Below are 57,671 nucleotides of genomic sequence, written 5' to 3' on the forward strand. Positions count from 1 at the left end.
AATGTTGCCAGAACCGCAGGAATCAGAGCGCCAAGCATAACCATATTCATCTTCTGGCTGATCAAAAGAATAACCGTAGCCGCAAAAATCAGACACGCCAGTATTGCCTCAAAAGACATAATAAAATCCCCCTTTTAATACAGATTCGTTTTATTTCGTTAATGCCTTATCTGTTACATCCAGCGGTCCCCACCCCTGTTGGCGCCGCCTTTCTTTCTCCTGACTGCACGCTGCCTCAAACCCCAGCGGCAGCATAAAACCCTTTATTATCCTCCTTTTTATATTTAGCGCGCTTATTGTCTTTTTATCTATATGACATAATGACATATCATATATATGTATTAGCAACTTATCAACCTGTGCTTATTATACACATTCGCCTCTAAAAAGTAAACGGTAAGTTTTATTTTTGTGATTTTGTACAAATAGACGGCATTTATTTGGTGAAAATGATGAGAGTGCCAAATGAAGCCCCAAAAACACATACAAGCAAAGTCCATCCCACCTGCCCCCTCTCTGCCTCCATATTTCTTTATTTCTGTATCATTTAATCTCAAAGAGGTAAAAAAGGGGCTGACAACTGGGTCGAAAAGGATGAGGACGATGAAATATAACGGACAAAAAAATAGGGATAAGAAACGAAAGCAGCGAAATAACCGACTATTAAAAAGTGAAAAAGAGGAGTATGACAAGCGATATTACCTGACCTAAAATGCCAGGAAACTGCTATGTGACAGGCTGTTAAAACTAAGTATAAAAAGCAAAAAACTGAGTATGGCAAGTGATGATTCCTGATTATGAACAGCAAAAAAACAATAGAAAACAGGCAATTAAGCCTGATTACAAGCGGCAAAAGCAATGATTAGCAGGCCATGAATCTTGGCCAGGAGTGGCAAAATACAACAGATAACAGTCAATAAGCCTTGACCTTGAATGGCAAACGTACAACAGATAACAGTTAATAAACCTTGACTTTGAACGTCACAATACAACATATAATAGCCAATAAACCTTGGCCCTAAATGGGCAAAACTCAACCGATAACAGCCAATATGACTTGGCCTTGAACAGGCAAAACTCAACCGATAACAGCCAATAAGCCTTGGCCTTGAATGGGCAAAACTCAACCGATAACAGCCAATAAGCCTTGGCCTTGAATGGGCAGAATGCAACAGACAACAGCCTATAAGTATTGGCCTTGAATGGGCAGAACACAACAGACAACAGCCAATAAGTCTTGACCTTGAATGAAAAAAACCGGGATATGATAGACAATAAATCATAGCTATGAATATTGAAAAAATAGAATGTAACACACGTCATACCAGACTATAGAAGGTTGAAAACAATATATAAAAGAAAAAGACTCACCACAAAAAGGGCATAACAGGCAGACCGATATCCTTCATCTTCCCGTTGATGTTTTTTTAGAGGCAGTGGCCGGATGAGACAGCAACCTCTTCATAACCCTGGCCAGGAGGCTGGGGTGGGAGGCGGACGGGATTGATGTGACTGTGGAGGGTGTTAGGGATACTTGCCGGGAAAGGCGGCGGGGACAGGGTCGCAGAGAGGGCGTTCAGCGCCCGAACGGAGCCCGCCCACGGACGGGAAATCATCAAGATTTCCCGGTAGTTGGCGGGTTGCCCTGTCACCGGCGGCTTTCCCGGCTAGTACAGCCTTGCGCAAATAGCGGTGAAGTCAGTGCCTGATATCTGCGTCAGGAGTGCGTCTGCAAAGCGACGGCGTAGTGGGCGCTACGACTAGCTTTGCAGGCGTGCTCCTGGCGTAGATAGCGGGTGCTGAATTCACTGGTATTTGCGCAAGGCTGTACTAGTATCCCTTACGCCCGGAACCCGGAACATCAATCCCGTCCGCCTCCCGCCCCTGACTCCGGAAACAAACCAGGCAGAGGTTGCGTACTATCCCGCACACACCCCTGCCTATAAAACCCCATCATCCCACCTCAAAACTCCAACGTAATAAACGGCTTATTCGCCTGCGCCACACAAACCGTGGTTGTCAGCGCCAGGACTTCATTTCCCTTATACACAAAGTTATCCCATGTAAACAGATCATCCTCTTTATCCACCGGGAGGGAAGTTATATCCATATCCTCCGTAATCTGTGTATTCACATATATCTTGATATGGGTGGGCTTTTCATGGAAATATTTCCGGATATATTCATGCAGGAAAATCTTCTCAAGCGCCTCGCTGTCAAAGGTGTGATTGCTGCATACGGAAAGGGGAAGGTAGTTGTAGTCCAGTTCGTTCGGCTGGCCCTCCAGACAGACACAGCGCACGATTTTATAAACATACGACCCCTGAGCCAGATTAAGTTTTTCGCATAACGCCGGACCTGCCGGGATAATCCCATGTTCAATCAGCTTGTGCGGTCTGTAAACAGACTGCTCAAAGGGGGCAATCTTAATCTCGCTGGCAAATGCCATTGACTTCTTGTCGGTGTTTCCCTCCGATGACAGGACATATGTCCCTTTTCCCCGAATCCGTTCCACCACCCTTGCATTGGCAAGTTCCTTGATTGCCGTGCTGACTGTAATCCGGCTGACATCAAACTGTTTGGATAGCTCTGCTTCAGAGGGAATCCTGTCACCCTCCGATAATATACCATCCTTTATCTTCTGCAGGATGTAATTCTGTATCTGAACATATTTAGGAACATATGAAATATCATCTTCATTCAACATCTACGACTACCTCTCTCTCACTATCTGTCCTGTTATCCGGACACCCGGACATATCCAGGCCCGGCACACATCAACAGAATAGCCGGAAACCAGTACAGCCATGCCCTAAATCCACAGCCATCAGCCACTGATTACAGCAGACCCCAAGCAAAGCCGTACTGGTATCATCAATTCTTCTCGTGTGCCGCCATAATAAATGCCCTTAATTCATCATCATATGTATTCAGGGCCAGCGAACAGTCAGGCGCCAGCATGAATGGAATATCCTTCATACGCTTTAACGTATTTCTGGTCATGGCCCCAATCTCATCCGCCTTATGCTGCCCAAAAAGCCGTTCGTCACAGCCTCCCATAGGAGTGATGGTTCTGTCCAGCCAACGAGGTGCACTGTCTAAGGCCGGATTGCCGGTTGCACTCTCCGGCCAGTGCAGGATATCGATGGGATAATGGGCAAAATATTCAGGATTCACATCCAGCCCGCAGGCATGTACCATTATCTTGCAGGGTTTCAGGGCATCCATCATCTCCAAATCATATGGTTTTACAAACTCCTCCCACTCTTCCTTTGTCAGATAGGTGGAGCGGGAAAGGCCTGTTGCACCATAAAACACCCCAAACAGACCATTATGAATCAGCTGTCTGGAATAATCTGCCATGGTAGCAGTTATATTCTTTAAAGTACGGTGTACCAGCTCCGGCTGCTCATGCATGAGCGTAACCATTAAATCATCCCGGCTGGCTGCACGGTAACGCCCAATTGGATTTACCGCGCACAGCTTTTGCAGGATACTGGTGGGACACATCATGGTCTGGAAAATAGGGGCGCCGTCCGCAACCCCTTCCTGGATTGCTTTTACCGCCTCAATCTGTTCTGCAAAGGGGCCTTTATTTCCGGGCAGTACCGTGATTTCATCCAAATCCTCCGCACTTCCCACCGGTCCTTTTATGCATTTTGGCAGAACACCCTCATAGTTTTCAAAATCAAACTCTCCTCCCCATGCCTCCTCATAATAGGATGCCCTGGGCTGCAGCTTGACATAATCCCAATCATATGTCCTATGCCAATCCAGCATGGTTTCGGCAAAAAGTCCCACTCCACTGTGTTCTTTCTCGATAAAATGACGCCACGCCGAAACCGGAGGACGGTCTGCCAGTTCACCATTGAGTACCGCTAATACACGTTCCTTCTTAGTCCACATAATAAACTCTCCTTCAAATTTTTGGTTTTAGGTTTGATAAGCTGCCAAAAATCCAAAAAAGAGCCATGCTGTCACGCTATAATCGACATTATAGCATAGCTTTCTTTTTAGGGCAATTATATTTTTTCCGGCCTGTTTGGGAGTTTTTTTTGTAAATATTGCAATATACAAAAAAATCCTCCGGCTGAAAAGCCGAAGGACTGGTAATCTTACCATTCATAAAAATAGCTGCCATATCATATTGTCTGAATTACTGTCTCAATACCCTCATCCTGGCACTGCCCGCCCTACGCCGGAAATGCCGTTGGAACCAGTAGCTTTGGCAGGAACAGGAACAGATCCGGGAACACCATGCCCAGGAAAATAATCAGCAGGGTCACACCGATGATAGGGGCCACGCCCTTAAATGCCTGCGGGATGGTTATTTCGCCAATCTGAGAGGTAATCATCAGACAGGTGCCGTAGGGCGGCGTAACCATGCCCAGGGACAATGTAAGTACCACAATCAGCCCCAGATGGATATCGTTGATGTTAACCACGGCCCCCAGCTGTTTAATCACTGGAAGAAAGATGATGATGGCCGTAATCGGACTCAGGAAGGTACCGATAAACAGCAGGAACAGCACCAGAAGCATGTACACTCCCAGATAGGAGCTGGTGACGCTTAAAATAGCATCCGCAATCATCTGGGGCGCATTCAGGTAGGCGATGAGCCAGCCCGTGATTCCCGCAGCCGCCACCGCAAACATGCTCAGTGAAAAGTCCATGGCTGTCTTTAACAGGATTTTCGGGACATCCTTCACCTTGTAGGTGCGGTATACGCCAAACATCAGGACCAGCGCATAAAAACAGGATATTGCTGCTGATTCAGTAGCTGTAAACAGACCGCTGGTGGTTCCGCCCAGGATAATCAGCGGAAGGAAGATAACCGGAAGGGCTGACTTAAGCGCCTTGCCCCTCTGCCCCCAGGTGTATTTCTCACCCTTGGGATAATTGTGTTTCACTGCCATATAGTATGTATACAGGCACTGGGCAAGGGCAATCAGGAAGCCCGGTACAAAACCAGCGATGAAAAGTGCGCCGATGGAAGCCCCGCTCATGGCGCCGTACACCACCAGCAGCACGCTTGGCGGGATGATGACGCCAAGGGTGGATGAGCAAGCGGTGATGGCTACGGAGAATCCACTGTCATAGCCGGACTTCCTCATGGCCGGGATAATCATGGCGCCGATGCCTGCGGCATCAGCCTGGGCGGAACCGGAAAGATGTCCGAACAACAGGCTGATCAAGACATTCACATGGCCCAGGCCGCCCCGTATATGGCCCACGAATGCGTCGCAGATGACAAACAGCCGGTCGGTGATACCGCCTTTATCCATAAGCTGGGCCAGCAGCATGAACAACGGCACCGCAAGCAGTGAGTAATTATTGACGGAGTTATACATGCTGTTGATGGCGCTGGTCATAGGAATCCCCATCTTCACAATCACCACCAGGGATGACAGGCCCAGGGCATAGGCAATGGGTATCTTGACCATGACCATGACAGCAAAGCCTGCCAGCAGGATTAATAGCAGTTGACCGTTATCCATTGTTAACCTCCTTTTTGCCGTTCACTAATAAAACCATTTTCTTAACATCGCTGACAATGTCGAGAATGGTATACCACATCATGAAACACCCTGATAAGGGAATGCACATGAAGAAATATGCCTGAGGAATATTAATGGCCGTGGACATACGTTTCAGGCCCATTATGGTATAATCGTAACCATAACGGATCAGCACATAAAAGAAGATGATACCGGCGATATCGCCTACGATATCCAGAAAACAATTTGACTTTTCAAAACGTTCCGGCAGAAAGGCCAGCACATAATGGGCGCGGTGGCGTACAGCGATGGCGCTTCCGAGGAATACAGCCCACACAAAGCACACCACGCTGATATCATTGGCCCATACCATGGAAATCTTCAGGAAATTACGGCAGACAACCTGCAGGGAGATGACAACAACGAAAGCCGCGACTGACAGGATGCCGATACCCTCACATATTTTCTCAATGGCATCCGACAGTGTTTTTATTGCCTTTGAAATAGTATCCATTTGAAATTTTCCTTTCCCATTGCGAATAGGTACTAAAAATACCAACCTTCAACCCTTGTTACTGGATGAGGCCGTTAATCAGGTCCAGGAGCTCCTGTCCGTCACAATCAGAAGCAATCTTAGGATACAGTTCTTCAACAATCGCCTTAAACTCGGCGGGGTCAGGCTCACAGACAATCAGCCCATGGTCCTCTACCAGGGAATCCAGAAGGGTATCATCCGCTTCATCAGCAATCTGGCTTCCAAGCACAGCGGCTTCCTTGCCCACTTCCATGAGAAGGTCCTGGAACTCTTCCGGAAGCCTGTTATAGCTGATTTCACCTATGGTGATATGGGTAGGCGTGAACTGGTGGGCTGTCTTGATGTGGTAATTCGCAACCTCATACAGCGCATTGGTGTCAAATGCAGCCAGTGTGCACTCAAATGCCGCAACGGTATTGCTCTGGACCGCGGAATAGATGTCATTAAAACTCATGGCCGTGGGTATGGTCCCAAGCGCCTGCCATACCAGGGCTTCGGTTGCCGAGGATGTGGTCCTCATCTTAATGTTCTTCAGATCAGCCACCGACTCAATGGGCTTGTTGGTATGCAGGTCCCTCTGTCCGCCGTTGCTTAAGCCCAGCAGTACCAGGCCAAGCCCGTTGGAATCATACAGGCCCTGGATATATTGGAACAGCTGGCCATCCTGGTCCAACAGTCCCTCGAATACATCGCGGTTGGGAAACAGGTATGCCAGGGACAGGATCTGGAACTGGCTTACAAATGGAGCTGCGTTCTGAGTGGATCCAATGACGATATCCAACGCCCCCGTGCGCATATCATCAATGGTCCCCTCGTCATTCCCCAGCTGTCCGCCCGGGAAAACAGTGGCTTCTATGGCCCCGCCGGAACGCTCCTTTAACTGTTCCGCCATATACTCTCCCATCTGTACCCATGCATGGTCTCCGGTAACCACGGTGGCAATCCTCAGATGGAACTGTCCCTCTGCGTACTGGGAACCGGTTGTCTCCTCCTGCTTTGCCGCATCCCCTGCCGGTTCCGTGGCTGCCTCACCGGATTTGGCGGTGGTTCCGGCATCGGATGGTTTGGCCCCGCTTGGACTGGAACCGCAGGCTGCCAGGGACGATGCCACTGCCGCCGCCAGAATCATGGCGGCAAACCTCTTTTTCAGGCCCGTTCTCTTAAATCCTGTGTCTGTTCTGTGAATCATGTTTACTCCTCCTCCTTAAATCATGTTGTTTTTGCAGATATGTAATGTAAATACCCCACTTAACACTTAGGCCGGACGCCCTGCCGGATGCTTGCAAAGGTGCTTTAAATCAGCTATCCCCTCCTTTTTCATAAGACAGTGTATCCAGCCTTTCAGATAGTAGTAGTCAGCCGGAGACTGTATATAAATCGCCCCAAGCTTGACAGCTATTTCCCTCACATCCTCTCTTTTTTCACTTCCCATCAGCACCCCTCCCTTCTTTTGTTTTCAATGAAATCATATTAGCATTCTTTGAAATCAAAGTCAATAGTTTTCCTGGTTTTGTGTTTACTTTGAAAACAAAATGCACTATAATTCATTCATGGAGGTGTAACTGTGGATATCCATGAACGATTAAAGTACCTGCGCACACAATTAGGGCTCACCACCCGTGCTTTTGGCGCATCCATCAACATGACCGGCGGAGCCATAACCAATATGGAAAAGGGCTTAAGGAACATCACTGACCGCACGCTGAAAGATATCTGCCGGGAATATAATGTAAATCCGGAATGGCTGACAGATGGCAGGGAACCGGTATTCCTGGATACCGTCAGCTCCCTGGACGTGGAAGAAGACGTCAAGCAGCTGGCAAGACAATACAGCCTGTTAAATGATAAAGACAGGGAATTGGTGAAAAGCATCATCCATTCCTTATATGAAAAAATAGAGCCGCAGAAAACAACCGATAAGAAAACAAAATCTTGAATTTCCCAAAAGAGGGGGGGATCCGGAACCAGGATAGGTTCAGGGTATGCCCCGTTCTTTTTGTCTGATAAATGGTTCCATTGTAATCATCCCCCCATAACGGACCTGCTTAACCCCCTTCCTCCTGTGGCCTACCAGATAGTCCAGGGAACAGTCAAAGAGATCCGCCAGGCACTCAATCTCATAAAGGGTGAATTCACACTTTCCATGGAGCTTATAAACCAACGCGCTTAAAGGAAGTCCCAGGATGGCTGCCAGCTGATGGACCGTATAGCCACCCCGTTCCATCTCAATACGGATATTCGGATAAATCATGTGGTCCCACCTTCCTCAATTATCTAACTTTTGTGAGTTACATAGCTTTATTATACTCGCTTTAGATAGTTTGTCAATAAAAGATTGACGCTTCTGCTCTCAAATGTTAATATCGTTCTGGAGGTAAGAATATGGAATTTAATGAAAGTCTGAAACGGTTATTGATAGAAAAAAACATGAAGCAGGCAGACCTGTGCCGCCTGGCCCACATCCAGACATCCCTTATGTCCGAGTATATCAATGGCAAGAAAAGTCCCACCATCGGCAATGCCATCCAGATGGCCGATGCCCTGGATATATCCCTGGACACCCTGGCCGGCAGGGAGGAACGCGTCCGTTACTCAGATTCTGTAAGCAGTGTCTATGTATCCCGGCTGAACGAATGCATGGATGGATTATCTGAAAATGAATGTACATTCGTGATGGACGTCATACGCGCAATGAAGGAAGATTTGAGGTAGATAAAATAAAAAGCAGGGGGCGCAGCCTCTAAAGCCACGTCCCCTCTGCCTTGAATCTTCCATGTCACAACAACTGCTTCAATCCCTCCGGATATATTTTCCCATACTCAGATTTCAATTCCAGGAGGTTCTCCGTGCAGATCATACGCCTGCCTCCCTCTATCTCCTTCACCATGGATACCAGCTTCCTGTTAAGCGGAAGGTCAAGACCCAGGCGTTCACCCATCTGAACCACAATCCCTACTGTACCGTCAATCTCGCTTTTACGCCTGCGCACCGCCAGGTCCCGGTATAAGCCGGTATAGTTCTTCACCATGGGACGGTAGTGGTCCGCTGTCACCTTCAGGGCTTCCCTGTACCTGCCCTGACGGTACAGGTCCGGGCGGAAATCATCAAAGGATATCAGTTCTATGTTCAGGGCTTTTGGTACCTGCATGGCTTCCAGGGCGATACAGGCAATGGTTTCCTGGGCCGGTTGGTACTCCATTCCGCCCGGGATCAGCAGGTGGGTTATGCCGGTGGCAAACATGGCGCATATGTTAACCTGCTTGCTCCAAAGCTGGCGCATGATCTGACTGCTTATCTCCACTTGTTGGAAGGAACTGCACAGTTCCTGCAGATGCATCAGACGTCCGGTCACCTTGCCATCCAGCTCTCCAATCACAAAATTGCTGTGGCCTCCAAACTGTATGACACCAGGCTCAATATAATCCGCAGCCCAGTTGACAAATGCGCCTATGACCCTTTGTTCCCCCACGTATTCCGCAATCACATATTCGTTGATGCCGTTCTGCAGGCTGACCACATAACCGTCGTCCTTTAACAGCGGGGCTATCCGTTCCATGGCGGCTCTTGTATGCTGCGTCTTTGTAGCCAGGAACACCGCCTCCAGAGGTTCATTTAACCCATCGATAAGCGCAGCCTTTACCGGGACCGTGAAATCCCCGTTTACAGGATCCCGGATTGTCAGGCCCCGCTCATTCATGGCACGGACATGTTCCGAAACCGCATCCACATACAGGATATCCGTTCCCGCCCTGGACAGCCAGGCCCCCATGGAAGCGCCAATCCCTCCGGCCCCTATCAGTGTATATTTCATCTGCTTCCTCCCATTTGGTTTACCGGCCGTCTGCTTCCATCCGCAGAAGGGCCTGTCTCAAAAAGTAATGGACCCGGTTGCGCTCACGGATCAGCTGACGCTCCAGGAACTTAAACCCATCCTGTTCCTTATCCATGGAGGCCAGCTCCGGAATCTGGTCAAATTCAGGGAAGGCCGGAATGGGAACAGCCAGGTCCACCTGGAATAAATCCCCGTTTTTACAGTAATGCACGGGAATGAGTATCCTGTTTAAATCCATACACAGCCGGTTCACCCTCTCCGCTTCCCTGCATAGGGCTTCATCCATCCCGTCCAGCTGGTTCAGGCGGATGATATGCTCATCCAAAAGCCGGAATTTTTCTTTCAGATGCAGTACCATTTCCATGATTCCTGTTAAGTCAAAGGTCCCGGCAGCCTCCTTCTGATACTGTTTTAGATTCCCCAGCATCTCATCTGCCAGTCCCTCATAGGCAAAGGGATACACGTTGGACATAACGGCCCTGCTGATGGCCAGGGCGAAAATCTGCGCGTCCCTGCACAGTTCCTCCTCCCCCAGCTGTCCGAATACATCCTGGGTGGTATGCCAGTACCAGGGAAGGCCCGGCATGAACGTACCCTGGCCCTGTCCTTCGGAAGGCTGCAGTGACAGGCATTCAAACAGGGTGGGAAGGCCGTGGGCCCAGAAGGACTGGTCGCCATTGCGCTGGATGCGCATATAATCCGGGTCCTGACCGGTCCTCTCCCTGACCACCTGGCGTCCCAGGGCGTAACACTGCCGGTTGCACTCGATATGGGAGAAATCCACGGACCCTTTTGTACCAACGGTATCGATGTCAAAGTTCATTACCCCATGGTCGTGGATGTCCTCCCAGTACGTGTCCGCATACCAGTTGCTGCCGCTGTACCGGCCGTTGCTGTGGCCGCTCCACCAGACAAACCGGATGTTGGTGTTCATCCTGTCCGTATGTCTGCTGAATACCCGGGCCAGCTCCAGCACCACCGCATTGGAGCCTCCGTTATCCGTCCCTCCTTTGTGCCACGAATCCACATGACCGCCGAACATGACAAACCGGTCCGTGGGCCTTAACGCCTTAAGTTCCGCCGTACACACAGGCACGGTCCTGAACCGGGTGGAAACCTCCGCCCTTATCCTGACCCTGGATTCCCCTTTTTCAAGGCATTCCAGCAGCTGCCTGCCATCCTCTGCATTGACTGTCACCACCGGTATCCTGGACAGAAGGTCCAGGGTGGATGGGACCGGCTGTCCCCATATGGGACTGATGGACATGTTGTACGGGTAAGCCCCGCCCGTGATGCAGATAATGCCCACGGCTCCCCTGTCCTCCAGGGCCTTGCAGGGAACTGCCGAGGCAAGGCCTTCCATCACTGCTATCTTCCCCTTAATGTCCTGTCCATCCCGGACATACACGGCTTCCCCCTCCAGGCCGCCGCATCCCGTGGAGGCCCCATAACTGTGGGTAATACAGGACTTAAGCGCCCTGCCGCTGCCCAGCGTCAGGCTGGCTGATACGGGAAGGCTGATATAATTCTCCACATAGTGTATTTCCACATCCAGCCCCAGGTCCTCCATGACCTGACGGAAATATTCGGCCGCCCTCTTCTCTCCCGGACTTCCTGACTCCCTGTCCTGGCTGGTAATATATCCTGCATGTTCCATGAGCCTGGAGGCGCTTATCTCCTCCAGGAATACATGTTCAAATTCCTTATTTGTCATCTGCCGCACTCCTTTATATCCGGCGTCCCTTACACAGTGTCCCCTGCACGCAATGCTCTTTCAATACAGCGCCTTTCCTACATCGAGTCATTCCTATGCAATGCAATTCCTATAGAGCGCCTTTCCTACATTGAGTCATTCCTAATGCAATGCAATTCCTATACAGTTCCATCCCTATACAGTGTCATCTCTTCACAGCGTCTTCCGTTTATCCGTCCTCATATGGCACCCGGCCGCAGGATTCGCCTCCGTCAATGATGAAGTCGCTTCCGGTAATCCAGTCCCCACACCCGCTCACAAGAAAACATACCATACGCGAGATATCCCTGGGACTCCCAGGCCGCCGCAGAAGGATGCGCGGGATGATATTGGCCCGGACCGCATCCTTACCCGCATCGCCTTCCCAGCGTCCCACCTCCACATATCCTACGGACACTGAGTTCACATTAATATGGGCTGGAGCCAGTTCCAGGGCCATTGCCCTTGTAAGGCCCAGTATACCGGCCTTACTGGCGCAGTAATTACTGAAATCCACCCTGCCGGAATGGGCAGCCCCGGAGGTGATGTTGACCACCCGGCCCGGCAGGCCCGCGTCAGTCAGACGACGGCAGATTTCCCTGGACATGTACATGGTCCCTTTTAAATTAACATCGATTGTGTGGTTAATCTGCTCATCGCTCATGCGTATCAGCGGCGACACATCATAGAAATACCCCGCGTTATTCACCAGGATTCCCACCGGGCCTCCGTAAAATGCCTGCGCCTCCTCCGCCATGCGGGCGCAGTCCTGTGAACTTGAGATATCCCCCTGAAGTATGCACACCCGCCTGCCCATGCCCTCAATCTCACGGGCCAGTTCCTCACATTGCGTCCTGGAAGTCCTGCATGTCAGGACCATGTCCGCTCCCAGTCCCGCCAGGTCCAGGCTCAGCGCCCTTCCTATACCTCCGCCTGCGCCTGTGACCATTGCCACCTGATTGGTCAAATCCATGGATATCATATTCCTTCTCCTCTCTTTTCATTAACAACATACTGCCCTAACCGCAGTCCCGCAGCCTGCTGCCTGTCTTCCATGCAGTCCTATGCCCATGCAGCCCTATGCCCATGCAGTCCTATGCCCATGCGGTTCCTTGTCCAGACAGTCCATTAACCAGTACAGTTACATATCCATACAGCCCCCTGCCAATGCACTTCCCTATCCACACCTCCCCTGTCATCACAGGAAAATACCAGCCCCCGGTCCAAGGGGCAGATTCAGGAAATAGAAAACCAGTACCAGAAGGAAGAACACCAGCAGATATGCAAGGGCATAGGGGATTTCCATGGAAATAAGGGTACCGATGCCCACCTTGTCCTCCTGGCTCACCTTATATGACTCCAGCAGTCCCAGGGCAATGGGTACATTCAGCTCCACCGGCGAAAGGATGTTAAAACAGGAATCGCCGATACGGTACAGAATCTGGGTCATGGCCGGGCTGATATCCAGCATGGCCAGCATAGGCACCAGGAAGGGTGCCAGCATGACCCACTTGCCGCTGTTGCTGGTGATGAACAGGTTGCAGAAACAGGAGAGCAGGATAATCAGTATGAACAGCCCCACATTCCCCATATTCAGCCGGATTAACAGGCTTGCCCCCTTGGCCGCCAGCACCGTGGCAATCCCGCTGCGGGAAAACAGGTCCACAAAGATGCAGGCTGTCAGACAGACAATCATGAAGGAAGCCGCCATGTCCAGACACTTCTCCATCAGGATGGGGATATCCTTCCACTGCCTGATTGCCTTAACCCCCACTCCATAAGCAGTTCCCACTGTCATGAAGAAAAAGAACAGAAGGGGGATGATCATGTTCAGGAACGGGGAATTAGGAATCAGGGTTCCGTCCGCGCTCCGCATGAATGACGACTTAGGGATACATGCAATGACAATCAGGGCCAGATACGCCAAGGCCGCCCAGCCCGCATACTTAAGCCCTCTCCCCTCCTCCTTTGTCACCCTCATCTTCTCCAGCTCACCTGCATCCTTCTTAAGGACCAGCTCCGGGTGCTGGCGGTTAAGGTGGGGTACCGTCACATACTTAGTGACCAGGACACAGGCCGCTGTAATGATAAACGTAGCTGCCGCCACATAGTAATAGTTGATTGCCGCATGGGTGGGCGCAAGGGCGCCGCTGGCGTCCACAATGTGGTTGGCCTCCACAATCTGGGCCGATATCCCGGCCAGCGTGGTGTCTGTGGCCGCAATCATGAGACAGGCCGTGTAACCGCCGTTGGCTGCCGCATAGCCCATGATGATGCCAATCCATGGATGCAGTCCCAATGACTTAAAGACAGCCGCCGCAATGACCATGGTAAACACCACACCCGCCCCAAAGCCAATACTGGAATTAACGCCTACAAAGGCAATGGTAATGAACACTATCATAATCGGCGCGCCGATTACCGCCTTGCGCATCAGGGCGTCAAACAGGCCCAGTTTTTCAGCATATCCAACAGCCACCGTCATGAATATAAGCATGCCCAGCGGATAATAATTGACGAAAATGCTGATAAAGTTGGTAAGGTAATAGGCCAGGGTATCAAAGGTCATCAGGTTGGTGACCTGGGCCGACGTAACCTGTATGGCCCCATCCACCACATTCTCATAAGAAGCAGACCAGCCCATCCCGTACAGGACGGCGCTGAGGACCACGGTGACAAGAGCCAGGCTGGCAAACAGCCAGAAGGGATGGGGCAGCAGGTTCCCCACCTTCTCAACCGCGCCCATGGAGCGCTCCAGCCAGTTTCTTCTTACTGCCCCTCCATCATCTTTACTCATTTACATCCTCCTTTCCATATTGCTATCATTTGTTAGTTTTATATATCAATTATACTATCTTTAGTTAGTTTGTCAATAAAATATTGACTGCGGCACACACAAATGCTAATATCTTCCTGGAGGTAGGAAACATGGGATTTAATGAGAATTTAAGATTGTTATTGATACAGAAAGAAATGAAGCAGGCAGACCTGTGCCGCATGACCGGCATACAGACCTCCCTTATGTCCGAATACATAAGCGGCAGGAAAAGCCCCACCATCAGAAACGCCATTCTCATTGCTGATGCTTTCGATATCTCCCTGGACACCCTTGTGGGAAGGGAAGAACGGGTCCGCTATTCAAAACGCGCCGATCATGCATATGGGATACAGCTGAACGAATCCATGGACGGATTGTCGGAAAAGGAATATACCTTTGTGCTGGATGTGATAAAGGCCATGCGCCAGCACCTTAAGTAGGAAAGGGCCAGGCGCATTAACTGCGCCTGGCCTTTGTATACACAAACTTCATTATATTAAATGTAATCATCCCATGGACTCCAGGGCTTCCCGCACCCATATAAGATGCTTCCAGTCAATGGAGAACGGCAGCGAACAGTCCGCGGCCACCACCAGCCCTTCCCGGCCTGCATCCTCAACAATCTTTTTGGCAGCAGCCTTAATCTCCTCCTCACTCCCCGTATTCAGGATTCCCTGGACCGTATTGGCAAAACCGCCTACCACGCATCGGTTTCCAAACAGCCTCTTACCTTCTGACAGAGGAACCCCTTCCACATTAACAGCCCAGTTAACCGCCTTTGACTTATATCCGGTCCACTGGTCCACATGGTTGTGCCTTCCCTCATAACCGCATACATGTAAAATGGAGCAGTCATTGATGGCATTGGCCGCCTCCAGCACCTGCCGGTCCGCCTCGCCGAAATACGTTTCATGTTCCTCATCGCTGATAAGATCCACATTCTGGTTCTGCACACAGTAGTAAATACCATCCATGCCGCCGTCCTCCATCAAAGCGCGCACCAGGTTCACGGTGCCCTCGCTTATCCGCTTCATGGCATCCCCCATCTTCACCGGATTTTCCCGGAACGCAGCCATGAACACCTCCTCACCGTGCAGTATGCGGAACAGCATGGAAGGCGAGAACACATTATAGATATAAACCGTCTCATCACGCAGCTGTGAAATACGCCGCGCGCTTTTCACATGTGCCTGGATCCAGGGATGTCCCCGGTCCAGGGCCTCAATCCCCGCAAAATCCTCCACGGACTTAAAATGGACCAGCCCGTCACTTGGATATCTGAACAGCCCATCGCACATGACCTTCACAAAATCCGGCTGCACTTCATTGATATAGCGCCGGTGCCCCTCATATAATGCATCCAGGATTTCCGGATTCTCCATTGCATCGGCTTTGTCTTCATTCTTTACAAAATGGAACCAAAAGGAAAACGGTACACGGTCAACCGGCTGCCCGTTAAAAGCAGCCATAATACGTTCGCGGTGATTCATCATAAGCCCTTCTTTCTTCAATTTATATGGTAATCCAATGATTTACATTTCCCTGTAATCTAAATCTCGATATAGCGCCCTTCCCGGTTGGAACGGTAAACCGCGTCCACAACCTCCATGACCCGCAGCCCGTCCCTGGCGGATACAGGCGGCGGCCCGTCATTAAGGATGCATTGAAAAAACGCCTCATCCACAAGGGTTTTCTCCACCTCCCTCTGGCTGGGCACATCCGGCAGGCAGAAGTATTCCGTCTGGCCGTCCGCCAGTTCCACGCAGACCGGCGCCTTCTGGCCGTATAAGGTAATGCTGCCTTTGGTGCCAAATATCCGGGTGGTGCGGTCATTGCCGTTATAACTGACACGGCTGGCCGTCAGACTGGCAATCACGCCGTTTTCATACTGGAGGATTGCCATGGCGGTGTCATCCCCGCTGGTCACGCAGCGGCTGCGCCCCTGTGCGTCAACCCGGGTCAGACGCGCCGTCACCCCGCTCACAGAGGATGAGAGCAGGTAATGCATCAAATCAATCCGGTGGCTCAGCACCTCGATTGCCGCATTGTAATCTTCCGGACAGGCATCATCCATGGGCAGATCCAGTCCCAGGCAGCTGCGCACATTCAGCACTGTACCAATCACACCTGCATCCAGTAATTCCCTGGCCTTTATGTGGGGTCCGTAATAACGCTGGTTATGGGAAACCATCAGTTTGGCTTCTGCAATATCCGAAGCCTCCAGCATGAGCGCTGCCTCCCCGGCCGTAACACTCATTGGCTTTTCACACAGGACATGTTTCCCAGCAGCCAGTGCAGCCAGCGTATACCTGCAGTGGGTAGATGCCGGGGTACAGATGATAACCGCGTCCACGCAGCTGTCCGCCCAGATTTCATCCAGACACCCATAAGCTTTACAGCCCAATTCACCGGCATCCCTCCTGCTGTGTTCCAGGCTGCGGTTATAGATTCCGTGAAGGACCGCCAGACCCGACCGCCTTATATTAGGAATATGCCTGGTATGGGCAATATTCCCGCTTCCGATTATAACTGTGCGTATCATAAAATGCCCCTACTTCTTTTGTTTGGACACAGAGCTGGACAAATCGCTTTTGCCCTCGTCCCTCAGCTGCGCCCGGTACAGTTCATACCACTCTTCCCTGGTCAGCTCCACATCAATGCCCGTGCATATATCCTTCAGCCTCTGTGCATTGGTGGTGCCGATAAGGGGCTGGATTTTCGCAGGATGGCGCAGGATCCAGGCAATGGCAATAGCTGATTTGGAAACCTGTCTTTCCTCCGCCAGACGCCCGGCCACCTGGTTCAGCTCAGGATACTGTTCATTTTCCATAAAAGGTCCGCCGTAAAAGCCGAACTGGAAAGGGCTCCATGCCTGGATGGTCATTTTATGGATGCGGCTGTAGGTAAGGACATCCCCATTGGTATCCGCAAGGGCATGGGGCTGCATGCGCAGGGGCTGGGACGCGTCCACCAGATCGGGATGCGCCACTGAAAACTGAAGCTGGTTAATGATAAGCGGCTGCCGCACGCAGGTTTTCAGCAGTTCCACCTGCATGGGCTTGTGGTTGGAAACGCCGAAGCACCGCACCTTTCCGGTGGAATGGAGATAATCAAATGCCTCTGCCACCTCCTCCGGTTCCACCAGTGTATCCGGGTGGTGAAGCAGGAACAGATCCAGATAATCCGTTCCCAGGCGCCTTAAGCTTTGCTCCGCAGACTTGATGATATGCTCCTTTGACTGGTCGTTATACAAGGTCTGTACCTGGTCGCGGATAAGGGTGCACTTTGACTGGATCTGGATGCGCTCCCTGACGGAAGGCGTCTTCAGATCCAGTATTTCCCCAAAAATCTCCTCACTTTTCCCAAATCCGTAAACATCCGCATGGTCAAACAGGCGGATGCCCAGGTCCAGGGCCTGATGCACCACCTTCTTCGCATCCTCCAGGGGCACACGGCAGATGCGCATACACCCCAGAGCCGCTGCCGAGGATTCCACCATGCCGCCAATCATGATCTGTTTCATAAATACTCCTCTCCAAAAAACATTTTATTCCGTATCCACCGCAATCAGGAATGGGCATTGCCCAGATATGCCTTCCTTACCTCTTCATTGCTGCGCAGTTCCTTAGCCGGTCCGTGGAGTGAAATCCTTCCTGTTTCCAGGACATATCCGTAATCAGCCACCTTAAGCGCCATATTGGCATTCTGCTCAATCAGCAGGATGGTCACGCCCTGATGGTTGATATCGCGGATCAGGTCAAAAATCAGTTTCACCAGATTGGGCGCCAGGCCAAGGGAAGGCTCATCCAGCAGAAGAAGCTTTGGATTACTCATCAGGGAGCGGCCGATTGCCAGCATCTGCTGCTCACCGCCGGACAGGGTGCCCGCCTGCTGTTTCAGACGTTCCTTCAGCCTGGGGAATAACTGGCAGACCCGCTCATAACCGTCGCTGATCATCTTTTTCTGGTTCCTGACGGGAAATGCGCCCAGGCGCAGGTTCTCCTCCACCGTAAGGGACGGGAACACCTCCCGGCCTTCCGGTGAAAGGCTGACGCCCCGTTTAACAATTTTGTGAGGCCCCATATTGGCAATATTTTCACCGTTAAGTTCGATAACAGAGCCTTCCGCCACCTTTAAGATTCCTGTGGCGGAAAGGACCGTGGTGCTTTTTCCCGCGCCGTTGGATCCCACCAGGGTAACAATCTTCCCCTCCGGCACATCCAGGTCAATACCCTTCAGCGCGTGGATTGCTCCGTAATAAGTATTCAGATTCCGTATTTTAAGCATCCTCATCCTCCTCCTGACCAAGGTAGGCTTCGATGACCCTGGGATTGGCGGCAATTTCCTTTGGCAGTCCGGAAGCTATAAGTTTGCCGTAATCCAGCACATAAATGCGGTCCGAGATATTCATGACCACGTTCATATCGTGCTCGATCATCAGGATGGTATATCCCTGGTCCCGCAGTTCTTTTATGAAATCCAGCAGATCCTCGGACTCCTGTGGGTTCATGCCGGCAGCCGGCTCATCCAGAAGCAGTACCGAGGTGTCTGTGGCAATGGCACGGGCAATCTCCAGCCGGCGCTGCAGGCCATAGGGCAGGTTCTGGGCATAGTCATTGGCATAATCCGCCAGACCGATGGATTCCAGTATATCCATGGCCTTCTGGGTGCTTTCCCTTTCAACCCTGCGGTATCTGGCTGTCTTAAACACCAGGTCGGGAAATGAATACCTGATATTGATACTGCCGCCTATGAGGACATTTTCAATGACACGCATTTCCTTAAACAGCCTGATATTCTGGAAGGTACGGGCAATACCGGCCCCCACGATGGTCTGGGGCCTGTTATTCTGGATTGGTTTTCCCTTGAATATGATTTCCCCTGATGTCACCTGGTAGACACCGGTCAGCATATTGAACAGTGTTGTTTTGCCCGCCCCATTGGGTCCGATGATGCTGATGATTTCCCCCTGTTCCACATGGAGGGAAACGTCATTGACAGCCACAAGGCCCTTAAACTTTTTGGTCACGTTTTTCATTTCAAGAAGACTCATACCGTGTCACCGCCTGGACTAGATTTGTGTTTAAAAGTTACGCCCTTTGGAAATTGGTAGGGCCGGTCGGATAAGTTGCCCAAGAGGCCCTGGGAGCGGAAACGCATCATGACGAGAAGTATGAGTCCGTATACCACAAACCGGTATAATGCAAATGACCGCAATACTTCGGGGAATGCCACTAAGAGTACCGCTCCAAGTATCTGCCCCTTGATACTGCCCATGCCGCCCAGAATACAGATGCAGACAATGAGCATCGAAGTGTCAAAGTTAAATGTGTTAGGATCAATGTAACGGTTCATTGCCGCAAAGGTTGCGCCCGCAAGCCCGGCCAGTCCCCCTGCAATGGCAAAAGCCGTTACTTTATAGCGTTCCACGCTGACTCCCATAAGAACGGTGGCCAGCTCGTCGTTTTTAATTGCCCGCAGGGTCCGTCCCAGTTTTGAATTGTCAATAGCCGCGCAGAATGCAATGGAAAGGATGAGTAAAAACAGCACCAGCAGATACAGGCCGCCATTCGCCGTTGTCAGTTCATATCCCATGATTCTGGGACGGGGGATCTGCTGGATCCCAAATGCCCCGTTGGTCACATCCTCCCAGCTGAGCAGGACCATCCTGACAACCTCGGCAAAGCCCATGGTGGTAATGGCCAGATAAGAACCGGAAAGCCTCATGGTGGTCAGTCCCAGCAGCATACCAAGAACCACAGAGAACAGGACGCCAATGACTGCGGAACTAAAGAAGCCCATGCCGTACCGGGTGCCCATGATAGCCGATGCATAGGCGCCGATGGAGTAAAATGCAGCATGTCCCATGGACAGCATACCGGTCAGCCCAAGTATGATATTCAGGCTCAGTGCAAGCATGGCATACAGGCCAATCATAATCAGCACGCGGTACATATACTGGTTTACATTGAGGAAATAGAGGGCCACCAGCGCCACGGCCAACGCCAGATGGACCGTTTTGTCATATTTCCAGTAAAGTTCTTTCAGATTGCGGAATATATTCTTCATGGTATCCATTCTACACCTTCACCGTCACTTTCTTACCAAAGACCCCGTTGGGGCGGATGATTAAAACCAGGAACAGGATGATGAATGCGGTGGCGTCCCGGTAGGCCCCGCCCAGGTAGGTGACGGCAAGGGCCTCTGCAACCCCCACCACCAGTCCTCCCACCACTGCCCCGTGGAGCACGCCGATTCCGCCAAGAACAGCTGCGGCAAACGCCTTCAGCGCAATCTGTACCCCCATCGTGGGATAAACAGTGTTGTAGTAGCCTGCAACCAGAAACGCTGCAAGGGCCGCTGAAATCCCAGAAAGGGCAAAGGTAAATGTTATGACATTGCGCACATTGACGCCCACCAGCTGCGCCGCACGCACATTCTGTTCCGTCCCCCGCATGGAAAGCCCTATGCTTGTCCGGTAAATCAAGAGGGTAAATACAGACAGCATCACAAGGGATACAAGCGCAATCACCACCTGTGTGGAATTCAGCCGGATTCCGGCCACATTCCATACCCCGAAATCGAATATCTTTGGAAATGGTTTACGTTCACTTCCAAACGCAATCATCAGAAGATTCTGTACAATATAGGAAAAACCCACCGTACTGATAAGCGCCGCAATGCTGGGCGTGTTCTTTTCCCTCAGGGGAGCCAGCACAATACGGTCAAAGCCCACATTTATAATGGCCGTCAGGACACATGACAGGATGAGCGCGGGTCCCCATCCCCATTCCAGCGTCACAAACAGCAGCGCCACATGGGCTCCCAGGGCATATACTGCGCCGTGGGACATATTGACCAGACGTAAAATCCCGAATACCAGTGAATACCCCACGGCAATCAGTGCATAAATCATGCCAAGAGACAATCCGTTAATAAGCTGCTGAAATAACATGTACTTACCCCCAGTCAATTCATTTAAATAACAATCCGTTTTCCCTTACAGCGAAGCAACAAACTCATTCCACGGCAGGATTACCATGTCCTTTAACTCCACGAACTTGCCGCCGCTCACTTCAAATACCAGCAGGTTCTTCTGTGCATCGCCAATCTCGTCAAAGGTGATGTGTCCTGTAATGGCGTCATAATCCGTATCATACAGTGCATCCTTAATGGCTGAGCGCTCAGCGCTTCCAGCCCGTTCGATGGCCTGGGCAATCATATTCACATTCTCATAGGTCTGCACCGCCATGTTGTCCGGGTCATGTCCTGTCTTCTCATTGAACTGCTGCACGAACTTCTGGGCTGCCGGGTCAGGATTCTCAGGATTGAATCCTGCACACATGCGGACGCCTTCCACCGCGCTTCCGCCAAGGTTAATTAACTCCGTAGAGTAGGCGGAACCAACCGAGAACATTTTAATATCAGGATTCAGGGTGCGGTACTGGTTTGCAAATGGCGCGAAGGTGGCGTACATGGTCAGCACGAAAACAGTATCGCAGTCCTGTTCCATGAACTTGGTGATATTGGCTGAGAACTCCTCGGTTCCATCCATGACCTCTTCCTGAAGCACGATTTCGAAATCCACTTTTCCCTTGACCTGCTCATAGGCAGTCTCCATGGCCTGCAGGGCGCCCTGTCCCCAGTCGTTTTTCAGGACCAGGACACCAACCCGTTTGCTGCCGCTGTTCTGGCAGATCTGAAGGACCGTCTCAACCTCCTGTGAAATCAGTACATTATTACGGAAAATGTACTCACCCATGCCGGAATAATCAGGATGTGACGCGGATGCGGATAACAGCGGTATCCCTGCATCCATATATGTATTGGCTGCCGTCATGGCAACGCCCGATGAAAAATGTCCCAGAACCGCCGCAATGGAGTCGTCGGACGCAATCATCTCCGCAATGGCGCCTACCTCTTCCTGGCTGTTCTTGTCATCAAACTGCAGCAGTTCCACGGGAGAACCGTCCAAAAGGCCGCCGTTACTGTTGATTTCATCCGCCGCTATCTCGCAGGCAGCGTAGAAGTTCTGGCCGTATTCCGCATAGTCGCCTGTCATGGGACCGGAAAATGCGATTTTAATCGGGGTCTTGCCGGAATCAGCCACGGTTTCGCTTGGCGCATCTGCATTCTTGCTGGCAGCCGGTGCTGCTGCTGTTTTGCCGCCGCAGGCCCCCAGGGTGCTGGCTATCATCAGGAGTGACAGGGCAATACTGATCTTTCTTCTCATAAAATTTTCCTCCATTTTCACTTTATTAAGCAAATATCCGCTAAATCATGGATAATCCTGCTGAAGTTATCCGCGTCCCAGGCGCTCCGGCCAATAAAAAGGCCATCAATATCCGGCGCCTGGATCAATTCCCGTGCATTCATGTTGTTGACGCTGCCGCCATAAAGGATGGGAATCCTGTCCCCGGCCTCCCCGCCATATATCTCCCTCAGCGTCTGGCGGATTACCGTATGCATCCGGCTGGCGTACATGACTCCGGCCGGCGTCCCTCCAACCCCGATGGCCCAGACCGGCTCGTAGGCAATCCAGATATGCCGCGCCTGCTCAGGGGACGTATCCCACAGCCCCACCTTCAGCTGGCTCCTTAAAACCTCATTCTGGATTCCCAGTTCCTTCTGGCTGGCCGTTTCCCCCACGCATAGAAGAGGGGTGAAATGATGACGCAGGGCTGCCAGGACTTTCTTGTTCTCAACCTCGTCGTCCTCACCGAAAATATGCCGTCTTTCACTGTGTCCGATGCAGACCAGCCGCACCCCTGTCTCCTCCAGCATAAGAGGCGACACCTCTCCGGTAAACTGTCCTTCATCCTCCCAGCTCATGTTCTGTGCCCCCAGGGTGATGGCCTGGGCCTGGGCGGTCCTTGCCGCTGCATCCAGGGCCGTATAGGAAGGAATCACAAACAGTTCCAGCAGATTCCTGTCAATATCCCGGGTAAGGCTTCCCAATTCGTCCAGGAACGCAACGATCTGGCGTATGGTCTTATACATCTTCGTATTCGTGCCGATATACAGTTTTTTCTGCATTTGCCGTATCTTCTTTCTAAAGGATTCTTCAGCGGAAATTCGCTGATTCCAAATTCGTGATTACCTTTATTTTGGGAGTGGAAGGGCCGTCAATATAATCCAGTTGCAGCCATTCCTTTAAAATCGTTTTTGCCAGCTCCGGCCCAATGACGCGCGCCCCAAAACAGATGACATTGCCGTTATTGCTGAGCACGGAACGCTGGGCGGAAAAAATATCGTGTCCCACGGCTGCCCGGATTCCCTTAAATTTATTGGCTGTCATGCACATACCGATTCCAGTACCGCATATCAGCACCCCCCGTTTCTCATAACCGCTGTCAATAATCCTATCGCACACAGCCTTGGCAGTCAGGGCATAGGGCAGCTGGTCTGACTCGCTTGACACCCCCATGTCCTCCACAGTAATGCCCATCTCCTCAATCGAGCGCTTTAAAATATCCTTCATAGGCACCGCAGCATTATCACAGCCTATGACAACGCAACTTGTCATGTCAGTTTCCTCCATTCCGTTTTGTCAAGATTCATTGTTGTTCCACAAACTCCCGCATGGACCGTAGGATGATCCAGACCGAAGTGGCTCCTGCATCCTGGTGCCCGACGGAACGCTCCATCAGGGATTTGGCCCGCCCATATTTGGCCTGATACTGTTTGGTGTTTTCCACGCCCTGTGCCGCAGCCTTTTCCGCGGCTTCCAGCATGGGAAGCAGTCCCTGGTCCCAGGTCATGCCCATGGCTTTTACTGCTGGTTCCAGGGCATCCACCATGGTTTTGTCCCCCAGCTGGGCCTTGCCCCTTTCCTGGATGACAGCAAGGCTTTTTTCCAGCATCAGGTACAGGTCCTTTGCCGTAAGCTCAGACGCAGGCCCTGCATTCTTAGCCCCGCCCAGATAAAGACTTCCGAATATGACACCGGAAGCCCCTCCCATGCTCATCAGCATGGTTTTCCCGGCCAGTTCAAATAAGGCGTATGCATTCCCGCAATCCGATGCCGCTGCCACCTTATCCTTTGCCTTCTGCATCCCCAGGGCCATGCCGATTCCATGGTCCCCGTCCCCAATGGCGCTGTCCACTTCCGTTAAATACGCCTTGTTCTCAATTATCCTGTCAGCTATGTATGTAATCAGTTCCCGGACATTCTGTTCATTCAGCGTTCCCAGCATTGTCTCACCTATCCTCTCTCGTATAATAAGGGCTATGGCAGGGGGCATCATAATACTTTTTCAGTTCATCATCCATTTTCATGACGGAAATTGAAAATCCTCCCATTTCCATGCAGGTACAATAATTGTTAATGTCCGCGTCATATACAGTGACGCCGTCCGAATCCAACAGTTCCTTAAGCTTGCGGTAGACAATGCTCATCTCCATGATTGTGGTGGAGCCAAGACCATTAACCAGTACACAGACCTCATCGCCTGGAGCTAAAGGCATATCCTTTACCAGGTTCTGGTACATAACCTGGGTCAGTTCATCGGCCGGGCACATTTTGGCCCGCTTGATTCCCGGTTCACCGTGGATGCCCATCCCATACTCCAGTTCATCCTCCGCCAGCTGGAACGTTGGCTTCTCAGAGCCGGGTATCTGTCCCGGGCTGGTGGCGACACCGATGGTCCGCAGCGCGGCCCTGGCTTTCTCAGTAACCCGCACCACCTCCTCTAATTCAAGGCCCTCATCACAGGCAGCCCCGGCTATCTTGATGACGAACACGTTCCCCGCAATCCCCCTTCTGTCCTCCACACGGTCAGGGGGCGCGGATGCACAGTCATCCCAGGTCCGCACATGGGCGGTTTTAATCCCTTCATCCTGAAGCATTTCTTCCGCCATATCAAAGTTCAGATTATCTCCCGCATAATTACCATAGATAAAAAGGACACCCTTGCCTCCATGGACGGCCTGCCCCACTTCCATGATGGTTCCCGGGTCCGGGGAGGCAAACACATTTCCGCAGGCAGCCGCATCAGCCAGCCCCCGTCCCACAAAACCGGCAAACATGGGGTCATGTCCGCTTCCGCCCCCAATCACCAGCCCAACCTGGTTTTCCCTGTGCTTTTTATAGAGCACACCGTTCACATCATCAATCCTCTCATAATAACGGCTATAAGCAGCAATAAACCCTTCCATCATCTCCGCTACAACATCATCTGCCTGGTTGACAATTTTTTTTGACATTAAGCTTCCTCCCACGAAATATTTGTTCGTTCTTAGTTTCTTTTTGTTACTTTTTGCGTTTTATGTTTGATTTATATCAATATTAGCACATAGTTTTTTTATAGTCAACATTTTATTGTCCATTATTATAAAAATTGTACATAATATCAAAAATATGTCACTAAAATTGTGCATAATATCAATCATTCCATGGTGTGTTTGTCAAAACTGAAACATTTTTATTTCATTCTTTTTATTTTTGTTCGTTTCTTTATCAGATACCAATTGATTAGGTCCACTTATGAAAATCATCCGGAATGCACTGCAATTATTTCCATGAACCCATATTCCCTCATCTTCCAGCACACATTCCGACAGCCCTGATACTTCCCCCTTCCTCTGAACCCCCAGCCTCTCTAAATCCCCCCTTCGCTACAACTCCTGCATTCCCCATAGGGTCCATAACACAAACTTTTTGAGCAAAACAAACATATACTTTAAAAAGTCAAACATTTTTCTTCCCTTTTTGGATTGACAATTTCTTTTACATTGTATAATATGAATACAGGGGTAATTGTATCTGCTTGTTGATGCCCTGTTCGTTTGTTCGTTTTCATCATGCAGGCAAACAATATATACCGTAGGCAAACAGGCAGGTTCAAGACATTTGCCCATCAGGAAGAGGTAATTATGGAGAAAAAAAGGCAGCGGCTTTCTAAGATGGTGGACATCCTTCGTAGCCAGGACACTATGACCGTGCGTGAGTTATCAGAACGTCTGGAGGTATCCCTTATGACGGTTCGCCGTGATTTAGATGAGCTTCAGGCAGAAGGTATCGTGGAACGTTCATATGGAAAAGCGGTTCTTTGCAAAAACGCGCCACATAGCCTTTATGAAAATATTGAGAATATTTACAGCCTGTCATGGGCAAGCGGTTCCATGGACGAACAGAAAAGCCGCATTGCAAAATATGCGGCCAGCCTGATTGAGCCAGGAGAGGTCATAATCCTTGACAACGGATCCACCACGGACCGGATTGCTGATTATATCCCCTATGGCATGGACCTGACTGTGGCCTGCTATAACCTGAACATACTGGTCAAACTGGCTAACCGGGATAGGATGAACATTATTTTTGCCGGTGGGTATTTCCATCCCAGTGACCAGATGTTTGAATCAGCGGAGAACATTAATTTCCTGGGGACCATCCGCGCACATAAGCTGTTCTTATCTGCATCGGGTGTACATACCGCTTTAGGCATGACGTGCGCACATGACTTTGAGGTTGCAGTGAAACAGACCGTCCTTAAGTCTGCCCTCAAAAAGATATTAGTGGCGGATTCCAGCAAATTCGGAACCGTGAAAACCGTATACTTTGAAAAAATGGATGTACTTGACATGATCATCACCGACACAGGACTTTCCGGCGAATGGGCGGAGATTATCCGCGGCAAAGGGATTGAACTGGTAATGGTCTGATGAGGGTCCGGGTATCAAAAATGTGGGAGCGGTGTACATATCTTATATGCCGGCCGCTCCCCTTCCAGATATTTCATCCTGTTTTTACCAGAACTTTTTCATCACGACGCAAAAAAACCATGGTCCTCCCTCCCGGGATTCCCATGGTTTTTCCATATCCATATCAGATTCTATTCTTCCGTCACTTCAACATCGTCCTCATCAATATCCGCCATATCGTCCAATGCCAGGACTTCCTCCGCAACATTATCCTCAGTCAGGTTAATCTCGTTGTCATCCTCTGAAGAAAGGATGATCTCGTCATCCTCTGACAGCAGGATATCATCCGAAGCCATGTCGTCCGTATCCAGCTTCACATTGCGGTAGCGCTTCATACCCGTACCAGCCGGGATAGGCTTACCGATGATTACATTTTCCTTCAGGCCAATCAGATGGTCAATCTTGCCGTTGATGGCTGCCTCGGTCAGGACCTTGGTGGTTTCCTGGAAGGATGCTGCCGACAGGAAGGAGTCGGTTGCCAGGGATGCCTTGGTGATACCAAGCATTACCTGCCTTCCGTCTGCCGGTGTCTTGCCGTCTGCAATCAGCGCCTCATTCATCTCATTATAATCAAGGACATCCATGGATACGCCCGGCAGCACATCGCTGTCGCCGCTCTCCTCAATCTTGATTTTCTTAAGCATCTGATGGACAATCATCTCGATATGCTTATCATTGATTTCCACGCCCTGGAGACGGTATACACGCTGGACTTCCTGAAGCATGTAATCCTGTACCGCACGCACACCCTTAATCTTTAAGATGTCGTGAGGATTGATGCTTCCTTCCGTCAGCTCATCGCCGGCTTCCAGTACCTGGCCGTCCAGGACCTTAATCCTGGAACCATAAGGGATGAGATAGGTCTTGGAGTTGCCTGTCTCGTTGTCCGTCACCGTAATCTCGCGCTTCTTCTTGGTGTCCTTGATCTGCACCACGCCGCCGAACTCAGTGATGATGGCAAGACCCTTTGGCTTACGGGCCTCGAAAAGCTCCTCTACACGGGGAAGACCCTGTGTGATATCACCGCCGGCCACGCCGCCCGTATGGAACGTACGCATGGTCAGCTGTGTTCCAGGCTCACCGATGGACTGTGCCGCAATGATTCCGACCGCTTCACCTACCTGTACGGGCTGGCCTGTTGCCATGTTGGCGCCGTAACACTTGGCGCATACGCCGATATGGGACTTACAGCTTAAGACGGTACGGATCTTGACGGTCTTACGTCCCGTCTTATTCAGCACCTTCATGACAGCTGCCGCGCGCTTAGGCGTGCACATATGGTTAGCCTTAACCACGACCTCGCCTGTATCCGGGTCAGTGATGGTCTCGGCAATATAACGTCCTGTAATCCTCTCTTCCAGGTCCTCGATGACCTCATTGCCGTCCATGAAAGCCTTGATTTCCATAAACGGGATATCCCTGCCCTCACAGCAGTCCACTTCACGGATGATCAGATCTTGTGAAACGTCTACCAGACGCCTTGTCAGGTAACCGGAGTCAGCCGTACGCAGGGCCGTATCGGACAGACCTTTACGCGCGCCGTGTGCGGAGATGAAGTACTCCAGTACGTCCAGGCCTTCACGGAAGTTGGACTTGATAGGAAGCTCGATGGTGTGTCCTGTGGTATCCGCCATCAGTCCGCGCATACCTGCCAGCTGTTTGATCTGCTTATCAGAACCACGGGCGCCGGAGTCAGCCATCATGTAGATGTTGTTGTACTTATCCAGGCCGGTCAGCAGGTCATGGGTCAGCTGGTCATCGGTGGTCTTCCATGTCTCGATAACCTCTTTGTAACGCTCCTCCTCAGTGATGAGGCCGCGGCGGTAGTTCTTGGCAATCTGGTCCACGGTTGCCTGGGCATCCTCAATCAGCTTTGGCTTGCTTGCAGGCACGGTCATATCGGAAATCGATACGGTCATGGCTGCTCTGGTGGAATACTTGTAACCGATTGCCTTGATATCGTCCAGTGTCACGGCTGTCTGGGTAGCGCCATGGACATTGATGACCTTCTCAAGGATCTGCTTTAACTGCTTCTTGGCAACATGGAAATCCACTTCCAGCTTCAATTCATTGCCAGGAACGCTTCTGTCCACAAATCCCAGGTCCTGGGGAATGATTTCATTGAAAATGAACCGTCCGATGGTGGATTCAATGATATCTGTCTTCACCGTGCCATCGGCCATGGTCTTTGTAACCCTTACCTTCACACGTGAATGCAGGGTTGCCTCCTGGTTCTCATAGGCCAGGATTGCCTCGTTGACGTTCTTGAATACCATGCCCTCGCCCTTTGCACCGGGGCGCTCCTGGGTCAGGTAGTAGATACCAAGCACCATATCCTGTGAAGGAACCGCAACCGGGCCGCCGTCAGAAGGCTTTAACAGGTTGTTAGGGCTTAACAGGAGGAAACGGCACTCTGCCTGGGCCTCTACGGACAGTGGCAGATGCACGGCCATCTGGTCGCCGTCAAAGTCGGCGTTGAACGCAGTACACACAAGAGGATGCAGCTTAATCGCCTTACCCTCAACCAGGATCGGTTCAAATGCCTGGATACCAAGCCTGTGGAGCGTAGGGGCACGGTTCAGCATGACAGGATGCTCCTTGATGACATCCTCCAGCACATCCCATACCTCGGGCTGCAGCCTCTCCACCATCTTCTTGGCATTCTTTATATTGTGGGCGGTTCCGTTGGATACAAGCTCCTTCATTACAAAGGGCTTGAACAGCTCGATGGCCATTTCCTTGGGAAGTCCGCACTGGTAAATCTTAAGTTCAGGTCCAACCACGATAACCGAACGTCCGGAATAGTCAACACGCTTACCAAGCAGGTTCTGACGGAAACGTCCCTGCTTACCTTTCAGCATATCGGAAAGTGACTTAAGGGCGCGGTTGCCGGGTCCTGTTACAGGCCTGCCGCGGCGGCCGTTGTCAATCAGGGCGTCCACTGCCTCCTGGAGCATGCGCTTCTCGTTGCGGACAATGATGTCCGGAGCGCCCAGTTCCAGCAGTCTTGCAAGACGGTTGTTCCTGTTGATGATCCTTCTGTATAAGTCATTGAGGTCAGAGGTGGCGAAACGTCCGCCGTCCAGCTGTACCATGGGACGGATATCCGGCGGGATTACAGGAATCACATCCATGATCATCCACTCAGGACGGTTGCCGGAGGTCAGGAATGCCTCCACTACCTCTAATCTCTTGATGATTCTTGCACGCTTCTGTCCCGTGGAGTCGGCCAGTGCCTTGCGCAGGTCCTGGGAATCCTTCTCCAGGTCGATGGAGCGGAGCAGTTCCTGGACTGCCTCAGCGCCCATTCCCACACGGAAACCGCCGGTGCCGCCGTACTTCTCAACCTCTTCCCTGTATTCCTTCTCGGACAGGACCTGCTTATACTGCAGGCTGGTTGAACCGGCGTCCAGCACAACGTAGGAGGCGAAATACAGCACCTTCTCCAGTGTCCTGGGCGAGATGTCCAGAATCAGTCCCATACGGCTGGGAATACCCTTAAAATACCAGATATGGGATACGGGAGCGGCCAGCTTGATGTGGCCCATGCGCTCTCTACGGACACTTGCCTTTGTAACTTCCACGCCGCACCGGTCGCAGATAACACCTTTATAACGAATCTTTTTGTATTTACCGCAATGACACTCCCAGTCCTTACTAGGCCCGAAGATCCTCTCACAGAACAGTCCGTCCTTCTCAGGCTTTAATGTCCTGTAGTTGATGGTCTCAGGCTTCTTAACCTCGCCATGGGACCACTCCAGAATCTTATCAGGGGAGGCCAGACCAATCTTAATGGCATCAAATGTCATTGGATGATAAGTTTCATTAGTTTCTGGCATGAGCATTAACTCCCTTCTTATTCTTCGTCTTCACCGTCAACAGCGTCGTCCAAAATCAGTTCGTCCTCCGCATCGTCGGTGTAATCATCGGCCAAATCGTCCTCTACTGCTACTTCGTCCTCCACTGTCACAAGTTCATTATCCTTGAACTCCTGCTTCTGGTATCCGAACTCAGCATAGGGCTCCTCAGAAGAGCCAAAGCGGCGGTCGCCCTCTAACATGGCGCGCAGCTCAGTATCGCCGTAATCAATATTTTCCGCCATCTCAACCTCGGTGCCGTCATCCCTCAGGACCTGTACATCCAGGCCAAGGGACTGCATCTCCTTAAGGAGTACCTTAAAGGACTCAGGCACGCCCGGCTCAGGTATATTCTCGCCCTTGATGATGGCCTCATAGGTCTTTACACGGCCTACAACGTCATCGGACTTAACTGTCATGATTTCCTGCAGGGTATAGGAAGCGCCATATGCCTCCAGTGCCCAAACCTCCATCTCACCGAAACGCTGTCCGCCGAACTGTGCCTTACCGCCCAGTGGCTGCTGTGTAACCAGGGAGTATGGTCCGGTTGAACGGGCATGGATCTTATCGTCAACCAGATGGTGCAGTTTCAGGTAGTGCATGTGTCCGATGGTAACGGCCCCGTCAAAGAACTCGCCGGTACGTCCGTCGCGCAGGCGCACTTTTCCATCCCTGCTGATTGGAACACCTTTCCACAGTTCCCGGTGCTCTAAGTGGGCGCCAAGGTAATCCATAACAGAAGGCTTAATAAGGTCTTTATATTTAACTTCAAACTCTTCCCATGGCAGGTTAACGTAATCGTTAGCCAATTCCAGGGTATCCATGATGTCATTCTCGTTTGCACCGTCAAAGATAGGGGTGGATACATTAAAGCCCAGGGCCTTGGCTGCAAGGCTTAAGTGGATTTCCAGCACCTGTCCGATGTTCATACGTGACGGCACGCCCAGGGGGTTAAGCACGATATCAAGGGGACGGCCATTGGGCAGGAAGGGCATATCCTCAACAGGAAGCACACGGGACACAACACCCTTGTTGCCGTGACGTCCGGCCATCTTATCGCCCACGGAAATCTTACGTTTCTGGGCAATATAGATGCGTACGGTCTCGTTCACGCCAGGTGAAAGCTCGTCTCCATTCTCCCTTGTGAACACCTTTGCATCCACAATGATGCCGTATGCGCCGTGGGGTACCTTAAGGGACGTGTCACGCACTTCCCTTGCCTTCTCACCGAAGATGGCGCGCAGCAGCCTCTCTTCAGCAGTCAGCTCAGTCTCTCCCTTAGGAGTAACCTTACCCACCAGGATGTCTCCTGCGCGGACCTCTGCACCGATGCGGATGATTCCGCGCTCGTCCAGATCCTTCAGGGCATCCTCACCCACACCGGGAACATCCCGGGTGATTTCTTCCGGTCCCAGCTTGGTGTCACGGGCTTCCGCCTCGTATTCCTCGATGTGGACCGATGTATATACATCTTCCTGAACCAGACGCTCAGAAAGAAGGACAGCATCCTCGTAGTTGTAACCTTCCCATGTCATGAATCCGATTAAGGGGTTCTTGCCCAGCGCGATTTCACCGTTGTCAGTGGACGGACCGTCCGCAATGACCTCGCCGGCTTCCACATGGTCGTTCTTATACACGATTGGCTTCTGGTTGTAACAGTTACTCTGGTTGCTTCTCTTAAACTTGGTCAGATGGTAAACATCCCGGTTGCCGTCCTTATCCCTCTTGATGATGATCTCATTGGAAGCAGAACGCTCTACAACGCCCGCATTCCTGGCAACCACACACACGCCGGAGTCGACCGCTGCCTTTGACTCAATACCGGTTCCTACTGCAGGCGCTTCCGTGGTCAGAAGGGGCACTGCCTGACGCTGCATGTTGGAACCCATGAGGGCACGGTTGGCATCGTCGTTCTCCAGGAAAGGAATCATGGCCGTTGCCACGGAGAATACCATCTTGGGGGATACGTCCATCAGGTCAATGGTCTTTTTCTGGAACTCGGATGTCTCTGTGCGGAAACGTCCGGATACATTATTATGGATGAAATGGCCTTCCTCATCCAGGGCCTCGTTGGCCTGGGCAACCACGAAGTTATCTTCCTCGTCCGCGGTCAGGTATACAACCTCATCCGTTACCCTTGGATTGGCAGGGTCCGTGGTCTTATCCACCACACGGTAAGGCGCCTCGATGAAGCCGTACTGGTTCACCCTTGCATAGGTTGCCAGGGAGTTAATCAGACCGATGTTAGGACCTTCAGGCGTCTCGATAGGACACATACGACCGTAATGTGTATAGTGTACGTCACGTACCTCGAATCCGGCACGGTCCCTGGACAGACCGCCAGGTCCCAGGGCGGACAGACGGCGCTTATGGGTCAGCTCTGCCAGCGGGTTATTCTGGTCCATGAACTGGGACAGCTGGGAACTTCCGAAGAACTCCTTTACGGCCGCGGTCACGGGCTTGATATTAATCAGGGACTGGGGGGTGATGCCATCCATGTCCTGGGTGGTCATACGCTCCCTTACCACACGCTCCATACGTGAAAGACCGATGCGGTACTGGTTCTGAAGCAGTTCTCCCACCGCACGGATACGGCGGTTGCCCAGATGGTCAATGTCATCCGCATTGCCCACCTGGCCCTCCAGGTGCATATTATAGTTAATGGAAGCAAGGATATCTTCCTTTGTGATGTGCTTTGGTATCAGGTCGTGGATATTCCTGCGGATGGCTTCCTTCAGCGCCTCCGGATCCGTGCCAGCTTCTTCCAGGATAGAAGACAGGGCCGGGTAGTATACTAACTCGGTAACGCCCACTTCCTCCGGGTCAAATGGAACATGTGCGGAAAGCTCAACCATCATGTTGGAGAGGACCTTCTGCTTCCTGTCGGGTCCGTCAACCCACACAAAAGGAACAGCCGCGTTCTGAATCTTCATAGCGGATTCCTTATCCAGCTTGGTTCCTGCCTCTGCAAGAATCTCGCCTGTGGTGGTATCCACAACATCCTCTGCAAGTATCTGGCCGTTCAGACGGTACTTGAAGGAAAGCTTTTTGTTGAATTTATATCGGCCTACTTTTGCCAGGTCATATCTTCTGGGGTCAAAAAACATGCTGTTCAGCAGACTTTCTGCACTGTCAACAGATAAAGGCTCACCGGGACGGATCTTCTTATATAATTCCAAAAGGCCATCCTGGTAATTATCGGATGTGTCCTTGCCAAAGCTGGCTAATAATTTGGGCTCTTCACCGAAGAGCTCCAGGATTTCTGCGTTGGTACCAAATCCCAGGGCACGGATTAAAACAGTCACTGGCACCTTACGGGTCCTGTCTACACGTACATAAAATACGTCATTGGAATCTGTCTCATACTCCAGCCATGCGCCACGGTTAGGGATGACGGTACAGGTATACAGTTCCTTACCTACCTTATCATGGCCAATACCGTAGTAGATACCAGGGGAACGTACCAGCTGGCTGACAATAACACGCTCAGCACCGTTAATTACAAAGGAACCGGTATCTGTCATCAGGGGCAGGTCGCCCATGAATATCTCGTGTTCGTTCATTTCATCTTTATCTTTATTGTACAGTCTTACCTTTACCTTAAGTGGTGCGGCGTAAGTTGCATCCCGTTCTTTACACTCTTCGATGGTATATTTAATATCATCCTTACACAATGTAAAGTCAACGAATTCCAGACTTAAATGTCCTGCAAAGTCTGCTATCGGAGAGATATCATCAAACGCTTCCCTGAGTCCTTCGTCGAGGAACCACTGGTAGGAGTCTTTTTGAATCTCAATCAGGTTTGGCATCTCAAGAACTTCTTTCTGTCTTGAGTAGCTCATTCTTACGCTTTTCCCGGCCGGTACCGGACGTATTCTGCTTTTCTCCATTGACGTTTCACCCCTGTTTTCTAATTTGGTTCGCAATATTTTCATTCCGTTCATACGGTATGGACGCACCATACGCCATTCCGTAAAAACACAAATATCACTGTCGTTCTCTGTGATTGGGCGAGAGGCACAGGCCAAAGGGCGCAAAAAGCCCACCTCACCACAATAGTGCACACTCCATAATAACACAGCCTTGTCAAGGTGTCAAGCATTTTTTGCTTGCAATTTGTTTATGAAAATGATATACTATTATAGAATGTCTCCTGAGGGGTTGTAGTTTTTTTACCCTCGTTTTGCCAGGGTAACAGGGGCAAATGATAATATATTTACGTTTGGAGGTATACCTTTATGGCAAATACCATTATGCACGTACTGCTTGTGATCTTAATCATTGCAGTGGTGGTTCTGGCAGTTCTCTATTTTCTGGGGAACAAGCTTCAGAAGCGTCAGGTGGAACAGCAGCAGCTCCTGGACGCGGCAGCTCAGACCGTATCCATCCTGGTGATTGACAAGAAGAAGATGAAGCTCACACAGGCCGGACTTCCAAAGGCAGTGACAGACCAGACGCCCAAGTACATGCGCTGGGCCAAGGTACCGGTTGTAAAAGCCAAAATCGGTCCTAAAGTCATGACTCTGATTGCTGACGGACGGGTATTCGAATCCCTTCCCATCAAGACAGAGGCCAAGGTTGTGATCAGCGGGATTTACATCACCCAGATTAAGAGCGTGCGCGGGGGCGCTATCCCAACTCCTCCTAAGAAGAAGGGATTCTTCGCAAGATTCAGGAAGAATAAGTAACTAAAAAGAAGCGGCATGACCGCTTCTTTTTTATATGTCCCTGTTGGATTCCTGTCCGTCACAGTCCTTACATGGATGCATATGACTGGGGGCATGACTGTACATCCAGCCGGATGCTGCAGTCTGACAAATGCTCATAATTAATATCCAGGGAATAATCGATATCCACCTTCAGTTTATCGGGCTGTTCATTAATCTTAATCTTATTGGCCTGGATGCCCACCACCATGTCGCCCAGGGGCGTGGTATAGCAGGACAGGTTCTTCTTGTTTTTCTCGAACTGCATATGGGTGTTGGCTATGCCCTTTTTGATGATATCCATCCCGACCTGTGATATCTTAATCACATTCTTTACCTTGCCCTCAAAGCCCTCCATCACTTCCTCATAGAGGATATAGTGCTTTCCGTTCTTCTGATAATAATCTCCTCTTACTATCATCTCAACATCGGAGTCTTCTTCGTCCATCATCTGGATACCGCTGATTGTGATCAGCACATCTTTTGTCATCGTTCATCCTCTTTCCATTATGCGTAGCGTTCCATACCATGGGACAGCAGCATCCCTACCAGCTGGTCCTTCCCGATTCCCCTGGCCTCCCACAGCATGGGGTACATGCTGATGGCTGTAAAACCAGGCATGGTATTAATCTCATTGAATACTACTTCTCCGTTATCCTTTACAAAAAAATCCACCCGGGCCAGACCGTATCCGTCCACTGCCCTGAATATGTCCATGGCCGCCCGGCGTACCTTTTCTGTGGCCCCATCCGGAAGCACGGGGTCCGTGACCGTCCTGGACTCCTCATTAAAATACTTGGCGTCAAAATCATAAAACTCCGCGGCTGCCAGGATTTCTCCCACGCCCGAGGCTTCAATCCCGTGGCTGCCACCGCCGAATACCGCACACTCAACCTCCCGGCCCACAATGGTTTCTTCCACCAGGATCTTCCGGTCATGGCGGGCTGCTTCCAAAAGCCCTGCCTCCAGTTCCTGCCTGTTCCCAGCCTTGCTGATTCCCCTGGAGGAACCTGCGTTGGACGGCTTGATGAACACGGGGTAAGGGAAATGCTTCTCAATCCTGGACGCCACCTGTTCCATATCCCCTAACTCTTCCCTGTAAACCGATTCATATTCGGCCTGGCGGATTCCCAGGTCTGATACGATGATCTTGGTATACAGTTTATCCATGGAAACAGCAGACGCCAGGACACCGCAGCCCACATAGGGAATCCTGGCCAGTTCCAGAAGTCCCTGGATCGTGCCGTCCTCGCCGTAAAGCCCGTGAAGGATGGGGAACACGATATCCACTTTCACCTCTTCTACATTGTCTCCATCCATTAGTAAAATACACTTCTTAGTTGCATCAGGCGGGAGGACTGCCCATACCTTCCCGTCCCTCCACGCACCGCTTTTCACATCTTCCAATGATTCCGTCTTTATCCAATGGCCTTCTTCTGTAATACCAACCAGTACGATATTGTAACGTGTGCTGTCTATGTGTTCTATGACATTGACCGCCGACATGCAGGACACGATGTGCTCTGATGACTGGCCGCCAAATATAACCGCCACTGTTAGTTTACTCATGTCAGTCTCCTTTATGTACGCAAAAAAATGCGTTTGCTTCATGATTATAGTATATCATATGTGGCAATAATTACAAACAGAAATTAATTTGGCATCTGCTTGCAGATTATTGAAAATCTTTGATTCCGGGAGGATGAACCATATATGAAACATAAAATCAGTCTGTGCATTTCCGCTCTTTGCTTTATCACCGCATTCCTTATCACCATGTCATCCCGCACAGCGGGCGAGGAAGCCCTGGCCTCCCGCATTGCGCCGGAGATACTGCGTTTCCATATCCTGGCTGAAAGCGACAGCGCCCATGACCAGGAACTGAAGATTGGCCTGAAAGGCCTTGTACTGGACTATGTCCACAGCCAGGTGCCGGACAGCACCGGCAAGGACGGACTGATAGAGTGGCTGGAAAACAACAGAACCAGTATTGAAACCATGTCCGAGGACTGGCTTGCTGACCAGGGCGCGCCCTATGGGGTCACCCTGGAGGTCACAAAAGACTATTTCCCCACAAAGGCCTATGGGGACATGGTGTTCCCCTGCGGCACCTATGACGCGGTGCGCATAACCATCGGACAGGGAAAAGGACACAACTGGTGGTGTGTCCTCTATCCTTCCCTCTGTTATACGGATTCCCTCCACGCCGTTGTCCCCGAGTCCTCCAAACAGACACTTTCCTGCCTTCTGGACCAGGATGACTACGGCGCCCTTCTTCCCCGGAAGGAAAAGGACGGAAAAAAGCCGGAAGTCCGTGTCCGCTTCCGGCTGCTGGATCTGCTGCGTTAAGTGCCTGGTCCGGCTGGCTTCAGCTGGCTCCTGTACCGGCTGCCTGCATCAGGCTGCTGCCCGGTCTGCCTGCACCAGGTTACTGCCCTAACTGCCTGCACCAGGTTACTCCCCTGACTGCCTGCACCAGGTTACTCCCTAACTGCCTGCACCAGGTTACTCCCCTGACTGCCTGCACCAGGTTACTCCCCTAACTGCCTGCACCAGGTTACTCCCCTAACTGCCTGCACCAGGTTACTCCCCTAACTGCCTGCACCAGGTTACTCCCCTAACTGCCTGCACCAGGTTACTCCCCTGACTGCCTGCACCAGACACCTCATCCCTTCTGCCCGTCCAGCATATCCTGGAGCGCATCATCGCTCTCATCAATCCAGACATCCTCTTCCTCCGCATTCAGGCCCAGGTACTGGGCCAGGGTGCGGGGATCGTCGCTGTTGTTCCAGCGGCTTATATAACGGTCTATCTCCTCAAAGGGAATCTCCCCTGCAAGATACCGTTCCTTAAATGTGCCTTCTGCCATCATTTCCTCCCCCGTCCTGAAACCACGGTATCCTGTTCCTTGATATTGCGTGAAACCGTGATTTCCTGGTTGTCAATATGTTCCCTGGTGGCATTCTTCGCATCCGCGATATTGCGGCTCCTGAGTGCCTTCAGGATATGTTCGTGCTCCACCAGCAGCACCTGCCTCTTATCCTCATCCTTTATATACTCCAGGCGGTAGCGGTACATCTGCTCCCTCAGGTTATTAAGCATCTGGACCAGCTTATCATTACCCGTGCCCTGATAAATCACATCATGGTACTGCTCATCCGTTTCCGCAATGGTCATGGCTTCCCCTTTGGCAATTGCATTCCTGAAATTTCCCTGCACGCGCTCCAGTTCATCCATATCCTCCTCTGACATCCTCTGGCAGGCAAGTTCAATGGCAAGCTCCTCCAGGGAACGGCGCACCTCCAGCACGTCCCTTAAACTCTTTTCCGATATCTTGGCAACCTCCGCGCCTTTCCTTGGAATCATGAGCACCAGGCCTTCCAGTTCCAGCTTGCGGATAGCTTCCCTTATGGGCGTCCTGCTGACCCCCAGCTTCTCAGCCAGCTGTATTTCCATCAGGCGTTCCCCCGGTGCCAGCTCCCCCTTAAGTATGGCCTGGCGCAACGTGTTAAATACCACATCCCGCAGCGGCAGATACTCATTCATGTTAACCTTAAAATTATTCTCCATTCCGTGAATCCCCTTTCCTGTACAGCCTGATACGTATCTTCTGTATGACTGCTCCACATGTTCCTTCTATAATAATAGTTATGAATTCCTTCCCACATTAAAAAAGTTAGTCAGGTAAACCTGTTTGGCAAGTTCTGATTCCTTTCCAAAACGCAGCGCCTCATATGCGTCCTGCGCAGCCTTGGGGTTGGTAAATAGTCCGAATACCGTTGGGCCGCTGCCGCTCATCATGGCATTGATTGCGCCGTAATCCTTCATTACCCCCTCAATCCTGTCAATGATGGGATACTTCTCCCCTGTCACCAGTTCCAGCACATTGCCGAACTTGCCGGCCACATCCAGCAGGTCCCTGCGGCGTATGGCTTCCACCATGCCGTCTATGTCCGGGTGGTCTTCCGGCGCCAGATCCATGGCGTCCAGGCTTTCGTAAACGGTTTTGGTGGACACGCTGATGCCTGGTTTGGCAATCAGCACCTGGCACTGGGGCATGGGAGGCAGCTCCGACAGCTTTTCCCCGATTCCTTCTGAAAGCGCTGTCCCTCTCATGAGACAGTAGGGGATATCCGCCCCCAGGGTCACGCCCCGCTTCATCAGCTCACCAACAGACAGTCCAAGGCCGAACATCTTATTCACCCCGAACAGCACGGAAGCAGCATCCGTGCTTCCTCCCGCCATGCCGGCTGACACAGGGATGAACTTGCGCAGATGGATGGAAACGCCCTGCCTGATGTGGAATTCATCCATCAGAAGCTTTGCAGCCCTGTACGCCAGGTTCTGCTCATTGGTGGGCAGGTAGAACAGGTTTGTCTCTATCCGGATGCCTGGTTCACTGGTCCTGTACAGGTCAATACGGTCATGAAGCCCAACGGTCTGCATGATCATACGCACTTCATGGTATCCATCCTGGCGCTTTCCCAGCACATCCAGGGCCAGATTGATTTTGCCGTATGCTTTTAAGCGTAAATGTGTAATCATCCCCGTGCTCCTCTTTATGTATATTGTTTGTATCTCTGTTTTTATAATACATTATATTGTATACAATACTTTTTGCTTTTTTTCAAGTACAAAATGAAAAATACAGCAGTTTTTTTGCAAAAGCCCCTGTCATGTAAAAAGCGCTGCCCATAGCAGGTGTTACGGGCAGCGCTTTTATATTGTAAGGAAACGTGGGGGTATGGGTGTATTTATGGGGTATGGATATGTTTATGAATCATATATGTTTTAACAGATTATCTGCCTTTTAAACTCTCGATGGCCTGCTTCATGGCCTCGTCCTCTTCTCCCAGCATCGGCGTCCCGTCCGTATGTTCCTCGTTCTCCTCCGGTATGTAGCGTTTAAAGACGGAGTTGAAAATATAGGAATTAACAAATGCCAGAAGGGGCATTCCAAAAAGCATGAGGAGCACGGACATCTGTGGCAGGTAAAACAGGCCGAAGTATGAGGCGGCCACGATTGCAGCGTCAGCCGCAAGGATGCCCAGGGTCTGCAGGAGATGCCTGGCAGACATGAAGAAGGCATTGAGCAGTGTCCTTTTCACCGGATTATAGAATCTGGCCTGCAATGGAAATGCATAAGACGCGATGAACAGATAGATTAAGAACATGCCCCCGGAAACCGCTGTAAGCACAACGCTTAACACGCTCCCAAGCCCCATCTGTCCCGTGGCAAAGAACCAGAAATCAATGCCCAGCACAATGCCTGCCGCCAGAAGGATCATCCAGATTGCAGTGGCCTGTCTGAAATTCCCCTTGAAGGAATGGAAAAAGGAACGGATGGTGGAATCCCCCTCATCCCGTACCAATTTAAGCGTCACATAATACACGGCCGTGGTGGATGCGCCTATGGTGAATACCGGGATGGAACAGACAATCCAGAGGATGTTAAGAAGAATCAGGTCCCCCAGCTTCCCAATGAACCGCCATACCGGATTATCGTAATTAAAAAAGCCCTGCAACATAGTATGTCCTCTTCTTTCTGTAGATAAAATCCTAATGAACCTGGTGTTATTCTATCATATTAGCTGGAAAATGCAAAGAGCTGGATTCATTTCATAAAATTTTCATACACTGTCCCATATTCTATGATATACTACAGGAAATGACATTTTTATTGCGGAAGGAACCATCCCCATGTCCATACGGAAAGAAGCAGAAACTGAAAAACAGAAGTTAAGGAACATGCCCCCCAAAGACAGGGCATGGTATATCTGGGAATACTATAAATTCCATATCCTGGCCCTTATCCTGGCGGTTGCGGCACTGTGGACCCTTGGCAGCATACTGTACCGACAGACCTTCACCACACGGCTGTCCATTGCCATTGTCAATGACCGGGCAGGAAACGCCAGTTCCACGGCCAACCTGGAAGCCGGCCTGAGGGAAGCCCTTGGGTTTGGCAAAAAGGACCTGATTGAGATAAATGAGGGCCTGACAGCCCGTTTTGGCGAAGAGGGCATGTCCCAGTTTGAATACGCCAGCCTTGCCAAGATATCCGCCCTGGTTGCCAGCAGATCCCTGGATGTATTCATTGGGGACCAGGAGGCGGTGGGCCACTACGAAACCGTCAATGCATTCCAGGACCTGGAAGAATACCTTCCCCCTGAACTCTACAGCCGGGTAAAGGATTCCGTCTACAGCGCAGAGGATGAACAGGGTGTCCTTAAGCCCGTGGCCCTTTCCCTTGAGGGAACCTCCTTTGCCAGCCAGACCGGGATTGTCATGAACCCGCCTTATCTGTCCGTGATGTCCACCTCTCAGCATAAAGAAGAGGTGCTTCAGATGATTGAATACCTGTTCCGCTAATACATTCCATCCCCAGGCCTTCCGCCACAGCGCGGCTGGCCTGGTTTTTTGTCTGAATCATGGCGCAGAGCCGGACCTCAAGTACCTCATGGGCATAGTCCCTGATGGCTGCGACGGCCTCCCCGGCATAGCCCATACGGCGGAAGGGCCGGAAAATATGATACCCCAGTTCCAGCCAGGGCAGGCATTGCTTCTGCCCCGCCCTGTCCGGTCCGGGATCCTCACTCCCGGAAAATGCAGTCCCAGGAAGCCCAGTCCCAGGAAGCCCAGTCCCAGGAAGCCCAGTCCCGGGAAGCCCAGTCCCGGGAAGCCCAGCCCCGGGAAGCCCAGTCCCAGGAAGCCCAGTCCCGGGAAGCCCAGTCTCAAACCGCCTGAGCATTTCTTCCAGGTCTTTGGGCAGCCGCGGGTTGGATACGCCTGCCATACCCACCAGCGCACCGCTTTCCTTCTTCTCCAATGCCCATGTGCCATACTCGTAGAAACCATACTGCTTTTCAATGTAATGGGCCATCAGCTCCGGGGACCGGAATACATTTTCCTCCATGCCGTACTCCTCTTTTGGTATCCGGACTGCATCGCTTTTCACGAACTCCCTGATAATCAGCCGTTCTGTTGTCCCGATTATCCATGGAAGCCCTATGTGGCGGCGCAGCACCAGCTCTGCCAGTTCCCTGGTGGCGGATGTGAAATCAGGAATGATGTAGTGGGCGCACGTGATATTCCATTTATTTCCATCATTCTCAACGCCAATAATGGCCCTTCCGGCTGCTTTCGCTGCCAGAAGGGCCTCAGGCTCATCTGATATGACCACTGGATGGGACCTGCCCTCCAGTGATATATTGTATTCCATTACCATATGTGGCCTGCTTTCTGCCTCTGCACTAGAATCAGCATGTCTCCGGTTCCGGATATGTCTCCCCAAAGGTTTCCACTGTCATGGACTTAATCTTCTGCTCCTTTAAAGGACGGTCCTGGTAATCCGTCTGCACTGCCGCAATCCTGTCCACAATATCCATGCCCTCGGTAACCTTGCCGAATGCGGCATAGGAACCGTCCAGATGGGGTGAGTCCTTGTGCATGATGAAGAACTGGGAACCCGCTGAGTCGGGGGCCATTGCCCTTGCCATGGACAGGACGCCCGGGGTGTGCTTCAAATCATTCTTAAAACGGTTCTGGGAAAATTCACCCTTGATGCAGTAGCCTGGGCCGCCCATGCCGTTGCCGTTGGGGCATCCGCCCTGAATCATGAATCCACTGATTACCCGGTGGAAGATCTTACCGTCATAAAAGCCCTTGTTAATCAGGCTGATGAAGTTATTCACTGTGTTCGGTGCAACCTCGGGATATAATTCTGCCTTCATCACATCCCCATTGTCCATGGTAATGGTAACTACTGGATTGGTCATAATGTCATTCTCCTTTTTGTCGCCGGCCGGATATTCCCGGCCCTATTCTTTTCTAACTATAACAAATTCTGCCCGGTTTGTCCAGCAGACTGCTTTTTCCTGTCTTCCTTCTGCATTTTCCCGAAAATATGGGCCAGCATGATAACGGCCGCAGCTGCCAGCACGAACTCTGCCGTGAACTGGGCATAGGCAAGGCCGTACAGTGGGAACAGCCAGTTTAACAGATAAAGGGCGGGAATCTCCAGCACGATCTTGCGCAGGATGGCAAAGCTCAGGGCCGCGCCGCCCATACCGATGGCCTGGAACACGCCCACTGCCAGGAAATCCATGCACATGAAGGGAAGTCCCAGGCAGAAGCCCCGCAGGAACCTTGTGCCATAGGCCACGATGGCGTCATTGTTCATGAATGCCCTTGTCATCACGCCCGCTCCAAAGTAATAGCCCAGGGACACCACCACCAGGAAAGGGAGCAGGGTCTTGATGGTAAAGGATACGGTCTCCCTCATGCGCTTATGGTTCCCGCTGGCATAATTGTAACTGATAAGCGGCATGATTCCCTGGGAGAATCCAATGGCAATCTGAAGGGGAACCATGTTGATCTTCTGGGTGATTCCCATGGCAGCCACTGCCTGGGCGCCATAGGCAGATGTAAAATTGTTCAGGATTGTCATACCGGTAACGTTCAGCAGGTTCTGGATGGCAGCCGGGACGCCCACGCCGCACACGCCCAGCACAATTGCCTTCTGCATGGAAAACTTCCTGGGCAGTATGCAGACAAAGGTGGTCTTCCTCCTGACATACAGCAGTACAAAAAAGTAAATGCAGGCAACACAGTTGGAAAGGAACGTCGCCAGTCCTGCTCCTGCCGCCCCCATATTAAGTCCCCATGGAAGGATGAAGATGGGATCCAGGATGATATTTAACAGACAGCCGCTCATGGTTCCCACGCTGGCGTGGAGGGAGGCGCCCTCAGAACGGACCATATAAGCCATTACCACGTTCAGGATGGCAGGGGCCGCTCCAAAGAGCACGGTCCACTTAAGATATCCCGCCGTAGCCGCCACCGTGTTGGAGTCCGCACCTAAAAGCCCCAGAAGGGGCCCCTGGAACATGGTGCACAGAAGGGAAAATATGATTCCGCAGAACAGGGAGCAGTAAAAACCGAATGCGGAACTGTGGCGGACCGCCTCATAGTCCTTCCTGCCCAGCGCCCTGCTCATCATGCTGGAGCTTCCCACGCCGAACAGGTTATTGACCGCATTGAATGCCAGCAGTACCGGCGCGGCCAGGGTTACAGCCGCGTTCTGGACCGGGTCGTTCATCATACCCACAAAATAAGTATCAGCCAGGTTATAGATTACCATGACCAGCGAGCTTAAGATGGTCGGCACTGCCAGCTGCATGACCGCCTTTGGTACCGGTGTCTGCTCAAATAAAACCGTCTTCTGGTTATCCATCATTTGTATACAACCTCCTTGCCTGGCGCAGCAGGCCGCTGCGCGCGCTTCCTTCTATTCTATCACGGCAGGGATTGCAAAACAAGACGTTCATTTTATACCCCAGGGAACCGGATATCCAAAAAGCGGTTCTGAGGGCATGTTTGATAATTCATTCCCGCCATCCCCACGCCTTTAGGCTTCAGGTCCTCCCATCTGCCGTATCTCACTGAGGATATCCTCATAAGGCTGGCCGTACATGTCGTAAACAGGCCGGACCATTTCCCGGAAACCTGTTTTATCCTCAGGGTACAGGATGCGCACCCCAGCCTTTTCCAGCACCTTCCATTGTTCGCGCTCATATTCCGTCCAGAGTTCCCTCTGCCTTAAGGAGGATTCATACGCCGCCTGCCGGATGGTATCCTGGTCCTTTTGGCTTAGCTGTTCCAGTACATGACGGTTCATGATTACCATTTCCGGTATCCTCACATGTTCATCCATAATCATATAGGGGGCTTCGTGGTAATGTCCGGCGCTGGCATAGCTGGGAAAGTTATTCTCAGCCCCGTCGATTCCGCCGTTCTTCAGGGCCTCCCTCACATCCTCATAGGGCATGTCCACGGGTATGGCACCCATTGTTCCGATGACATCCATCATGAAGCTGCTCTCCTGGACCCGGATCCTCATGTCCTTTAGGTCGGCAGGGGACCTGATTTCCCTGGAGGAGGTATAAAAATTCCTGGCTCCTGCCCCATACCAGCACAGCCCCTCAATCCCCTTTTCCTCCATGCTTTCCAGATACTTATCTCCCAGCCCGCTGTTAAGCACGCGCCACATATGTGCTTCATCCTTGTATAGATAAGGCATCTGAAGGGCAAGCAGCTCCTGGTTGTAACTGGTCAGAAGGGCAATGGATACCCTGGCCATGTCAATGGAGCCATATTCCACTTCCTTGACGGTTTCGGCTTCATTTCCAAGGACAGATGAGTGGTACACCTGAATCTGTATCCGGTTGTCCGTGCGTTCCCTTACCAGCTGGGCAAAATAGTCGCAGGCCTCGGACGCGGGATGGTCCGGCTTCTGGTTGTTGGCCAGGCGCAGCAATATCCGCCCGTCCTTTTCCATGGGCGTGTTCCAGCTTACTGTCTTCACTTCCCCGCTGTCCTTAGGTCCGCGGCCCGCATCATCCCGGCAGGCCGTTAGCAGGACCATGCATCCGGCCGCAGCAAGGCAGATGCCTATCCATTTCTTCTTCATCGTATCTGCTCCCCCTGTACGCCGTCCGGCTGGAAAAAGCACTTGTTCCTGTATTCTATGGGCGTCATTCCAGTCTTCTTTTTAAATATCCTGGTAAAATAATTGGAGTCCTCATACCCCACCATGATTCCGGCCTCGCGTATGGTCAGGGCCGGGTTTTTCAGATATTCCATGGCATGGCCTACCCTGATGTTAATCAGATACTCCTTGCTGGAAATGCTGTAAGCCTGCTTGAACATTTTATTGAAATAATTGGCTGAGACCTGGAACATACGGGCCATGGTATCCACCCCGATATCATCCATATAGTGAAGGTCCATGTACTGCTTTCCTTCCTGGCTGATTTTTACGGCCCTTGCGCCGAAGGATTTTATGGCTTCGTCCAATGTGTGTGACCCGCTGTCTGATATATGTATCCCTGCGCCTGATACATGTGCCCCTGCGCATTCCGCACGTACCCCTGCGCCTTCCGCACATTCCCTGTTTCCATACGCCGGGTTCCTGTCCTCTGCCGTCCGTCCCATTCCTCCCGCTGTCCCGTCCACACGCTCCCTCACACGCTCCAGGACCTTTTTCAGTTCGCAAGGGTCCACCGGCTTCACCAGGAATTCCGTGGCTCCCAGGGAGATGGCCTGTTTGGCATACTGGAATGTAGCAAATGCAGTCAGGAAAATGATGACGCATCCTTCCTTCCACTGCCTGAGGCGCCGGGCGGCCTCCATACCGTCCAGTTCAGGCATTTCTATATCCATGAGCACCACATCCGCGTCCAGTTCCATCGCCTTTTCCACTGCTTCCCGGCCATCGGACGCCTCTTTTACCTGCCCGGCCCAGGGACAGTAATTCCGTATCATCCTCTGGATGGTTGCCCTTGATATCATCTCATCGTCAGCTATCAGAATCCTCATGTGTCCTGCACTCCTTTGCATTTATCCGGATTTCCACACAGGTTCCCCGCCCTTTCCGGCCGGATATCCGGATACGGCATCCGGGGAACATAAGTCTCAGGCGGCGGAACACATTGCCTGTCCCGATTCCGGACGCACGGTTGTCCTGCCTTTCCTTTCCGGCGAGAAGCATTTCCCTCTGGGCTTTTTCCATGCCTGCCCCATTGTCCAGGACCTGTATCACCAGTTCTTCCCCCCGCTCCATGATACGGATGGCCACCACACCGCCTTTGGGCCTTACAAGGATACCGTGCCGGATACTGTTTTCCACCAGGGGCTGCAGCGTAAAGGATGGGATTTCATAGGATTCCAGGTCCACATCCGCTTTCAGGACATAGGAAAGACGCTCTCCAAAGCGTTTCTTCTCAATGTAAATGTAATCCTTTATCACGGTAAGCTCCTGGAACAGCGGTACCCGGTCCGAATGGTTCTCCAGACTGTACCGGAACAGTCTGGACAGGCTGCGTATCAATTCTCCCGTGGTACCGGCCCCTTCCATGTCCGCCATACCGTTAATCACATTTAATGTGTTGAACAGGAAATGCGGGTTAATCTGGGACTGAAGGGCGGAAAACCTGGCTTTTTCCAGCTCCATTTCCTGTTCATAGAGCTGTTCCGTCAATTCCTGCTTCTCATGGAGGGTGGTGATGACCGACTTCATGCTGTCCTTCATCTGGTTCACGGCCAGGTTCAGCTGGCCGATCTCATCCCGCCTTCTGACTGGCAGTTCCTTAATGTCAAAGTTTTCCATCCCCACCTGACGCACAAAGGCCGCCAATGCCAGGATGGGGTCCAGAAGCCATTTTGTGATGCAGCGCCCAAAAATGATGCATACCACCATCACTGCCGTCATGAGCAGGAAGGCATTCTGCTGTCCCATCACCACGTTACGGCGGATATCCTCATGGATCCTGTTGCCGAACGTAAGGTTGTCCTGAAGCAGTTCTTCTGTGTAACGCTTCATCAGCTCCGATATCTCCCACAGCTGAAGTTCCCGTTTCATCTCATCCTTCGGTTCCAGGGGCGCCCTGGCCAGGCTGTCATAATGATGGTACAGGTTCCGGATGGACTGTACCCGCAGGAAGCCTTCCTCCGACATATCGTCTGCATCCCGGACCATCTGCGCCAGCAGTTCCTTAAGCCTGGTGCCTGAGGAGACAAACATGCTCCAGCTGTTTTCTTCCCTGTCCCGGAGGTACCGCTGCCACAGCTCCATATTGCTGTCATAGACCGAAATGAACTCATTGATGGTATAATAGCGCTCCACCAGCCGGTCCAGCTGCTCCTCAAACCTCTGGCTGCTGTTTATGGAATACAGGTTGGATAACAGGAAAACAGCCACAATGAACCCCAGGAATACCAGGACCCTTGTCTTGATTGATTTTGCTTTTTCCTTTTTATCACCCATTTCCAGTCCTTTCCCCCATACAGGCCTTATCTGCGGTTAAAATCAGAGATTGCCATCACACAGTCAATCAGTTCCTGCTGTGTGGCCCTATCTCTTGGCCGGTAGTATTTCCCTTCCTTTGCGCCCACAAATCCCAGATAGGAACTGACCCCCACGCCGGAGCGCAGGCCAGGCCGGATATCCCCTGCATCCTCATAATCAGGATACACAATCATCAGTTCTTCATAGGGTATCCCGCAGGCCAGAAGGGCAATCCGCCCCATCTCATCCCTGGCCACCGGATCATCCGTGTCCATCCGTATGCCCTGTTCCTCCAGAACGGATTGTATCTTCCCGGCCTCCGGTCCCCAGAAAGCGGACAGGATCCCGGCACATTCCTTCATGGTGACTGGTTTATCCGGCTTCAGCCAGCGGGCGTCCACATATCCCCTGGACAGGGCGCCTCTTACCGCCCCATCCTTAAACCTCTCCTGCTCGTCCCCTGTCAGCACCCGGTATGCCATGCTCTGCCCTTGATTCCCGTAAGGATCCCTGGCTGTCAGCACCAGGTATTTTCCCTGCATGTCATCCGTGATTTCCAGACTCCTGCCACGTCCTGCGCAGGAGGCGGCCCGTATACCCGCCTGGCCTGTGTCCGTGCTGTCTGCACCATGGCCATCCGCCTGCGCCCCATATGGCTGGTCTGTAAGATACCATTCATAGGACAGGCCGCCCATACCGGCTCCCAGCAGTTCCCCAGCTGCGCGGACCGTCCCTCCCGCCACGAAGGTTCCCTCCGCCCTGACATCCACCGGGCGCGGGTATGTATGCCCATTGATACGTACCTGTTCCAAAAGGGGATCCTTCCAGTTCCTGGCCCTGACCTCGTGGTCCACGTCCCGGATATCCACATCCACCAGCTCCAGCCCGGTGATTGGGACCTGGTCAAATGCCTCCATGAAAATCCCGTATGTACCGCCATTGGCCGTGAAATCCTCAATCCGTATATCCCTGTATTCCGGCAGATAACTGCCCATCCACCCCTCGTCGTACAGCATGGTGGCGTGGATGGATACATACCGGATATTGGATGCCCTGGAACCGCGGATGTAGATGCGTTCCACCACGCCGCCCCTGGCAGCGTTGGATTTGAAACGGATTGCATAGTCCAGGGACTGGGTGCCGAACCGGTTGTCATCCGCATAGATATCCCTGATATCCCCGCTCATCTCACTGCCGAACGCTATGCCGCTGGTCCCCCCGGCAAATTCATTTCCCCGGATTACCATGTTCCGGGCAGACCAGCCAGTCTCCTTAAGCTCCCATCCGTCCCGGTTGCGGCCGGATTTAACAGCCACCCCGTCGCCTCCCACCTGGAACCGGCAGTCCTCAATCAATACATAATTGCAGTTTTCCGGGTTGCAGCCGTCATTATTGTTGAAGTTCCCATCCACCTCAATCCCCCGCACCGTCACATTGGTGCACAGCACAGGATTCACGCCCCACATAGGCGGGTTTTTAATGGAAATGCCTTCTACCAGCACGTTTTCACATCCAATGACCTGTATGAAATTAGGGCGCAGGAAATGGCCCTCGCCAAAGACCCGCTTCCTGACATCCACGCCATCGTCCACCATGCGGCGCAGGATTCCCACGTCAGAGGACGAGGGCCTGGTGTAATCCTGTCCGATATACGTATCCCCATACCAGCTCCACCATGTATCCTGGTCCGCCTGTCCGTCCAGCCTGCCTTTGCCGGTCACGGCTATATTATCCTGCCCATAGGCGTATATCAGGGGACTCCAGTTGTAACAGGGCGCTCCCTCGTAATACGCCAGCACCAAAGGATAATTCTCCGGGATGATGTCCCTGGTAAAGCACAGGACCGTGTCCTCTGATTCCAGGTGCAGGTTGACATTTTCCTTCAGCACAATGGCTCCTGTATCAAAGCTGCCCTTGGGTATCACCACCATGCCTCCCCCCTGGGCGCTTACATGGTCAATTGCCGCCTGGATTGCCTTTGTATCCAGGATACCGTCATCCGGAACCGCGCCGTAATCCGTCACATCCACCCGCAGATTGGGGAATACCGGGTCGTGGATCTGCTCCAATATGGATTCCGCCGTACTCCAGCTAGGAGAGGTCCGTTGGGCATTGGAAGCCGGGCTTCCAGAGGACATAATACTTCCGTCCACATCTCCCACCGTATTCTTCCCGTTATGTATCCCGGCGTTTTCTATTCCCTGGGGCACGGCACTGTCCATTCCCTGGCTCCCGGCAGCATCCACTCCCTGGCCCCCGGCAGCACCCACTCCCTGGCTCCCGGCAGCACCCATTCCCTGGCTCCCGGCAGCATCCACTCCCTGGCTCCCGGCAGCATCCACTCCCTGGCTCCCGGCCGCATCCACTCCCTGGCCCCCGGCAGCATCCATTCCCTGCCCCACAGCCACGCCTTGTCCACCGCCCGCGCTTCCATCCATATCACCAGATGCACAGGCAGTAAGCAGGATTGCGATGGCCGCGGCGGCCAGAAGTCCTGTCCTGTTCCTCATCATAAACACGTTTCCTTTTCCTCATGTTAATTGATTTCTATTGTATTCATTCTCCGGACTCCCGTCAATACAGGAAAAGCCGCCGGAATATCCGGATACGGATTTCCAGCGGTCTTTTCAACAGGATATGCTATCTTCTGGCGTATACCGCCACTTTATCCAGTACATCAATGACAATGGCAAAGTCAGCATTCTTTTTAGGTTCAAATTCATTGCCCTCAGCGGCCTTCATGAATCCAAAGTCATCGCAGGTCGCCACATTGGTATGGTAATACACGTCAATGTCATCCGTGTCATCATAAGTAGGGGTTGCCCAGAAGGTTGTCTCATCATAGGGCGCGCCGCAGCTCTTGATGGCGATATCGGCCAGTTCCTGCCTGGTAACCGGGTCTTCCGGTGCAAATGCCCCGTCCTTCAGATCCATCATGCCTTTTTCAATGACAGCGGCAGCTATGGCGTACTGCCCGTCCTTGGCAGTCAGGTCTTTCAACTCCACATCGCCCTTTGGCTGTGTCAGGTTCCACATACCGGCTAACATCTTTGCAACATCATACCGGGTCACTTCCTGACCCAGGTCCACGGTTGCCGCCGGGTCTAAAAGACCCTTGGCCGCCAGTCTCATGACGCTGCCGCTGAGCGCATTTCCTTCCTCCACACCGCACACGGGACCTGTGGGAAGGATGGTGTAGGCAATGCTGGTATTCTGGTTTCCATTCTCATCCGAGGCAGTTACCTTTAAATACTTGCCTTCCAGGCCTTCCGGCAGGGTCCACTCCTGGCCCTGGCCCGCTGTTTCGTATGTTCCGTCCTTTTTATCCGATACCTGCCAGGTATAATTAAGACTTGCGGGGTCTCCTCCCAGAAGGATTGAATCCGCCTTTACCACACGCCCGGCTGAGGGGATGCCGTCCATCCTTGTGTCTGAGGGAGCCGGATATTTCATGCCGTTAATGACCACATTTTCAAGGACAGGGTTTTCCCAGTTTACTGCGCGCAGGGGATTCTCCACTTCGTTTAATTCCACATTGCGCATGACCAGACCCGTTACAGGGACATCCTCAAAGGCTTCCACGAAAATACCGAAGTCCCCGCCCGTGCTCTTCAGGTTTTCAATGGTTATGTTCCTGAACTGAGGCATATAATCCCCATGCCTGCCTTCCTCATACAGCATGGTTGCATGGACCACTGCATCGGAAACAGACTGGATGGTGGTATTCCTCAGGTAGATATTCTCAATGATGCCCCCGCGCACGGCGTTGGTCTTGAACCTGAGCGCGTATTTCAGGTTAGGGCTGTTGAACTGGTTGTTGTCCGCGAATACATTGTTGACGCCTCCGCTGACCTCGCTGCCGATGGTAATGCCGCCATGGCCGTCCGCAAATATATTGTTGCGGATAATGATGTTCTGGGAAGGCGTGTTGGTGGCCCGTCCGTCTGCATTGCGGCCTGATTTGATGGCAATGCAGTCATCCCCTGTATCAAAGTAGTTGTCCTCAATCAGCACATAGTTGCTGCTCTCCGGGTCAATGCCGTCATTGTTGGCTGCCTTGGTGCTGATATGGATTCCCCTTACGGTCACATTGGTACAAAGCACGGGGTTGACCTCCCACATGGGGGAACGCAGGAGGGTGACACCTTCCACCAGTACATTCTCGCATCCGATGACCTGGATGAAGTTGGGCCTTAAGAAATGCCCCTCGCCGAATATGCGCTCTTCTACCGGCACACGGTCATTGTTCATATTAATCAGGGCCGTACGGTCATCATCCTGGTAATCCGTCATATAATCCCTGGACATCCAGCACCACGGAGTGCCGTCGCCAGCCTGTCCGTCCAGGGTTCCCTGTCCAGTCAGGGCAATATTGACCGCGTCCTTGGCATAGATGAACGCGCTGTAGTTATACATGGGCTGCCCTTCCCAGTGGGAATAGACCAGGGGATAATTGTCATGATTGATATCCTGTGTGAACTGAAGCTTGGTCTCCTTGTCCTCCAGGCACAGGTTCACATTGTCCTTCAGCGTGATGGCGCCGGTGTCATAGGTGCCCTTTGGTATGACCACCTTGCCGCCGCCCTTTTCAGATACCTCGTCAATGGCTTTCTGGATGGCTTGTGTGTCCAGCTTATCATCATCCGCAACAGCGCCGTAATCCAGTACATTTACGGTTAAATCCGGGAACCTTGGGTCGCTGATATGGGTCAGTATCTCTTCTGCCATATCCCAGGTCATGCCGCCTTCCCCGCCTTCATCCCCGGTTTCCTCAGCCTGTGCTTCTGTTTCATTCTCTGTTTCTTTCGTTGTCCCAGCAGCCGTTGTAGATGGCGCTGCCTGCTGTGTATCTGCTGTTTCCTGGCTGCCGCCGCATGCCGTAAGCCCTATGGCTAATGCTGCCGCCAGGGAAATTCCCCATATTTTCTTTTTCATGACACTTGCTCCTTTAGTATGTTCGGTTCATCCATTTATAAGGCGCGCGTTCCTTATCTGACCTAATTATACTAATCCGGTCCGTGTCCGGGCAACAGGACTTTTCCGCTATTCACAGCATTTTTCGGAACCAGCGCTTAAGCTTCATCATAAAGCGTTTTCATCCTGGACCCGCACCAGGCGGCATTTTCCGGGACCGTGTTCTCCAGGGTGGCGTAAATGAAGGGCTTCTCCTGTTTTATGAACCTCATGATGGATGTATAGTCCATCTCACCTGTTCCCGCGCCCACTGCCTTCAGCCCATGGCCTTCGGGCACGCGGATATAATCCTTAAAATGCACCATGGCAATATCCCTGCCCAGAAGCTCCATTGCCTCTGCAAACACCTCTTCCCTGCGGTCCACATTGTCCAGGTCCAGCATGTTCACCGGGTCGAACAGGATCTGAAGGTTGGGGGAACCGATCTCATCCAGCACGGTACGCGCACGCCTGGGATTCCACACGATGTGCCGGGCCACCGGCTCCAGCGCAAGGATTACCCCGAACTGTTCCGCACACCGCACCACCGGCTTAATATTCTTTATGAAGGTGGACAGGGCCGCGTCCGTCCTGCATTCCGGACAGTATTTATACTCAGGGTTGGGGGCACCTGTTTCTGTCCCCACCATGCCGCAGCCCAAAAGGGATGCGAAGCGGATATGGGCGTAGTATTTTTCCAGGGACGCGCGGATTACCTCCTGGTCCGGATGGGCCAGATTCAGGTAATTGCCAAGGACAGCCACATCCATCCGGTTCTGTTCGAACAGATGCTTCAGATAATGGGCATAGCCGGGTGTCAGGGCAGAAGGGCCGCAGGGGTATTCCTTCATTGCCTTGCTAAGGGCCAGATGGACACAGGTATAGCCTTTTTCCCTCACAATGGGGAGAAGTCCTTCCATGGGCAGATTTTCCGCGTCATGAAGGCGCAGTCCTAATTGGAGCATGGATGATTCCCCTTTCTTCTGAGCTGTTCGCTTACCGCCATCATGCAGGCAGCCGCGCCATGCTGGTTGTCGGTCATCTGTGCCTCACTTATGTAGTACTCCGGGGTTCCGTTGCGGTCCTTGCGGTTATGGGGGTCCGGCCCGATTCCCAGGCCCGCACTTGCGCAGATTCCGTGGAGATGCCAGCTATCCTCCTCTTTTTTAAGCCAGGTACGGCGGATGCCTTCAAGGACCTCATTTCCTTTATCCCAATAGGAGCCGTCAAGCATCCCAAGGCGGGCGCCCTTCATCAGGGCATAGGCTGCCATGGCGCTTCCCGATGTCTCGGGATAATTGCCTGGAAGTTCCCCATGGTCCACGGCCTGGAGGAACATATGGGACTCCCTGTCCTGATACTGCAAAAGGCCATCCAGACCATTTTTAAGAAGTAATGCCAGCTCCCCTGCCCGCGGCGTATGATCCTTTGCCAGCTCATATACATCCGCCAGCGCCATAAGGAACCACCCCTCCGCCCGGAGCCATACCCCGGGGCTACGTCCGGTCACCGGGTCCGCCCAGTCCGCCTTACGGCTTACGTCACAGCCGTGCAGGTACAGCCTTGTCTTTTCGTCCCACAGCAGGCGGTGGGTGCTTTGAAACTGGTCCATGATGTCATCCCACCGTTCCTCACCGTTTTCTTCCAGGCATTTTGCGTAAAACGGCATGGCCATGTAAAGGCCGTCCAGCCACACCTGGTTGGGGTAAATGTCCTTATGCCAGAAGTTGCCGGTGGCTGTCCGGGGATAATGTTCCAGAAAAGCATATGCCCTCCCAACCCCGCGTCCATACCTCTCATCCCCGGTCAGGTCCCGGAGGATCCGCAGGGACTTGCCAAAGCTGACCTTATCAATATTATTTTCATCCTCTTCCCAGTTGGCAACCCTGCCGTCCTCATCCACCAGCCACTTACCGGCATCCAGGATGTAACGGTTCCAGCGCGGATCGCCCGTGGCATCCGCCAGGAAGGCTGCTCCTGTTACACAGAGGTCATTCTTATAATTCCAGGGCCGTTCACTGAGGAAACGCGGAAATGCCGTCTCCATGTACTGTGAAAAATACTCTAACCACATATTGCTTCATTCTCCTTCACACTCTATAAAATTCACTGAACCGTCAAACCTCCGCTCAGATACCTGCAAAATCGGCAACCCGGTTTAAAATCCCGGCAGCCTCTCCAATGGTAACAGGACGCCGGGGATCAAAACATCCGTCCGGGTCCAGGCTCATGAAGCCAAAATACAAAGCGCGGGCCACATTGGTGCCGTAGTTATTGTTTACCAATGCCGCATCGGCACAGACCGGCATGGTGCTGGAGGCATTGCGGTAATTCACGCCGCAGGCCTGCATGGCTACCGTGGCCATCTCCTGGCGGGTGACATGGGCGCCCGGCTGAAGCCGGGACGCATGGCTATCCGGTTGAGGCTGGGATGCACAGCCATCCGGCTGACCCTGAGACATATCCCCATCCTCCCAAGACCGCTTCTCCGGCGCAAGGAACCCATTTCCCACCGCAATCCGCAGCGCCTCGCTGCACGCTTCCCCGTCCTCTCCTTCCCAGCGCAGCGCCGGGTCTGCCAATGGCAGCAGTATCCCTGCAAGCTGTTCCCGGGTCATGATCCCGTCTTCCGGTATGCCTTGCGGACGCTCCCACATTCCCCGGCAGTACAGCCGCTGCCACCCGTAATCCCAGCCACTGCCGGACATGCCCTTTGGAAGGACCCGGTATACATGGCTGGTTTCGGCATTTCCCTTATGGTCCATGACCGTAACACGTATGAAAGCCGCTGTCTCAGGAACCGGAAACTGTTCCCCTTCCCCAGCCTTATTCCAGGCAATGCCGTCAGTGGACGTCTGCCACCCGTACATAAAGTCCATATCCCCTCCGCAGGTCCTTGCCTCGGCCCTTACGGTCTCCCCATTTACGGGAATGCCAAGGATGCGGACACCGCCGGGGCGCGGGAAGCTTTTTCCGTTGATTACCACATCGTCAACCACCGGCTCCTTCCAGTTCATGCTGCGCATGGGCCGGGCCACCCCGTCTATGCGGATATTCCTCAGGGTCAGTCCGGTAACCGGGACTTCGTCAAATGCCTCCAGGAAAATCCCGTAATCCCCTCCGTGGGCAACGATGTTTTCAATGGTTATATTGTGGAATTCCGGCAGGTCGCTGCCGTTTCTCCCATCTTCATAAAGCATGGTGCCGTGGACCGCCGCCCCGTGGACATGGTCCATCACACTGTCCGCCAGTATGACGTCCTCCACCCTGCCTCCGCGGCGGGCATTGGTCTTTAAGCGGAGCGCATAGGTCAGGTTAGGGCTGCTGAAGCGGTTATTGACAGCCAGCACGCGGCGGATCCCGCCGCTCATCTCACTGCCCAGGGCAATCCCGCCATGTCCGTCTGCAAACTCGTTATTTTCTATCAGTACATTCTCACAGGGTATACCGGCCATGCGGCCGTCCCTGTCCCTGCCGGATTTCAGGCTGATGCAGTCGTCCCCGGTATCGAACCGGCAATTGCGGATATGTACGCCATTGCAGCTCTCCGGGTCGCACCCGTCATTGTTGGCCCCATGGCTGTACAATGTGACGCCGTCCACCGTCAGGCTGCAGCACATCACCGGGTTCAGCTGCCACATGGGGCTGTTTTTCAGGGTAAATCCCTGAAGGAGCACCCGGCTGCAGCGGATGGTCTGTATGAAATTGGGCCTCAGGTAATGGCCGGGGCCAAAGACCCTCTGTTCAACAGGCACTCCGTCCACATTCATCCGGCGCAGGGCCTTGCGGTCCTCCAGCTGAAGGTCAGGCTTATCATCGGACCATGCATCCTCCACCTGATGGTGCCAGTTCCACCAGTGCCCGAAATCCGCGCCCCCATCCAGGGTCCCATCCCCGGTAACAGCAATATCATGGGCATCGCAGGCATAAATCAATGGGCTGAAGTTATAACAGGGCGTTGCCTCCCAGTGGGAGAAAACCACCGGGTAGTGGAGTTCCGGCTCCTCATTGACAAAGGCCAGCACGGATTCCCTGTCCTGAAGGTGAAGCTCCACCCTGCTTTTCAGTTCCAACGCCCCGGTGCGGATTGTGCCGCCGGGAAGCAGGAGCCTGCCTCCGCCTTCCCTGCTGATTGTATCTATGGCCTGCTGCAGGGCCTGTGTCTGGACCGCCCCGCTGTCTGGGACCACG

At 52.2% G+C, this 57,671-nt stretch carries 50 protein-coding genes (2 of these 50 cut by a window edge); 7 read left to right on the plus strand and 43 right to left on the minus strand.

What is annotated here, in order from left to right:
- The 7 genes from MCJ35_RS20455 to MCJ35_RS20485 form a co-directional block, all read right to left on the minus strand.
- Positions 1–119 carry the 5' end (the start) of an SLC13 family permease gene (locus tag MCJ35_RS20455; protein ID WP_025485581.1) on the minus strand. Its footprint begins 1,123 nt before the window's first position, so the window shows 119 of its 1,242 coding nt (coding positions 1–119); the start codon lies at positions 117–119; its stop codon lies beyond the left edge, outside the window.
- A gap of 1,844 nt (positions 120–1,963) precedes the next feature.
- The gene (locus tag MCJ35_RS20460; protein ID WP_025485578.1) at positions 1,964–2,707 is read right to left on the minus strand and encodes a GntR family transcriptional regulator; all 744 of its coding nucleotides are present in this window, start codon (positions 2,705–2,707) and stop codon (positions 1,964–1,966) included.
- Between the two features lie 167 nt (positions 2,708–2,874).
- Positions 2,875–3,906: a uroporphyrinogen decarboxylase family protein gene (locus tag MCJ35_RS20465; protein ID WP_025485577.1), complete on the minus strand. Its 1,032-nt coding sequence runs from the start codon at positions 3,904–3,906 to the stop codon at positions 2,875–2,877.
- Between the two features lie 287 nt (positions 3,907–4,193).
- Entirely contained in the window at positions 4,194–5,498 is a 1,305-nt protein-coding gene (locus MCJ35_RS20470) for a TRAP transporter large permease (RefSeq protein WP_025485575.1), read from the minus strand.
- Positions 5,491–6,012, minus strand: a complete 522-nt coding sequence (locus tag MCJ35_RS20475) for a TRAP transporter small permease (RefSeq protein WP_025485573.1) — start codon at positions 6,010–6,012, stop codon at positions 5,491–5,493. The genes MCJ35_RS20470 and MCJ35_RS20475 overlap by 8 nt, the downstream gene beginning before the upstream one ends.
- A gap of 58 nt (positions 6,013–6,070) precedes the next feature.
- Positions 6,071–7,222 (minus strand): TRAP transporter substrate-binding protein, encoded by a 1,152-nt coding sequence (locus MCJ35_RS20480; protein WP_227795800.1) that lies wholly within the window; start codon positions 7,220–7,222, stop codon positions 6,071–6,073.
- A 66-nt stretch (positions 7,223–7,288) separates the two neighbouring features.
- Positions 7,289–7,465, minus strand: coding sequence for a hypothetical protein (locus tag MCJ35_RS20485; RefSeq protein ID WP_155858469.1), 177 nt, complete (start codon positions 7,463–7,465; stop codon positions 7,289–7,291).
- A gap of 132 nt (positions 7,466–7,597) precedes the next feature.
- On the opposite strand from MCJ35_RS20485, the gene MCJ35_RS20490 reads away from it, so the two are divergent.
- Positions 7,598–7,969 carry a helix-turn-helix domain-containing protein gene (locus MCJ35_RS20490; protein ID WP_025485569.1) on the plus strand — a complete coding sequence of 124 codons (372 nt, stop codon included), beginning with the start codon at positions 7,598–7,600 and terminating at the stop codon, positions 7,967–7,969.
- A gap of 39 nt (positions 7,970–8,008) precedes the next feature.
- Here MCJ35_RS20490 and MCJ35_RS20495 read toward each other — a convergent pair whose 3' ends face one another.
- Positions 8,009–8,284 carry a helix-turn-helix domain-containing protein gene (locus tag MCJ35_RS20495; RefSeq protein ID WP_025485568.1) on the minus strand — a complete coding sequence of 92 codons (276 nt, stop codon included), beginning with the start codon at positions 8,282–8,284 and terminating at the stop codon, positions 8,009–8,011.
- A 131-nt stretch (positions 8,285–8,415) separates the two neighbouring features.
- On the opposite strand from MCJ35_RS20495, the gene MCJ35_RS20500 reads away from it, so the two are divergent.
- Positions 8,416–8,745, plus strand: a complete 330-nt coding sequence (locus MCJ35_RS20500; RefSeq protein WP_008719793.1) for a helix-turn-helix domain-containing protein — start codon at positions 8,416–8,418, stop codon at positions 8,743–8,745.
- 64 nt (positions 8,746–8,809) lie between these two features.
- Here the strand turns inward: MCJ35_RS20500 and MCJ35_RS20505 are convergent, their stop codons facing one another.
- The 4 genes from MCJ35_RS20505 to MCJ35_RS20520 all read right to left on the minus strand — a co-directional run bounded on the left by MCJ35_RS20505 (position 8,810) and on the right by MCJ35_RS20520 (position 14,394).
- Complete coding sequence (locus MCJ35_RS20505; RefSeq protein ID WP_025485567.1) at positions 8,810–9,844, minus strand: ketopantoate reductase family protein; 1,035 nt, start codon at positions 9,842–9,844, stop codon at positions 8,810–8,812.
- A 19-nt stretch (positions 9,845–9,863) separates the two neighbouring features.
- Positions 9,864–11,579 (minus strand): M28 family peptidase, encoded by a 1,716-nt coding sequence (locus MCJ35_RS20510; RefSeq protein ID WP_025485565.1) that lies wholly within the window; start codon positions 11,577–11,579, stop codon positions 9,864–9,866.
- 208 nt (positions 11,580–11,787) lie between these two features.
- Positions 11,788–12,579 (minus strand): SDR family NAD(P)-dependent oxidoreductase, encoded by a 792-nt coding sequence (locus tag MCJ35_RS20515; RefSeq protein WP_227795804.1) that lies wholly within the window; start codon positions 12,577–12,579, stop codon positions 11,788–11,790.
- Between the two features lie 216 nt (positions 12,580–12,795).
- Positions 12,796–14,394 (minus strand): AbgT family transporter, encoded by a 1,599-nt coding sequence (locus tag MCJ35_RS20520; protein ID WP_025485563.1) that lies wholly within the window; start codon positions 14,392–14,394, stop codon positions 12,796–12,798.
- A gap of 131 nt (positions 14,395–14,525) precedes the next feature.
- Here MCJ35_RS20520 and MCJ35_RS20525 point away from each other — a divergent pair, with 131 nt between their 5' ends.
- Complete coding sequence (locus MCJ35_RS20525) at positions 14,526–14,855, plus strand: helix-turn-helix domain-containing protein (RefSeq protein WP_025485561.1); 330 nt, start codon at positions 14,526–14,528, stop codon at positions 14,853–14,855.
- A 66-nt stretch (positions 14,856–14,921) separates the two neighbouring features.
- On the opposite strand, the gene MCJ35_RS20530 is transcribed toward MCJ35_RS20525, so the two are convergent.
- From MCJ35_RS20530 to MCJ35_RS20585, 12 genes are read right to left on the minus strand one after another with little or no spacing between them, the layout of a single operon-like run.
- On the minus strand, positions 14,922–15,908 hold the full coding sequence (locus MCJ35_RS20530; protein ID WP_081739191.1) for a uroporphyrinogen decarboxylase family protein: 987 nt from the start codon (positions 15,906–15,908) through the stop codon (positions 14,922–14,924).
- 56 nt (positions 15,909–15,964) lie between these two features.
- Positions 15,965–16,957: a Gfo/Idh/MocA family protein gene (locus MCJ35_RS20535; RefSeq protein WP_240299632.1), complete on the minus strand. Its 993-nt coding sequence runs from the start codon at positions 16,955–16,957 to the stop codon at positions 15,965–15,967.
- Positions 16,958–16,966: 9 nt separating this feature from the next.
- Positions 16,967–17,938, minus strand: a complete 972-nt coding sequence (locus tag MCJ35_RS20540) for an aldo/keto reductase (protein WP_025485557.1) — start codon at positions 17,936–17,938, stop codon at positions 16,967–16,969.
- Between the two features lie 44 nt (positions 17,939–17,982).
- Entirely contained in the window at positions 17,983–18,702 is a 720-nt protein-coding gene (locus MCJ35_RS20545; protein WP_025485556.1) for an ABC transporter ATP-binding protein, read from the minus strand.
- Entirely contained in the window at positions 18,695–19,468 is a 774-nt protein-coding gene (locus tag MCJ35_RS20550) for an ABC transporter ATP-binding protein (protein WP_025485553.1), read from the minus strand. Before MCJ35_RS20550 ends, MCJ35_RS20545 begins: the two co-directional genes overlap by 8 nt.
- On the minus strand, positions 19,465–20,493 hold the full coding sequence (locus tag MCJ35_RS20555; RefSeq protein WP_025485552.1) for a branched-chain amino acid ABC transporter permease: 1,029 nt from the start codon (positions 20,491–20,493) through the stop codon (positions 19,465–19,467). The genes MCJ35_RS20550 and MCJ35_RS20555 overlap by 4 nt, the downstream gene beginning before the upstream one ends.
- Position 20,494: 1 nt before the next feature.
- The gene (locus MCJ35_RS20560; protein WP_025485551.1) at positions 20,495–21,370 is read right to left on the minus strand and encodes a branched-chain amino acid ABC transporter permease; all 876 of its coding nucleotides are present in this window, start codon (positions 21,368–21,370) and stop codon (positions 20,495–20,497) included.
- A gap of 45 nt (positions 21,371–21,415) precedes the next feature.
- A complete protein-coding gene (locus MCJ35_RS20565) occupies positions 21,416–22,648 on the minus strand; it encodes an ABC transporter substrate-binding protein (RefSeq protein ID WP_240299633.1) in 1,233 nt (410 codons plus the stop codon).
- Between the two features lie 17 nt (positions 22,649–22,665).
- The gene (locus MCJ35_RS20570; RefSeq protein WP_025485549.1) at positions 22,666–23,451 is read right to left on the minus strand and encodes a triose-phosphate isomerase family protein; all 786 of its coding nucleotides are present in this window, start codon (positions 23,449–23,451) and stop codon (positions 22,666–22,668) included.
- Between the two features lie 28 nt (positions 23,452–23,479).
- Positions 23,480–23,941, minus strand: coding sequence for an RpiB/LacA/LacB family sugar-phosphate isomerase (locus tag MCJ35_RS20575; RefSeq protein WP_025485548.1), 462 nt, complete (start codon positions 23,939–23,941; stop codon positions 23,480–23,482).
- A 31-nt stretch (positions 23,942–23,972) separates the two neighbouring features.
- Complete coding sequence (gene dhaL / locus MCJ35_RS20580; protein WP_034577535.1) at positions 23,973–24,611, minus strand: dihydroxyacetone kinase subunit DhaL; 639 nt, start codon at positions 24,609–24,611, stop codon at positions 23,973–23,975.
- Positions 24,612–24,615: 4 nt separating this feature from the next.
- Positions 24,616–25,620 carry a dihydroxyacetone kinase subunit DhaK gene (locus MCJ35_RS20585; RefSeq protein ID WP_025485547.1) on the minus strand — a complete coding sequence of 335 codons (1,005 nt, stop codon included), beginning with the start codon at positions 25,618–25,620 and terminating at the stop codon, positions 24,616–24,618.
- A 669-nt stretch (positions 25,621–26,289) separates the two neighbouring features.
- On the opposite strand from MCJ35_RS20585, the gene MCJ35_RS20590 reads away from it, so the two are divergent.
- A complete protein-coding gene (locus MCJ35_RS20590) occupies positions 26,290–27,078 on the plus strand; it encodes a DeoR/GlpR family DNA-binding transcription regulator (RefSeq protein ID WP_025485545.1) in 789 nt (262 codons plus the stop codon).
- A 170-nt stretch (positions 27,079–27,248) separates the two neighbouring features.
- Here the strand turns inward: MCJ35_RS20590 and rpoC are convergent, their stop codons facing one another.
- Both rpoC and rpoB read right to left on the minus strand, forming a co-directional pair.
- The gene (gene rpoC, locus MCJ35_RS20595; RefSeq protein WP_025485543.1) at positions 27,249–30,962 is read right to left on the minus strand and encodes a DNA-directed RNA polymerase subunit beta'; all 3,714 of its coding nucleotides are present in this window, start codon (positions 30,960–30,962) and stop codon (positions 27,249–27,251) included.
- 11 nt (positions 30,963–30,973) lie between these two features.
- Positions 30,974–34,864, minus strand: a complete 3,891-nt coding sequence (gene rpoB / locus MCJ35_RS20600) for a DNA-directed RNA polymerase subunit beta (protein ID WP_008719823.1) — start codon at positions 34,862–34,864, stop codon at positions 30,974–30,976.
- 348 nt (positions 34,865–35,212) lie between these two features.
- Between rpoB and MCJ35_RS20605 the strand changes: the two genes are divergently transcribed.
- Positions 35,213–35,662 (plus strand): hypothetical protein, encoded by a 450-nt coding sequence (locus MCJ35_RS20605; protein ID WP_008719826.1) that lies wholly within the window; start codon positions 35,213–35,215, stop codon positions 35,660–35,662.
- A 67-nt stretch (positions 35,663–35,729) separates the two neighbouring features.
- Here MCJ35_RS20605 and MCJ35_RS20610 read toward each other — a convergent pair whose 3' ends face one another.
- Both MCJ35_RS20610 and MCJ35_RS20615 read right to left on the minus strand, forming a co-directional pair.
- The gene (locus MCJ35_RS20610; protein WP_008719828.1) at positions 35,730–36,170 is read right to left on the minus strand and encodes a YwiB family protein; all 441 of its coding nucleotides are present in this window, start codon (positions 36,168–36,170) and stop codon (positions 35,730–35,732) included.
- A 17-nt stretch (positions 36,171–36,187) separates the two neighbouring features.
- On the minus strand, positions 36,188–37,249 hold the full coding sequence (locus MCJ35_RS20615) for a D-alanine--D-alanine ligase family protein (protein WP_025485542.1): 1,062 nt from the start codon (positions 37,247–37,249) through the stop codon (positions 36,188–36,190).
- A gap of 144 nt (positions 37,250–37,393) precedes the next feature.
- On the opposite strand from MCJ35_RS20615, the gene spoIIR reads away from it, so the two are divergent.
- Positions 37,394–38,029: a stage II sporulation protein R gene (spoIIR, locus tag MCJ35_RS20620; protein WP_008719832.1), complete on the plus strand. Its 636-nt coding sequence runs from the start codon at positions 37,394–37,396 to the stop codon at positions 38,027–38,029.
- Between the two features lie 316 nt (positions 38,030–38,345).
- Here the strand turns inward: spoIIR and MCJ35_RS20625 are convergent, their stop codons facing one another.
- The 4 genes from MCJ35_RS20625 to MCJ35_RS20640 all read right to left on the minus strand — a co-directional run bounded on the left by MCJ35_RS20625 (position 38,346) and on the right by MCJ35_RS20640 (position 41,208).
- Entirely contained in the window at positions 38,346–38,549 is a 204-nt protein-coding gene (locus tag MCJ35_RS20625; protein ID WP_008719834.1) for a hypothetical protein, read from the minus strand.
- A complete protein-coding gene (locus MCJ35_RS20630) occupies positions 38,549–39,250 on the minus strand; it encodes a GntR family transcriptional regulator (RefSeq protein WP_008719836.1) in 702 nt (233 codons plus the stop codon). The genes MCJ35_RS20625 and MCJ35_RS20630 overlap by 1 nt, the downstream gene beginning before the upstream one ends.
- Before the next feature lie 78 nt (positions 39,251–39,328).
- Complete coding sequence (gene ispE / locus MCJ35_RS20635) at positions 39,329–40,225, minus strand: 4-(cytidine 5'-diphospho)-2-C-methyl-D-erythritol kinase (protein ID WP_240299634.1); 897 nt, start codon at positions 40,223–40,225, stop codon at positions 39,329–39,331.
- 254 nt (positions 40,226–40,479) lie between these two features.
- On the minus strand, positions 40,480–41,208 hold the full coding sequence (locus MCJ35_RS20640) for a YesL family protein (RefSeq protein ID WP_025485541.1): 729 nt from the start codon (positions 41,206–41,208) through the stop codon (positions 40,480–40,482).
- Positions 41,209–41,380: 172 nt separating this feature from the next.
- On the opposite strand from MCJ35_RS20640, the gene MCJ35_RS20645 reads away from it, so the two are divergent.
- Positions 41,381–42,052, plus strand: a complete 672-nt coding sequence (locus tag MCJ35_RS20645; protein ID WP_025485539.1) for a hypothetical protein — start codon at positions 41,381–41,383, stop codon at positions 42,050–42,052.
- On the opposite strand, the gene MCJ35_RS20650 is transcribed toward MCJ35_RS20645, so the two are convergent.
- From MCJ35_RS20650 to MCJ35_RS20700, 11 genes are all read right to left on the minus strand, one after another.
- Positions 41,967–42,908: a GNAT family N-acetyltransferase gene (locus MCJ35_RS20650; RefSeq protein WP_025485538.1), complete on the minus strand. Its 942-nt coding sequence runs from the start codon at positions 42,906–42,908 to the stop codon at positions 41,967–41,969. The genes MCJ35_RS20645 and MCJ35_RS20650 overlap by 86 nt on opposite strands.
- Before the next feature lie 31 nt (positions 42,909–42,939).
- On the minus strand, positions 42,940–43,458 hold the full coding sequence (locus MCJ35_RS20655) for a peptidylprolyl isomerase (RefSeq protein ID WP_008719844.1): 519 nt from the start codon (positions 43,456–43,458) through the stop codon (positions 42,940–42,942).
- 56 nt (positions 43,459–43,514) lie between these two features.
- A complete protein-coding gene (locus tag MCJ35_RS20660) occupies positions 43,515–44,918 on the minus strand; it encodes an MATE family efflux transporter (protein WP_025485537.1) in 1,404 nt (467 codons plus the stop codon).
- A 171-nt stretch (positions 44,919–45,089) separates the two neighbouring features.
- Positions 45,090–46,151 carry a TRAP transporter substrate-binding protein gene (locus MCJ35_RS20665; protein ID WP_025485536.1) on the minus strand — a complete coding sequence of 354 codons (1,062 nt, stop codon included), beginning with the start codon at positions 46,149–46,151 and terminating at the stop codon, positions 45,090–45,092.
- Positions 46,148–47,059, minus strand: coding sequence for a response regulator transcription factor (locus MCJ35_RS20670; protein WP_025485535.1), 912 nt, complete (start codon positions 47,057–47,059; stop codon positions 46,148–46,150). The genes MCJ35_RS20665 and MCJ35_RS20670 overlap by 4 nt, the downstream gene beginning before the upstream one ends.
- Positions 47,040–48,506 (minus strand): sensor histidine kinase, encoded by a 1,467-nt coding sequence (locus tag MCJ35_RS20675; RefSeq protein WP_025485533.1) that lies wholly within the window; start codon positions 48,504–48,506, stop codon positions 47,040–47,042. Before MCJ35_RS20675 ends, MCJ35_RS20670 begins: the two co-directional genes overlap by 20 nt.
- A gap of 26 nt (positions 48,507–48,532) precedes the next feature.
- Complete coding sequence (locus MCJ35_RS20680; RefSeq protein WP_025485532.1) at positions 48,533–51,040, minus strand: glycoside hydrolase family 28 protein; 2,508 nt, start codon at positions 51,038–51,040, stop codon at positions 48,533–48,535.
- 127 nt (positions 51,041–51,167) lie between these two features.
- Complete coding sequence (locus MCJ35_RS20685) at positions 51,168–53,462, minus strand: glycoside hydrolase family 28 protein (RefSeq protein WP_081739189.1); 2,295 nt, start codon at positions 53,460–53,462, stop codon at positions 51,168–51,170.
- A 137-nt stretch (positions 53,463–53,599) separates the two neighbouring features.
- Positions 53,600–54,445 carry a sugar phosphate isomerase/epimerase family protein gene (locus MCJ35_RS20690; protein ID WP_034577524.1) on the minus strand — a complete coding sequence of 282 codons (846 nt, stop codon included), beginning with the start codon at positions 54,443–54,445 and terminating at the stop codon, positions 53,600–53,602.
- Positions 54,433–55,554 carry a glycoside hydrolase family 88/105 protein gene (locus tag MCJ35_RS20695; RefSeq protein WP_025485528.1) on the minus strand — a complete coding sequence of 374 codons (1,122 nt, stop codon included), beginning with the start codon at positions 55,552–55,554 and terminating at the stop codon, positions 54,433–54,435. The genes MCJ35_RS20690 and MCJ35_RS20695 overlap by 13 nt, the downstream gene beginning before the upstream one ends.
- 55 nt (positions 55,555–55,609) lie before the next feature.
- Positions 55,610–57,671: the 3' portion of a glycoside hydrolase family 28 protein gene (locus MCJ35_RS20700; protein WP_240299635.1), read on the minus strand. The gene runs 89 nt beyond the window's last position; only the last 2,062 of its 2,151 coding nucleotides appear in the window; its start codon lies off the right edge, out of view; its stop codon occupies positions 55,610–55,612.

This window comes from Enterocloster sp. OA13, from assembly GCF_022440595.1.
In the GTDB taxonomy this organism is placed as follows: Bacteria; Bacillota; Clostridia; order Lachnospirales; family Lachnospiraceae; genus Enterocloster; species Enterocloster hominis.

What these genes read in the sequence shown, in the direction of transcription:
- MCJ35_RS20460 (WP_025485578.1), bottom strand. Translation starts at nt 2,707, where the DNA reads ATGTTGAATGAAGATGATATTTCATATGTTCCTAAATATGTTCAGATA.
- MCJ35_RS20465 (WP_025485577.1), bottom strand. Translation starts at nt 3,906, where the DNA reads ATGTGGACTAAGAAGGAACGTGTATTAGCGGTACTCAATGGTGAACTG.
- MCJ35_RS20470 (WP_025485575.1), bottom strand. Translation starts at nt 5,498, where the DNA reads ATGGATAACGGTCAACTGCTATTAATCCTGCTGGCAGGCTTTGCTGTC.
- MCJ35_RS20475 (WP_025485573.1), bottom strand. Translation starts at nt 6,012, where the DNA reads ATGGATACTATTTCAAAGGCAATAAAAACACTGTCGGATGCCATTGAG.
- MCJ35_RS20480 (WP_227795800.1), bottom strand. Translation starts at nt 7,222, where the DNA reads ATGATTCACAGAACAGACACAGGATTTAAGAGAACGGGCCTGAAAAAG.
- MCJ35_RS20485 (WP_155858469.1), bottom strand. Translation starts at nt 7,465, where the DNA reads ATGGGAAGTGAAAAAAGAGAGGATGTGAGGGAAATAGCTGTCAAGCTT.
- MCJ35_RS20495 (WP_025485568.1), bottom strand. Translation starts at nt 8,284, where the DNA reads ATGATTTATCCGAATATCCGTATTGAGATGGAACGGGGTGGCTATACG.
- MCJ35_RS20500 (WP_008719793.1), top strand. Translation starts at nt 8,416, where the DNA reads ATGGAATTTAATGAAAGTCTGAAACGGTTATTGATAGAAAAAAACATG.
- MCJ35_RS20505 (WP_025485567.1), bottom strand. Translation starts at nt 9,844, where the DNA reads ATGAAATATACACTGATAGGGGCCGGAGGGATTGGCGCTTCCATGGGG.
- MCJ35_RS20510 (WP_025485565.1), bottom strand. Translation starts at nt 11,579, where the DNA reads ATGACAAATAAGGAATTTGAACATGTATTCCTGGAGGAGATAAGCGCC.
- MCJ35_RS20515 (WP_227795804.1), bottom strand. Translation starts at nt 12,579, where the DNA reads ATGATATCCATGGATTTGACCAATCAGGTGGCAATGGTCACAGGCGCA.
- MCJ35_RS20520 (WP_025485563.1), bottom strand. Translation starts at nt 14,394, where the DNA reads ATGAGTAAAGATGATGGAGGGGCAGTAAGAAGAAACTGGCTGGAGCGC.
- MCJ35_RS20525 (WP_025485561.1), top strand. Translation starts at nt 14,526, where the DNA reads ATGGGATTTAATGAGAATTTAAGATTGTTATTGATACAGAAAGAAATG.
- MCJ35_RS20530 (WP_081739191.1), bottom strand. Translation starts at nt 15,908, where the DNA reads ATGATGAATCACCGCGAACGTATTATGGCTGCTTTTAACGGGCAGCCG.
- MCJ35_RS20535 (WP_240299632.1), bottom strand. Translation starts at nt 16,957, where the DNA reads ATGATACGCACAGTTATAATCGGAAGCGGGAATATTGCCCATACCAGG.
- MCJ35_RS20540 (WP_025485557.1), bottom strand. Translation starts at nt 17,938, where the DNA reads ATGAAACAGATCATGATTGGCGGCATGGTGGAATCCTCGGCAGCGGCT.
- MCJ35_RS20545 (WP_025485556.1), bottom strand. Translation starts at nt 18,702, where the DNA reads ATGCTTAAAATACGGAATCTGAATACTTATTACGGAGCAATCCACGCG.
- MCJ35_RS20550 (WP_025485553.1), bottom strand. Translation starts at nt 19,468, where the DNA reads ATGAGTCTTCTTGAAATGAAAAACGTGACCAAAAAGTTTAAGGGCCTT.
- MCJ35_RS20555 (WP_025485552.1), bottom strand. Translation starts at nt 20,493, where the DNA reads ATGGATACCATGAAGAATATATTCCGCAATCTGAAAGAACTTTACTGG.
- MCJ35_RS20560 (WP_025485551.1), bottom strand. Translation starts at nt 21,370, where the DNA reads ATGTTATTTCAGCAGCTTATTAACGGATTGTCTCTTGGCATGATTTAT.
- MCJ35_RS20565 (WP_240299633.1), bottom strand. Translation starts at nt 22,648, where the DNA reads ATGAGAAGAAAGATCAGTATTGCCCTGTCACTCCTGATGATAGCCAGC.
- MCJ35_RS20570 (WP_025485549.1), bottom strand. Translation starts at nt 23,451, where the DNA reads ATGCAGAAAAAACTGTATATCGGCACGAATACGAAGATGTATAAGACC.
- MCJ35_RS20575 (WP_025485548.1), bottom strand. Translation starts at nt 23,941, where the DNA reads ATGACAAGTTGCGTTGTCATAGGCTGTGATAATGCTGCGGTGCCTATG.
- dhaL (WP_034577535.1), bottom strand. Translation starts at nt 24,611, where the DNA reads ATGCTGGGAACGCTGAATGAACAGAATGTCCGGGAACTGATTACATAC.
- MCJ35_RS20585 (WP_025485547.1), bottom strand. Translation starts at nt 25,620, where the DNA reads ATGTCAAAAAAAATTGTCAACCAGGCAGATGATGTTGTAGCGGAGATG.
- MCJ35_RS20590 (WP_025485545.1), top strand. Translation starts at nt 26,290, where the DNA reads ATGGAGAAAAAAAGGCAGCGGCTTTCTAAGATGGTGGACATCCTTCGT.
- rpoC (WP_025485543.1), bottom strand. Translation starts at nt 30,962, where the DNA reads ATGCTCATGCCAGAAACTAATGAAACTTATCATCCAATGACATTTGAT.
- rpoB (WP_008719823.1), bottom strand. Translation starts at nt 34,864, where the DNA reads ATGGAGAAAAGCAGAATACGTCCGGTACCGGCCGGGAAAAGCGTAAGA.
- MCJ35_RS20605 (WP_008719826.1), top strand. Translation starts at nt 35,213, where the DNA reads ATGGCAAATACCATTATGCACGTACTGCTTGTGATCTTAATCATTGCA.
- MCJ35_RS20610 (WP_008719828.1), bottom strand. Translation starts at nt 36,170, where the DNA reads ATGACAAAAGATGTGCTGATCACAATCAGCGGTATCCAGATGATGGAC.
- MCJ35_RS20615 (WP_025485542.1), bottom strand. Translation starts at nt 37,249, where the DNA reads ATGAGTAAACTAACAGTGGCGGTTATATTTGGCGGCCAGTCATCAGAG.
- spoIIR (WP_008719832.1), top strand. Translation starts at nt 37,394, where the DNA reads ATGAAACATAAAATCAGTCTGTGCATTTCCGCTCTTTGCTTTATCACC.
- MCJ35_RS20625 (WP_008719834.1), bottom strand. Translation starts at nt 38,549, where the DNA reads ATGGCAGAAGGCACATTTAAGGAACGGTATCTTGCAGGGGAGATTCCC.
- MCJ35_RS20630 (WP_008719836.1), bottom strand. Translation starts at nt 39,250, where the DNA reads ATGGAGAATAATTTTAAGGTTAACATGAATGAGTATCTGCCGCTGCGG.
- ispE (WP_240299634.1), bottom strand. Translation starts at nt 40,225, where the DNA reads ATGATTACACATTTACGCTTAAAAGCATACGGCAAAATCAATCTGGCC.
- MCJ35_RS20640 (WP_025485541.1), bottom strand. Translation starts at nt 41,208, where the DNA reads ATGTTGCAGGGCTTTTTTAATTACGATAATCCGGTATGGCGGTTCATT.
- MCJ35_RS20645 (WP_025485539.1), top strand. Translation starts at nt 41,381, where the DNA reads ATGTCCATACGGAAAGAAGCAGAAACTGAAAAACAGAAGTTAAGGAAC.
- MCJ35_RS20650 (WP_025485538.1), bottom strand. Translation starts at nt 42,908, where the DNA reads ATGGTAATGGAATACAATATATCACTGGAGGGCAGGTCCCATCCAGTG.
- MCJ35_RS20655 (WP_008719844.1), bottom strand. Translation starts at nt 43,458, where the DNA reads ATGACCAATCCAGTAGTTACCATTACCATGGACAATGGGGATGTGATG.
- MCJ35_RS20660 (WP_025485537.1), bottom strand. Translation starts at nt 44,918, where the DNA reads ATGATGGATAACCAGAAGACGGTTTTATTTGAGCAGACACCGGTACCA.
- MCJ35_RS20665 (WP_025485536.1), bottom strand. Translation starts at nt 46,151, where the DNA reads ATGAAGAAGAAATGGATAGGCATCTGCCTTGCTGCGGCCGGATGCATG.
- MCJ35_RS20670 (WP_025485535.1), bottom strand. Translation starts at nt 47,059, where the DNA reads ATGAGGATTCTGATAGCTGACGATGAGATGATATCAAGGGCAACCATC.
- MCJ35_RS20675 (WP_025485533.1), bottom strand. Translation starts at nt 48,506, where the DNA reads ATGGGTGATAAAAAGGAAAAAGCAAAATCAATCAAGACAAGGGTCCTG.
- MCJ35_RS20680 (WP_025485532.1), bottom strand. Translation starts at nt 51,040, where the DNA reads ATGATGAGGAACAGGACAGGACTTCTGGCCGCCGCGGCCATCGCAATC.
- MCJ35_RS20685 (WP_081739189.1), bottom strand. Translation starts at nt 53,462, where the DNA reads ATGAAAAAGAAAATATGGGGAATTTCCCTGGCGGCAGCATTAGCCATA.
- MCJ35_RS20690 (WP_034577524.1), bottom strand. Translation starts at nt 54,445, where the DNA reads ATGCTCCAATTAGGACTGCGCCTTCATGACGCGGAAAATCTGCCCATG.
- MCJ35_RS20695 (WP_025485528.1), bottom strand. Translation starts at nt 55,554, where the DNA reads ATGTGGTTAGAGTATTTTTCACAGTACATGGAGACGGCATTTCCGCGT.